We start from the raw sequence: 57,671 nt of genomic DNA on the forward strand, positions 1-57,671 counted from the left end.
GCCCGGCTGCGCAGGGGCGATACATTCAGGTTTGGAAGGTTGTTGGGCCTGCACACCACTCAAGCTGCTCAAACCCAGAACACTGCTGGCCAGTAGCACCCGTAGTTTCAGATGGATAGTCATTGATTCGCCTCCGGGGAAATCGTAGTCGTTGTAATGGTTGCGACCTTACCGGAGCGAAGCTTTCGCCTACCTTTCAGTTCTGCCAAAAAACACTGTTTTCAAGGGTATTCCCTGAACAATACAATCAGCGATCAGACGAATCGAACTCCAGACGCACGATCAAACCACGCTGCTCCGGCCCGGTTTGCAAGCTCATCCGGGCGCCATGAATCTGGGCAATAGCCTGCACAATCGCCAGCCCCAGGCCTGAGCCTTGCAAGGCTTTCCCGGCCTCCCCCCGTCTGAAGCGATGACCCGCCTTGGCCATATCATCGGCGCTCATGCCAGGGCCATCGTCTTCGACCTGTATGCTGCGCACTGTGCCCTCCTCCTTCACGGTCACGGTAATGCGCGCCCCGCGAGGGCAATACTTGATGGCGTTGCTGACCATATTGCTCAAGGCCTGCTGCAACAGCCACGCCTCCCCCGCGACCCACACCGCATGGGAAGGAGCCTCCAGCCCCAAGTCCTGACGACGTGATCGCGCCAGGCTCCAGAGTTCATCCACCACCTGCCCGGCCTGCTGGCAAAGATCAACCGTTCCCAACGCGGCACGGGTACGCAACTGCTCGGCCGCATCCCGCACACGCGACAAAGCCACCATCTGGTGAGTCATCTGGGCCGTATTACTCAAGCGCAACTGGATCGCTTCCAGTACCTCTTTCATTTCATCGGTCTTGGCCAGGGTCAAGGCAAAATCCACTTGGGTCAGCAAGACGGCCAAAGGGGTTTTCAACTGATGGGAGGCATCATCCAGAAACTGCTGTTGCTCGCGTGATTTGCGCGCATAGCGATCCATATGCAAATTGATGGTCTGTACCAGAGGCCGTACCTCTCGGGGCAGGCTGGCATCGCTAATAGGTTCCAGATTATCGGGGGAACGGTGCCGCACCTCGGCACTGAGCTTGCGCAAAGGACGCAAAGCCAGCAAGGTGCCAGCCAGAATCAGAATAATAAAAAGGCTCAGCACGGCAACGTCCTGAATCAGGTTCTGAATAATGACTTTGCGTATGAATTGATGACGTTCACTCAGGTTTTCACCGGCCTGAATCAGCACACGGCTATTCTGATACGTTTGCAAGCGCCCGTCCGATTCCAGCGCTACAGCCGCAATACGCAAGGGCTCTCCCAAATACTCCGCGTCATAAAAAACAGGCTGATTGCTGACCAGGCGTCGCGTTGGCAAGGGCATGCCGGTAAAGCCAATTTCCGACAAACCATCTTCTGTGGCCACCCGGAAATACACCTGGCTGCTGATGGTGTACTCCATGAACTCCATCATGTAGTAGGACTGCTCCATGGCCAGACCACCACTGATGGTCAGCACATTGGACGACATGGATTTCAGAGCCCCCGCCAAGGCCCGATCAAATGCGGCATTCACCTGGTCTTTCAGCGTCATGCTGGAAATGAACAGGGACACGCTTGAGGTCAGCAAGGCTGCCGGAATCAGCATGGACAGCAAGGTACGGCGCAGACTGCTCAAGGCCATGTTTGCTCCAGAAGAAAGAGTACGGCGCTAGGGCTCATCATCCGTCACCGGCTCCAGGCAATAACCTACGCCGCGCAAGGTGACAATGTGAACATCCGAAGACTGCAGTTTTTTGCGCAGACGATGCACCAGTACTTCGATAGCCTCGATATTGATTTCGTCTTCATCCTTGTCATTGAGCCGATCCAGAATGAACTGCTTGTTGACCGGTTCTCCGCTACGCTGAACCAGGATACGCAGCACCTCGGCCTCGCGCGGCGACACAGACAGCAGCGCCCCATCCAGGGTAAAGCGCAGTGTGGACAGGTCATAGACCAGGCTGCCACACGCCATGCGGGGCTTGTCCTTGCCACGGCTACGGCGAATCAGGGCATTGACGCGGGCCACCAGCTCTTCAATACGAAACGGTTTGGGCAAAAAATCATCTGCCCCGCACTCCAGAGCTTCCACCCTTTCCTGAAGAGAATCACGAGCCGTCAGAATCAGCACTGGAGTCCGGTTATCCTCCGAGCGCAGTCGCGCCAGCAAGGCACGTCCATCCATACCCGGCAGGCCCAGGTCCAGAACCAGAGCATCAAACTCCTCGATCTGCAGGCGGTGGTAGGCCACCATCCCGTCGTTGGACCACTCGACCGCAAACCCTTTTTTTTGCAAGCTGCGCGTCAGCCACAAGGCCAGATCGGGCTCGTCTTCAATCAATAAAATTCGCATGGCGGATAGTCGAAAAGAAAACAGAACAGGGCCAATAGTAAGCCGCCAGAATGCATTGCACGCGCTTTACTCGCTCACCGGCTCGGTCAGCTCCAGCACAAAACGGCGCAACCACCGGCTTTCTTCATCGTTCTCCTTGTTGATATCCCAGATCATGGACACCACAAAAGACGGCACGCGCAGCGGGACAGGCGAGACGGCCAGGCGGCTATTGCACTCTGCAAAAGAACGGGCTGCGTAGTCCGGCATGGTCAGCACCAAGGGGCTGTCAATAATCGCATTGATGGCCCCGGAAAAATGGGTGAAAGAAGCCTTCACCTTACGCTGCAGCCGCTCGGCATCGAAGAGTTCATCCACAAAGCCGCGCAGGCCGTCAAAAGATACCCGGCCATGATGAGCATGCAGATACTCCTGCTTGCTGATGGGCGTAGAGAACTGCGTGGACTGTTTGTCATATACACAGATATACGATGCTGGAAACAGCACTTGCGACTTGTGCATGGTGCTCAGAAATTTTGGGCTGGAACAGATCGCCAGGTCCGCGCCATGTTCCACCATGCTTTGCGGCCACAGATAGCTATTGGTTTGGTAGAAGGAAAAGCTGATCGCCCACCCCTGCTCATCCGCCATGCGAATCATGCGTTTGGCCAGCATATTTTCCAGATCGTCGGACAAGGCGATGCGAAAAACGCGGCTGGAGCGGCTGGGATCGAACTCCTGCTCGGAAGTAACCAGTGCCGAAATGCTTTTCAAGGCTTCAGAGATCTGTGGAGCAATCTCCAGCGCCCGATGTGTAGGCGTCATCCCGTGCGAGCCACGCGTAAACAGCTCGTCATTGAACGCCACCCGCAACTTGCGCAAGGACGCGCTGACCGCACCCTGGGTCAGAAACAAGGCATTGGCAGCCTTGGTCACGCTGCGTTCATTCATCAAGCACTGGAACACCAGCAGCAGATTCAGATCCACCCGCCTGATATTAGCGATATTAATGGAAGCCATTTTTCTAATTAGTTTGAATAATTATTTGGCTTGATTAGACTAAAAATCAGCCACAACCACAATAAGGGTCAGGTATTCACCTGCCCTGCTCGAGGAGATATCTATGGGCACTGCTACCGTCGCCCCTTCACGTGCCAACTCGGCACCCCCAGGCCAGCCGGGCCTGAGTAGAAAACAAGTTGTTGCCGTTGGTATTGGCAACTTTATGGAATGGTTTGACTTCGCGATTTATGGCTACTTTGCAGCCATTATCGGCAGTATCTACTTTCCATCCGACGCCACTGGCGTTTCCCTGCTGTCGTCCCTGGCCGTATTTGCGGTCGGTTTCGTATCGCGCCCCTTCGGCGCCCTGATTCTGGGCCCGATTGGTGACCGCTTTGGTCGCAAGACCGTGCTGATGATTACCGTTTTCGGGATGGGTGTCTTCACCACCCTGATCGGCCTGCTGCCGGGCTATGACACCATCGGCATTACCGCTCCCATCCTGCTGGTTGTGCTGCGCTTCTTGCAAGGCATGATGGTGGGTGGCGAATGGTCGGCTGCCGGTATTTTCCTGGTAGAAAGCGCCCCTGCAAATCGTCGCGCAAGCGCAGCCAGCGTGGTGACTTTCACCGCCGGTATCGCCTTCCTGCTGGGCACCGCCACCGCCGCGGCCATTAACGCCACCTTGACCGAAGCCCAGGTCTATAGCTGGGGCTGGCGTGTGCCGTTCGTCTTGTCCATCGTGATGACCTTCATTGCGGTCTTTATCCGCCGCAAACTGAACGACACCCCGGTCTACCACGAGCTGCAAGAAAAGAAGGCCAACAACACCCTGGAGCGCGTCTCGTCCAAGGACAAGCTCAACGCCTTTGTGCTGTCCTTCGCCTTTTCCGCCCTGTTCCTGGTGTCGCTGTATTACTTCATCACCTACGCCAATAACCACCTGGTCTCCATCCTGGGCATGAGCAAGACCTCCGCCCTGTGGCTGTGCAGTGCCTCGCTGGTGGTGTATTGCATTTTGCACCCGCTGGTTGGCCGCTTCTCGGACCACTACGGTCGCCGCAAACTGGCCCTGTTCGCCGCAGCGGGCCTGACCGTCATGGCCTACCCGATTTTCGTGATGATGAACTCCGGCAAGCCTGCCCTGATCCTGCTGGGCCTGATCATCATGGCCTTTCTGGTCGCGATCTCCGCCGTCATGAACGTGGTGTTGCTGGTGGAAGTGTTCCCCGCCTCCATCCGTTCCACCGGCGCGGCATTGGGCCACAACGTCTCGTCGGCACTGTTGGCTGGCCCCGGCCCCTTCATTGCCGCTGCCCTGATCCAGTACACAGGTAACCCCAATGTACCGGCCTGGTACCTGGCCGCTGTATCCCTGGTGTGCTTCCTGATCCTGTATACCCGCCTGCCTGAAACCAAAAACGTGGACTTGTCCGCAGGCTGACCTTCAAAGGAGACCTAGTTATGAGCAAAGTTGCTGTTATCCAAGCGGCATCCGTACCTTTCGACTCTGCCAGCAGTGTAGAAAAAGCCGCCACCATCTTGCAGCGCGTGGCGGCCAACGGCGCCACCCTGGCTGTCTTTCCCGAAGCCTTTCTGGGCGGTTACCCCAAAGGCATCAGCTTTGGCAGCGTGATCGGCAACCGCCGTCCCGAAGGCCGTGCCTTGTACCAGATGTATGTCGAAGGTGCCGTCACCCTGGGTGGCCCTGAACTGGAAGCGCTGGCCGATGCCGTCACCCAAACCGGTGTGTACACCGTGATGGGTGTCATCGAAAAAATGGGCCGCACCCTGTACTGCACCGCTCTGACTCTGGCTCCTGGCAAAGGCGTGGTCGGCATTCACCGCAAGCTGATGCCCACCGGCCAGGAACGTCTGGTCTGGGGCTTTGGCGATGGCTCTACCATGGGCACCGTCGATACTCCCATGGGCCGTATCGGCAACGTGATCTGCTGGGAAAACTACATGCCGACCCTGCGTCAGACCATGTACGCCCAAGGCACCGAAATCTATTGCGCCCCTACGGCAGACGACCGCCCCACCTGGGCCTCGTCCATGATTCACATCGCTGTTGAAGGTCGCGTATTTGTACTGTCGGCTTGCCAGGCTATTCGCCTGAACAATTACCCCGAGTCCTTCCAAAGCGAATTTGCCCTGCCCGGCGAATTTGCTCCGGACAGCTACGTCATGCACGGCGGCAGCATGATCGTCAGCCCCACTGGCGAAGTCCTGGCTGGCCCGGTATTCGACGAAGAAACCGAGCTATACGCCGAGCTGGACATGGACCTGCTCAAACAGGCCAATCTGGACTTTGACGTCTACGGCCACTACTCGCGCCCGGATATCTTCTCCCTGCACGTAGACACCCGCGCCAAGCAGGTCGTGAAACTGCAAACCGAAGACTCGGCCGAATAAAGCCGCCAAATCCTGCACCCAAAAAACGGCCCCATCGCGCGATAAACGTGATGGGGCCGGACTTGCGTTACAGCACGGTGTCGCATCCTGCCAGCACCGCCACTTCCCTGTTATTTATTCCCCGGACCTAACTTACGGTCAGAGGATTCAGCACAGGCTGGTACGGGGACATCTGCAACTGCGTTTCGTCCAGACCCATTCCCTGCGCCAGCAAGGCGACCATCGTCCTGCTTAAGGGCGCCTGTCCTTTCTCAATCACGTTGTATTCCGCCACGCTGATACCCAAGCGGGTGGCCAAACGCTCACGCTTGATTTCCAAGTACTCGCGCCAGGCGCGAATCAAGGTCCAATGATGAGTACGCATATCCTTGAGCACCGCATAAGGAATGCCCCTGTCCGAACGCACAAACCGCGGCGCGGCCATCAGCTTGCAAACAAGCTCGTCCTTCATGGCGTCTCGTGTCAACAAATGGGCATACAACACAGCCTGCTCAGGCAAGGTACGAGGATCAAAGTCTTCCGTGGTCAACAAGTAAGTATTCATCATGGCTGACAAACCTGGGGAGTGATGGGTTCAATACCAGCCAACTTACCGTTATGCCCCGACAGGGTCTATCAGACTATTCTGAAAATCCCCGTCCGTTCTCCTTCAGGCTGACTTTGCACAAGAAATGACAAGAAAGCCCCTGTTTATCGACATGTATAAAGCCGATTAATGCAAAAGCTAATCGACTCAAAAAAAGCTACTTCAGGCGCGAAGTAGCCGCGCCTAAAGACTTAGAAGTTATATTTCACGCCACCAAAGAAACTCCTGCCATTGCCCGCCAGATACGTAGGCATTGCCTCCGAAGCCGAGCGACGAATCACATAGCTGCTGGCGTAGGTCTTATCAAAAATGTTATCCGCCATCAGATACGCACTCCAATGCTTGTCATGCTGATAAGCGACCTTGAAGCCCCAAATGGCATACGCATTTTGATGCGTCCCTTCCACATTCTGGTGATTGGTCGGCGTATCCGAAGCCAGCCAGCGCACATTCGGCCCAAAACGCCAGCCACCACGGCGATACATCAGCTCTGCACCCAGCAAATGCTTGGGCACCCCGGCAATACGATTGCCTTCATACTCGCCGCCACGGAAGCGGAAATCGCTATAGGTGTAGGACAGGCGATAGTCCCAGCGCCCCGCCGCCGGAGCAGGCAAAGAACCGCTCAACCCCGCTTCCACCCCCTGGTGCCGCGTACGATCACCATAGTTGAACGTCACCGACGACGCACCAGTTGCATCGCTGACAGCCATGAGCTCATCTTTCACATTGCTGCGATACACGGCCAAGGACCAATCCACCGCCGATTCACCGCTGCCAAAACGCCCTGCCCCACCCAACTCAAAAGTCGTGGCCTTTTGCACACTCAATTCTGTCAGCCCTGTGACCGCCGAGCGCACATTCATGGGCTGCGGCACTTCCGCGCTGATGATCTCCCAATACGTAGGCGCTTCATGACTGCGGCTGACATTGGCAAACACGCGTAAATCTTCAGACGGCTTCCACACCACGCCCAGCTTCGGGCTGGCATACGACCATTTCTGATTCAACGTATCGCCACCCAAACGATTACGCGCATCGCGGATCGCCTGGCTGTACTTCACATCCCCCACCACTGTCCACTGGGGTGCAACATTCCAGCTCAAGCCCAGGAGCGCATTGCGGTTTTCTGCACGCAAGCGATAGTCCCCAAAGAACAGCGCACGGCTGCCATTGGCGGGATTAACCGCATACAGCTCGCGATCCATATCACTGCGCGCCCAGTCCAGAGCCAAGCGATAATCCAGGCTGCCTTCACGGCCCGCTACCTGCCATTGCGCCCCATAGGTATGCCCTTTGGTGGGCGAAGACACCTGCGGATTCGTAAAGGTATCGTCCACCGTCTGCCAGTACAGGCCCACAGTCTGGTTGAAATCCTCGGTGCCCCAATAGCTGCGGTTAGCCAGACGGAACTGCGTGGCCTTGCGATTCGGATCACGTTTGTAGACATTCGCCGCCATATCCTGCGGCGTGCCGTAATCCCCCATCACACTGCGCGGATCGCTGTAAAGACGCTCACGCGGGACCACATTGGGAATATCAAACTTCAGATCCACATAGGACAGGTAGGTGCGGTTCTCGAACTGGCCGCGCTTGAAACCGATATTGCCCTGCACATTCGTGCGCTCGGAATCCGAGTGATGACGATAGCCATCGGCCTTGTCATGGCTGACCGCCAATCGCCCATCAAACTCGTCTGTCTGAAAACCCTTGGCCGCATACAAGCCCAAACGCCCAAAGCTGCCGCCTTCCACGCTGATGGTATCGCCTTGCGTGCCATTCATGGAACGGAAATCCAGCTCGCCACCCAAGGTAGTGGCGCTTACTGACAAGGCATTGGCGCCTCGACGCACGCTGATCAGGGAGCTATTGCGGGGCTCCAGAAAACCGATCACAAACGAGCCATCCGCCTCGTTCAAAGGCAGGCCATCCTGCAACAGCAAGACACCTCGATTGACCGGATTACTTTGAATCCCCGAACCGCGAATATTGAGCCGTGGCTGATCAATCCCGCCAAAGAAATCCTGCACGATCAGACCAGGCTGATAGTCCAGGGCATCGCGCAAAGTCACCAACCGCACTTCTTCCTGCGGCTGAATCAAGTTGGTGCCACCGGGCACAGCGTCCAGGCGGGCTTTTTCTTGTCGCAGGTCAGCCTGCAGCACGCTTTGCCCGACAGGCGCCTTGATGACAATGGGAGACAAGGTGGAGGTAGACGGGTCGGCCCAGGCGGCGCCCGACCACAGGCCTCCCAGCGCCAGGCTGATCGTCAGCCGACGCAATACAGGAACGTGTGACATCGTATTCTCGATAGGAAAGTGAAATTACCAGTGCAGATAAAACATGGTCTTGGCCAGGATCACGATCCCGACCATGTGACAGAACACGCTTAGGTGAATGCGCTTGAAATGGATGGACTTCATGCGTCCGGTGCGCCGCAAGGTCATGGCCGTCAGAAAGTGGCCAAAAACGCTGAGCGCCAACAGAATCTTGATCGTCAGAAACAGGCCCAGGGTGTTATCAAAAGGATGGGCCAGCGCAGCGCGGTGATGCCAGGCCAAACCTATCCCGGCGCTGTACAGAACCAGCAGAACCCAAGGCATGATGCGCCGGGCACGGTCACCAATGGCAATCTCCAAAGTACGCATGGCCTCTCGTGGCACGTGCTTGCGTATGCCTTCCAGCATCAGGACTTCAAAAAACACCGTGCCGATGAAAAACAGTGCGGCAAACAAATGGAACAGCAAAATCACGGGATAGGCAGTCATGGCGTCAAAGCCTCCTGAGACAAGAGTTGGGCATACAAGGAATCAGCCAGACGCTCGCGGGCAGCGGCATCGACAGGGCTGGCAGGCTCAAACATTTGGCCCTGCCCTTTTTGCAGTAACAGGCAAGAGTCGGCCACCCGCATCAGTTCGCGTGGTTGATGGCTGACATAAAGCAGTGCCGCTCCGGTTTCTTCCAGACAACGCAGGCAGACTTGGGCCAGGCTGTTACGCAGGGCCGGGTCCAGCGCGCTGAAAGGTTCGTCCAGCAGCAATAAATCCGGCTGCAAAGCAAAGGCGCGGGCCAGTGCCACCCGCTGCGCCATGCCACCGGACAACTCACCGGGCCAGGACTGGGCAACATCGGCCAGCTCTACCTGTCCCAGCCAATACATGGCACGCTCTTTGGCTTGAGCAGCAGGCAGGCCCTGCGCGCGCAGCGGAATCTGCACGTTGTCCAGCACGCTGCGCCAAGGCAGCAAACGAGGCTGTTGAAACACCAGCACGGGGTGGCGAAACTCGTTCCAGATCTGTCCGTTATCGGGTTTGATGAGCCCGGCTACCAAGCGCAGCAAGGTGCTTTTGCCTTCACCGCTGGGGCCCAGAACGCCCAAACGCTGACCTGCTCTCAAGGTGAAACTCAAATCCTGCAAAACCGGCTTTTGCCCGAACAGGACCTGCACGTGGCTGAGCTCAAGCATGGCTGTCCTCCCGCCATTGCCCCAGACGACGCTGCAAGGGTTGCAGCAAGATGAATTCAATCGCAGCCACCAAGCCCAGAATCAACACCACCCAGGCATACAGCTCCGCACTATCAAAGGTGCTGCGCGCATTGGCCAGGGCATAACCTGCACCACTTTCCGCACCCAGCACTTCGGCCATCACCACCAGACGGACACCGCCGCAGCAGGCAATCAACAAGGCAGCGGTCAAGGGAGCCGTCAGCGAGGGCAGATACAGGTGACGCAGACGACGCCACCAGCCAAAGCGGTACACGTGGCTCATCTCGATCAAGTCGCGGTCCACCTGCAACATGCCTTTGACGGTGTTGACGTACATGCCTGGCACCATCATCAGCACCGTCATGAAAATCACCATGCCCGAGCCCAGACCAAACCACAGCATGGCCAACACAACAACCACCACAGGCGGAATCGCCATCAGCAGCCAGCGCAGGGGTTCCAGCAAACCACGCAGGCGCGGGCTGTGTGCCGCCAAAATACCTAGCGTGAAACCAATGGAGCAGCCCACGCTGACGCCAATTGCCACACGCAGCAAACTGGATCCGGCATCATTCAGGAAGTGGCCCGAAGTCATCAAGCGTGGAATAGCACGAGCTGTTTCCATGGGCGAGGCCATCAACAAAGGCCCCAGAAACATGGCGCTGATCTGCCAGCACAGCAAGATCAGCAACACACCCACAAAGCCCCAGGCGCGCGAGCTATGGGCCGACAAATGTGGCTTGGTTTTCATGGCCCATAGAATCCGGCAGCAGGCAGACCACCACCCAAGGCTTGGGGATGCTGATCCGCCAGCAATTGGTACAGCGCTTCCAGTTGAGGGCGAATTTCGCTGGCTGGGCGACTGTCCAGACGCGTCTTTTCAATCGCGGACTGAATCGCAGGGACGGGGAACTGCGGCAGATAGCCGTGAACCATTTGGGCACATTCTTGCGGCTGCTGGCTACACCAACGGGCAGACTCGGCATACGCCCGCTCCACAGCGTGATTCAGCTCGGTATCGTGGGCAACGGTGACGTTCGCCATGACACCCGCTTGTGGCAGCGCCTGTTGCGAAGGGAAAACCTCGGCCCAGGCTTGCTCCAGACTTTGGCCGCGATGCAGATCTACCTTTTTCTGCTCGGCCTGCCACAAGAGCAAGGAGGCCGTTGGCTCAACCAGCAAGGCTTGATCGCCCTGCCCGGTCAGCATCAAGGCAATCGCATCCTGAGCATCGCGGGTACGGCGTAAACGCACGGCTTCCTTGGCCGGTTCGGCCTGCTTGGCCAGCAAGGTATCCAGCAGAACGGCGGGCAGATCGCGCTGAAATGGCACCAGCAACTCTTTACCGGCCAGATCGCTAAAGCTTTTGACTGCAGGATCTCGGCTGACCAGCCACAAAATCCCCCAGACCGAGATATTAAGTTGCTTGACGGCCTGCCCCTTGTTGAACATCAAGGCAGACAAATTACTGGGCGCAGCACTGTAATCCACTTCCCTTTTAGCCAGCAGCACACGCAACTGATCGGGGTTCTGCCACAGGCGGAACTCCAGCTTGTCCGTGTATTGGCTCAAGGCCTGAGTCTGCGCCATATGCATCAAGGGATAGGACACCACGGCACCGGGGCCAGCCAGCGTCAAAGACTCATAGCGGGGAGCGGCCTGGGCACCTGCTACCAGCGAAGCCAAGAGCAAGCCAGGCAACACACGGCTCAAGACCTTGCGAACGAACATCCCACTGCCATCGTTTTTGGAAGTGCCCGGCACCTTGGGAACAGCCTGATTAAAGGGAAACCCACACGTATGGCTGGCCTCAGCCTGCTTCCCTCTCTCTGAACGGGCACTTTTTGCGTGGGGAGCAGCCCAGCGGCAAAACCCTTGATAGATATATGGCATGAAGATTCGTATAATGAGAACTATTATCAAATGGGAATTCTCCCATCTTCATCCCAGCGCCCAAATGACAAAAGTCAACATACCCGGCCCGGGTCCAGCTTTGTTTGAATTGCTGGCCCGCCACCGTCTCTTGCAAGGTTTGCCCATCGAGGTCATCCAGCATTTGTGCCGTGACGCCTTGGCTCAAAACGCCAGCGCCGGGCAGATTCTGTTCAATGAAGGTGACGAGGCTCGCTATTGCCTGCTCGTAGACAACGGCCAGGTAGAAATCCTGCGCTATAGCCAAAATGGTGATGAGCGAGTCTTCAACGTCTTCGAGCCCGGCCAGATGGTGGCCGAAGCCGCCATGTTCATGCCGCACGGCCGTTACCCCATGTGCGCTCGCGCCAAAGGAACAGTACGGGTCTACAAGCTCTCGCGCAGCAGTCTGCAAGAAGCCTGCCGCCGCTGGCCCGAACTGGCCATGAACATGATGGCGGGCTTGAGCAGCGCCTTGTATGCGCAGGTCAATAAAGTGGACTGGATTTCCGCCAGCTCGGCCGCCGAGCGTCTGGCGAACTACTTGCTGAATCTGCAAACCCGCCAGGGGGAAAATATCCAGTTGCCCTTGAACCAGCGGCAACTGGCCGCCCATTTGGGGATACGGGCAGAAACCTTGAGCCGATTGTTTACTGACTGGCAGGCGCGCGGTTACGTCAGTGGCAAACGCAGCGACTGGCAGGTACACGACCAGGCACATTTACTACGCCTGGCCAGTCCAGCACAGCGCTCCTTTTAAGTGGCCTCGCACCAGAGTCGGACTGGCTCCGTCTCTATGCCGTCATGACTTTTGTCATTGGAGGACCTTTCAAGCAGACCGAGAATGCCGACTTTTAGCTTCTCTGCTTGATACCCATGACACACGCGCAGCCGCAGGCCGATTACACCGAAGCCGACATCCGCCACCTGGTGACCCAGTTCTATGCCCAGGTGCGGCAAGATGCGCAACTAGGCCCGATTTTTGAACACAATGTGCAGAACTGGGACGAGCATCTGGATATGCTGTGCGACTTCTGGTCAGCCATCCTGCTGGGAACCCGCCGTTTCAAGGGCGCCCCGATTGCGCGCCATGCCGCCCTGCCCGAGTTATCCTGGCCCTTGTTCGAGCGCTGGCTGGAAATTTTCCACCAAACCACGGCTTCTCTGGGCAAACCCGCACTTCAACACAAGGCTGACGCGATGGCAGACCGCATTGCCGCCAAACTCTGGCAGACCTATCAGGCGCAAAGTAATCAAACGAACTTGCCCGACACCCTGCCCGAGGGGCTGGAGCGCTACAGCCAATCGCCCGTTTTCACGCCCGACAATTTGCCCGACGCCCTGCGCCGCGCCCACAACACCAAGGTCGGCACCTGGGGCCTGCTGAGGGTTCAAACCGGCGTACTGCGCTTCGCACTGGACCAGGAACCCTTTACCGAAGTGGTCCTGACCGCCGGGCAATGCGTGGCCATCGAGCCCCAGGTTCTGCACCACGTGGAATTCGAGCTGCCCGGCAGCTTCCAAATCGAGTTCTTCAAACAAGCCCGCTAAATTGAAAAAATCCCTTACAAATAGTAGGTGAATACCCGCATCACCGACTACACTTGCGGCTCTGGCGTGAAAACCTCAATAGAATCAAGATTGTCCTTGATCAATTTGGCACGCCCTTCGGGCAGTTAGCTATAAGCTCAACGCTTATACTGTTCAACTATAAAACAGGGGCACCGCTCACAAGGCGAGCCCCCTGACGATTTCAAACACGAAAACACAATCCTATTGGAGAGCCGCATGGTGAACATGAATCGGCGTCAGTTCTTCAAAGTGACGGGGGCCTCGCTGGCCAGTTCCAGCATGGTTTTGTTGGGCGCTGCGCCCACCCCCGCCATGGCGGAAGTCAGGCAGTACAAACTGACCCGCATGACAGAGACGCGCAATACCTGTCCTTACTGTTCTGTAGCCTGTGGAGTGCTGCTGTACTCCCGTGGTGACGGTGCCATGAATGCGGAGCCCAGCGTGGTTCACATCGAAGGCGATGCCGACCACCCGGTCAATCGCGGCACACTCTGTCCCAAGGGCGCAGGCTTGGTGGATTTCATCAAGAGCCCCAACCGCCTCAAATACCCCGAATACCGCGCCGCTGGCTCGGACAAGTGGGAACGCATCTCCTGGGAAGACGCCTTCACGCGTATTGCCAAGCTGATGAAAGAAGACCGCGACGCCAACTTCCAGGCAACGGCCGAAGACGGCACCGTGGTGAACCGTTGGCTGACCACTGGCATGCTGGCTGCTTCGGCAAGCAGCAACGAAGTGGGCTATGTCACCCATAAAGTCATCCGCAGCATGGGTGTTCTGGCGTTCGATAACCAAGCACGTGTCTGACACGGCCCGACGGTGGCAGGTCTTGCCCCGACGTTTGGCCGTGGAGCGATGACGAACCATTGGGTCGACATCAAGAACGCGGATATTGTGCTGATCATGGGCGGCAACGCAGCCGAGGCACACCCCTGTGGCTTCAAATGGGTGACCGAGGCCAAAGCACACAACAATGCAAAACTGATCGTTGTGGATCCACGCTTTACGCGTTCGGCATCCGTAGCGGACTTTTACGCGCCTATACGTACCGGTAGTGACATCACCTTCCTGGGTGGCGTCATCAAATACCTGCTGGATAACGACAAGATCCAGCACGAATACGTGCGCAACTACACCGATATGCCCTTTATCGTGCGCGAAGACTTTGACTTCGAGCAGGGGCTGTATTCGGGCTACAACGAAGAAAAACGCAGCTACGACAAGTCCTCCTGGGACTACGAGCTGGGCGAGGACGGCTACGTCAAGACCGACCCCACCTTGCAACACCCGCGCTCGGTCTACCAACTGCTGCGCAAGCACTACGAGCGCTACACGCCCGAGATGGTGGAACGCGTCTGTGGCACGCCCAAGGACAAGTTCCTGAAAGTCTGTGAAATGCTGGCCTCGACCGCTGAACCGGGTCGCGCGGGCACCATTCTGTATGCACTGGGCTGGACGCAACACAGTATTGGTTCGCAGATCATCCGTACCGGCGCCATGGTGCAGTTGCTGCTGGGCAATATTGGTATTGCCGGTGGTGGCATGAACGCACTGCGCGGACACTCCAATATTCAGGGTCTGACTGATCTGGGTTTGATGTCCAACCTGCTGCCCGGCTACCTGACTTTGCCCAACCAGGCCGAGAAGGAGTTTGACGGCTACATTGGCGCGCGTGCCCAACAGCCGCTACGCCCCAACCAGCTCAGCTACTGGCGCAACTACAAGAAGTTCCACGTCAGCCTGATGAAAGCCTGGTTTGGCGATGCAGCCCAGCCCGACAACAACTGGGCCTACGACTATCTGCCCAAGCTGGACAAGCTCTACGACATGCTGCAAGTGTTCGAGCTGATGGACGAAGGCAAGATGACGGGCTACATCTGTCAGGGCTTCAACCCCCTGGCAGCAGCTCCGTACAAGGCCAAGCTGCTACGTGGTTTCTCCAAGCTCAAGTACATGGTCATCATGGACCCGCTGGTCACGGAAACGTCAGAGTTCTGGAAGAACTATGGCGAGCACAATGATGTCGATTCCGCTTCCATCCAGACCGAAGTCTTCCGTCTGCCCACCACCTGTTTCGCCGAGGAAGAAGGCGCACTGGTGAACTCGGGCCGCTGGTTGCAATGGCACTGGAAGGCCGCCAACCCTCCGGGCGAGGCCAAGAGCGACATTGAGATCATGAGTACGCTGTTCACGCGTATTCGCTCGCTGTACCAGAAAGAAGGCGGTGCCTTCCCTGATCCGATCCTGAACCTGTCCTGGCCGTACTCCAACCCGGATGATCCAACCGCCGCTGAACTGGCCAAGGAATACTCGGGCCGCGCACTGGTGGATCTGCATGATCCCAAAGATCCGACCAAGATCACGCGTAAAGCAGGCGAGCAGCTTGATGGCTTTGCCGAATTGCGCGACGACGGCACCACGCTAAGCGGTTGCTGGATCTATGCCGGTGCCTGGACGCAGCAAGGCAATATGATGGCTCGCCGCGACAATAGCGACCCAACCGGCATCGGCCAGACGCTGAACTGGGCCTGGGCCTGGCCAGCGAACCGACGTGTGCTCTATAACCGTGCATCCTGTGACCTGACCGGCAAACCCTTTGACCCACGCCGCAGCCTGGTTCACTGGGACGGCAAGCGCTGGGGTGGTGCGGATGTCCCTGACTACAAGGCCGATGAGAATCCGGCTGATGGCATGGGTCCGTTCATCATGAACCCTGAAGGGGTGGCCCGCTTCTTTGCCCGCAAAGGCATGGCAGAAGGTCCGTTCCCCGAGCACTACGAGCCCTTTGAAAGCCCGCTCAGCTACAACCCGCTCAGTCCTGACGAGCCACGTGCCATCACCAACCCGGCAGCACGTATCTTCAAGGACGATCTGGCGGCCATGGGTACGGTAGACAAGTTCCCCTATGTGGGCACGACCTACCGCCTGACCGAGCACTTCCACTACTGGACCAAGCACGTGAAGCTGAACGCTATCGTGCAGCCGGAACAGTTTGTGGAAATTGGCGAGGAACTGGCCAAGGAAGTGGGGATTGTGCAAGGCGACCGCGTCAAGGTGTCCTCCAACCGTGGCTATATCAAGGCCGTGGCGGTGGTAACCAAGCGCATCAAGGCTCTGAACGTGGATGGCAAGATCGTCCACCAAGTGGGTATCCCGCTGCACTGGGGATTTGTAGGTCTGGCACGACCTGGTTTCCTGATCAATGCACTGACACCGCCCGTGGGGGATGGCAACTCGCAAACGCCAGAGACCAAGGCCTTCCTGGTTCAACTTGAAAAGATTAAGGAGTAAGCCATGGCCTTGCAATCACTTGATATCAAACGGCGCTCCGCAACCACCACCCCCATGCCCAGCGTGCGCGAGCCCGTGGGCGGGGAAGTGGCCAAGCTGATCGACACCAGTAAGTGCATTGGCTGTAAGGCCTGTCAGGTCGCCTGCATGGAATGGAACGATACGCGCGACGAAATCGGCCACAACGTCGGGGTGTATGACAACCCGGCGGACCTGACCGACAAGTCCTGGACCATCATGCGTTTTGCGGAGTATGAAAACCCCGCTGGCGATCTGGAATGGCTGATTCGCAAAGACGGCTGTATGCACTGCGAGGACCCGGGCTGCTTGAAGGCCTGTCCCTCGCCGGGCGCTATCGTGCAGTACACCAACGGCATTGTGGATTTCCACGAGGAAAACTGCATTGGCTGCGGCTACTGCGTAACCGGCTGTCCTTTCGATGTGCCCCGCATTTCGGAAAAGGACAAGAAAGCCTACAAGTGCACCTTGTGTTCGGACCGTGTCGCGGTCGGACAGGAACCGGCCTGTGCCAAGACCTGTCCTACCGGCGCGATTGTGTTCGGTACGAAAGAAGACATGCAGCACCACGCTGCAGAGCGTATCGAAGACCTGAAATCGCGTGGCTTTGAGAACGCCGGTCTGTACGACCCGGCCGGAGTGGGCGGCACCCACGTCATGTACGTGCTGCACCACGCCGACAAGCCCGAGCTGTACAGCGATCTGCCCAAAGACCCGCAAATCAGCCCGATGGTCTCGCTCTGGAAGGGAGTGGCCAAACCACTGGGGGTTGCTGCCATGGCACTGACCGCCCTGATTGGTTTCTTCCACTACATCCGAACCGGCCCTAACGAGACTGACGAGGAAGACGAGCGCCGCGCCGACGAGGAAGCACGCAAGATCCAGGAGGCTCATCATGACTGATCACAACCGCAAGGGCATGATTCAGCGCTACACCACCAGTCAGCGCATTAATCACTGGATCATTGCCATGAGCTTTGTGCTGCTGGCGCTGTCCGGGCTGGCGCTGTTTCATCCGTCCATGTTCTGGCTGAGCAATCTGTTTGGCGGCGGCCCGTGGACACGCATTCTTCACCCGTTTATTGGCGTGGTGATGTTTGTGTGCTTTTTCCTGTTTGCAGCCCGCATGGTACGGCACAATATGTTCTCCAAGGGTGACGCGGCCTGGCTGCGTCACTTCAAGGACGTGCTTGATGCCAAGGACGAGCGTATCCCCGAAGTAGGCCGCTATAACGCCGGGCAAAAGATCCTGTTTTTTGCTTTGGTGATTTTCATGATCGGCCTGCTGGCAACCGGTGTGGTGATGTGGCGCGAATACTTTTCCGCCTTCTTCCCCATCTGGGCTATCCGCCTGGCCTCCGTGCTGCACGCGGTCTGCGCCCTGCTGATGATTTGCGCGATTATCGTGCACATCTACGCCGGTATCTGGGTAAAAGGTTCGGTCAAAGCCATGACCCGCGGTACGGTGACCCGTGCCTGGGCCTGGAAACACCACCGCGCCTGGTTCCGTGAAGAAATGGAAAAAGGCCCCAGCCGTCCCGCTGAGTAAGCTTGTATCTGGTTTATCAGCAACCCGGCTGCCATGCGCCATTTCGGGCATGGCAGCCTTGTTTTCAGGAGTCTGTCTTGCAACGCATCCTTCCGCGCGGCGAAATCGAAAGTCTGGACCACACCTCCATCCCCCGACTGCGCCTGCCAGTGCGAGCCAGCGTCTTTGCAGACCGGGCAGCGCGTCTGCGTCAATTGGCTGAGGGCAATCCCGTCGGCGCCTACCTGCTCTTGCTGGCGCATCTGGTGGACGGGCAACACAAGCAGCTCGCTACGCTTGCCCCCGCCGAACTGCCCGCTGATGTGCTGGAAACGGCACAACGACACGGCATGCCGCCCTTGCTGGCCTCGGGCTGGAAACGCGATCCGCAGTGGCTCAGCATCTTGAGCAACCTGCTCAATCACATGATCAATACCTCGGACGTGCCTGCCGCCGCCCAAGAGGTTTGCCAGGATCTGCTTAAAAAGGCCGAGTCCGATCCGCAAAAGCTGGAAGACCTGGCTGACGCCATTCTGGCCGAGCAATTGCCAGAGCAAGACGGTGCTGCGGCACCCTTCGTCATGGCCGCCTTGCAGGTGTACTGGACGCATCTGGCCTGCTCGCTGACCGAAGGCCAACTGTCTGTGACCAGTCCCTTTGGCGTATGCCCATCCTGCGGCAGCCTGCCCGTATCCAGCGTGGTGCGGGTCGGTGGTCGTGAAGATGGTTGCCGCTACATGTGCTGCCCACGCTGCAGCGTGGAATGGCATCTGGTGCGTGTCACCTGCTCGCACTGCGAAAGCACAAAAAGCGTGGCTTATCACGCCATTGAAGATGGCCCGGAAGGGATCAAGGCCGAGTCCTGCGACAACTGCCATACCTACCGCAAAATCTTCTACCAGGAAAAGCAGTTGGGCCTTGACCCGGTTGCGGACGATCTGGCCAGTCTGGCTCTGGACGTTCTGATGGGCGAAGAAGGCTATTCCCGCGCCAGCGGTAATCCGCTTCTTTGGCATCAGTCTTAAGCTAAGATTCCCCTACGCCTTGCTGCTTCACGCGCAAGGCGTAGCTGACGGACCCTGCCCATAGACTCAAATGCCTGCCTTTGAATGATGAGCCCAACTCCCGATCTCTCCCCCGCCCATATCCCTTCCCTGGACCGCCTGCTGCGCTCGCCAGAGTTCGAGCCCTTGCTAAAGCAGTTCGGCCACACACGCCTCAGCCAGCGCACTCGCACCCATTTGCAGGCACTGCGCGATGCCGTTCTGAAGGGAACACTCAGCCCTCAGGATCTGGATCTAGCTCAGCTCGCCAAAGCCCTGCACGCACAGCTACAAGAAGAGTCCCGGCTACAGCTACGCCCGGTCTTCAATCTGACCGGCACGGTTCTGCACACCAATCTGGGCCGGGCGCTGCTGCCCGATGAAGCTATACAAGCCGTCGTCCAGGCCATGCGCTCGCCCGCCAATCTGGAGTTTGATCTGGAAACCGGTGGCCGAGGCGACCGGGATGACCTGATCAACCCTTTGCTCTGCGAACTGACTGGCGCTGAAGCCGCCACGGTGGTCAACAATAACGCCGCTGCCGTGCTGCTGATGCTCAGCACCTTGAGTCCCCGGCGCGAAACCGTGGTGTCGCGCGGCGAGCTGGTTGAAATTGGCGGTGCCTTTCGTATCCCCGACATCATGAAACGTGCCGGTGCTCGCCTGCATGAAGTCGGCACCACCAACCGTACCCACGCGGCTGACTACGAGAACGCCATCAACGAGCGCACAGCCATGTTGATGAAAGTGCATTGCAGCAACTACGCCGTCAAAGGTTTCACCAAAAGCGTTTCAGTCGAAGACGTTGCACAGATCGCCAGGAAACACGGCCTGCCCACCAGCGTGGATCTGGGTAGCGGCACTTTGGTGGATCTGAGCCAGTGGGGCCTGCCGCCCGAGCCCACCGTGCGCGAAACCATCGAAGCCGGTGCCGATATCGTGACTTTCAGCGGCGACAAGCTGCTGGGTGGCCCGCAGGCCGGTCTGATCGTAGGCCGTGCAGACCTGATCGCCAAGATCAAGAAAAACCCGCTCAAACGCGCTCTGCGCGTGGGCAAAATCACCCTGGCCGCGCTGGAACCTGTGCTGGCCCTGTACCGTTCCCCCGAGCGCCTGCCCGAACACCTGACAACACTGCGCCTGCTAACCCGACCTTCGGCGGAGATGCGCGCCCAGGCGCTACGTCTGGCTCCCCTCCTGCAAAAATGGGTAGGGACTTTATTTACCGTCGAGCCCACCGCCATGCTCAGTCAGATCGGCAGCGGTGCCTTGCCTGAAGACGTGTTGCCCAGCTTTGGCCTGCGCTTTGCCTATACAGGCACAGGCCGTCCAGGCCGTCACCTGACTCAACTGGAAAAACGCCTGCGTACCTTGCCCCAACCCGTTATCGGGCGCATTGCGCAAGATGCCTTCTGGCTGGACCTGCGCTGCCTGGAACAGCCCTTTGAGGCTGCCTTCAGCGCACAACTGATTCCCGAGCAAGCATGATTGTTGGTACTGCAGGCCATATCGACCACGGCAAAACCACCTTGATCCGCGCCTTGACCGGCGTGGATACCGACCGTCTGGAAGAAGAAAAAAAGCGCGGCATTTCCATCCAGCTCGGCTATGCCTATACGCCTTTGCCGGACGGGCAGATTCTGGGCTTTATCGATGTGCCCGGCCACGAGCGTCTGGTTCACACCATGGTGGCAGGCGCAACCGGTATCGATTTTGGCCTGCTGATCGTCGCGGCGGATGATGGCGTCATGCCTCAAACCCGCGAGCATCTGGCCGTCTTGCAATTGCTGGGTTTGCAGACCGGTGCCATCGTCCTGAGCAAGGCGGATCGCGCCGATACCGCACGCATTGAAGCCGTTAAAGCCGAACTGCAAGCGCTTGTCCACGGAACCTTTCTGGACGGCGCACCTGTCTTTGTTGTCGATGCCCTGTCCGATGACAAACCCGGCCTGGAAGACTTGCGCCAGCATTTGCACACGCAGGCCATGCAATCCGCCAAACAGGATGGTCAAGGCTATTTCCGCCTGGCTATCGATCGCGTATTTACCTTGCAAGGTCATGGCACTGTCGTCACCGGCACGGTGCACGAAGGTGTTCTGGATCTGGATGGCCCCGCTATCGATCTGCGCCTGATGCCACGCGGTACACCCGTGCGGGTGCGCAGTATTCACGCCCAGAATCAGGCTTCTCGCCAAGCCCTTGCGGGCCAGCGTTGTGCGCTGAACCTGGGTGGGATTGATGTGCAGGATATTGAGCGTGGAGACTGGCTGGCCGACGCCCGCTGCTTTATCCCCACCACGCGTATCGATGTAGAACTGAGCCTGCTGGACAAAGACATCCCCGCCTTGCGTACCTGGTCGCCTTGGCATGTACACACGGGGGCTGCCCATCTAACCGCTCACGCCGTACCTTTGGATGGCGAGTCTTTACAGCCGGGCCAGACTGGCAAAGTCCAACTGGTCTTTGATCGCCCCATCTGCGCCATGACCGGCGAGCGCTTCATTTTGCGCAACGCTCAGGCCAGCGAAACCGTGGGTGGTGGCATCGTCCTGGACCCGAATGCACCCGATCGCAAACGCCGCTCCGCCACCCGTCTGGCTTGGCTGGACGCCTTGGCGCAGTGGACTCGCGGTGGCCCACTGGAAAACCTGCTGGCTCAAGCCCCCTACGGTTTGGACGAAGAAACCCTGCTGCGCCTGTCCGGTGGGGCTAAACATCGCCTGACAGCCCCGGCCCATGCTCGCTGGCACACAGGCTCACGTCCACAAAGTCAGCCTATCCTGCTCAGCGATGCGCGCCTGGAAGCACTGTGCCAGCACATAGAAAGCGTGATGCTGCAGTTTCACGAGCGCAATTCAGACGAGCCGGGCTTATCCATCAGTCGTTTGCGGCGCATGGCTGCGCCCACCATGCCCGACGCGATCTGGCTGCTACTGACCGAACATCTGCTGGCAGAACACCGTTTAGCCCGTCAGGGAGCCTGGCTGCATACGCCCGGACACCGCGTCACTCTGAGCCCTGAGGACCAGGCCCTGGCCGCTGCTCTGCTCCCTTTACTGGAGACAGGCCGCTTCGACCCGCCCTGGACACGCGATCTGGCCAAAGAAACCGAATCCCCGGAAGACCAGACCCGCGCAGTGCTACGCCGTCTGGTACGCCAGGGCGAGCTGTTTCAAGTCGTGCATGACTTGTTCTATCACCGTCACCAAATGGCTATCCTGGCCAACATCGTCAGCGAGTTGCACACCGGCCAGGGCGTCAGTGCTGCACAGTTCCGGGACGCAACAGGATTAGGCCGCAAAAGGGCCATTCAGATTCTGGAGTTTTTTGATCGCATGGGCTACACCCGGCGGGTACGTGATCGCCATGTTTTACGCGGCGAAGCCTGGGCTGCAGCAGAATGAAGCAAGGGTGCGATGCTGGCCCAAAAGCGGGCAGCGTCCTGATCGTTGAAGCGTAATCGGCCCTAACGTATGATAGGGCCTCTTGAGGGAAAGCATCCGTGCCCGGTGGCACGGCCGGGCTTCAAACCCGGTTGGGGGCGTCAGACGTTCCCAGGTAGGTTCGACTCCTGCTGCTTTCCGCCACTTTGCTGGCAGAGCATCCCTCACCCCCACATGCTAGGGACACATGTCCATTGACTACGCCGGCGTATCGGACGTTGGACGCCCTGCTGTTGGCCCCGAATCAGAGCACGTCACCGCCAGTACCTGCGCCTGTTGATCCCCCAAGCTAAGCACGCTGTGGGGTAGCTCCGAATCAAAATATACGGAATCCCCCGTCTCCAAGGTCATACTGTGCTCTGCAATGGTGACTTGCACTTGCCCGTGGATCACAAACAAAAACTCTTCTCCCCCATGCGGGAAAGTTGGCGCTGGCTGCTGTTGCTCGTGTGGAGGGTAGATTACAAAGGGGTCCATCAAACGAAAGCGCCGTCGTCCGGCCATGCTCTCGTAACGGTAGGCGCTATGACCTGCCACACTGGGCAAGGGCATACGATCGTGCCTACGCACGACACACACACTTTCGTCTTGATCCAGATCCCCCTCTCCAATCAACTGCGACACCCCCATGCCATAAGCCTGGGCCAGCTTGACCACGGTAGAGATGGACGGCGCACTGACTGCCCGCTCCAGCTTGGACAGATAACTTTTAGTCAGACCGGTGCGCTGGGCCAACTGCTCCAGCGACAAGCCATGTTGGCGACGCAGGGCGCGCAAGCGAAAGGGAAGATGGGTCATGGGTTAAACAAGAGGTGTAGCGCCCGAGGTCAGCCTCGGAGCGCATATAAAAAAGCAGCCTCTTATTCTACTCAAAAACATCCGTATGGCGTTTCAGCGCTTTGCGGGCATAGTATTCAAAGCCGATCTGGGAGCGGCGCGGCCTCAGAATCCAGTCATGTGCCTCCCGGCCCAGTTCCGGCGCAATAGGCTTGATCGTTCCGGCTGACATCGCCAACAATTGCATGCGCGCTGTGCGCTCAAATTGCAAAGCCAATACGCAGGCTTCTTCTACTGAGGCCGCCGCCACCAACATTCCATGGTGCGACAAAAGAATAGCGCGCTTGTCACCCAAGGCCTCGGCAATGATCTGCCCCTCTTCATTGCCCACAGGGACACCCGGCCAATCCTTCAAGAACGCGCAGTCCTCATACAAAGGGCAGTTGTCCATATGGGATACATTCAACGGCACCTCCAGCATGGACAGGGCGGCCACGTGCAAGGGATGCGTGTGAATGATGCAGTTCACATCCGGCCGGGCACGATACACCCAGGAGTGAAAACGGTTTGCTGGATTAGGCATCCCATATCCCTTCAAAACCGTTAAATCTTCGTCTACCAGCAAGACATTGGTCGACGTAATTTCATCAAAGCCAAGCCCCAGCTGTTGCGTAAAATACGTGCCTTCCTGTTCGCCGCGTGCTGTGATCTGACCAGCCAACCCAGAGTCATGACCGCCATCAAAAAGAATACGGCACGTCAATGCGAGCTTCTCGGGGACACTGCGCTCAGGGATTTCGAAGAGGGCCTGCATCTGGCTTTGCGCCTGTTCAATCAGCACGGACTTGGACAAGCTCATGGTGTCACTCATAACAACTCCTTTTGTAAATTAATATCCTGCTCACAACAGCGGGACATAGCCCGCCAGGGCCTGCATACGCTCGAGCCAATGTCGTACCGATGGATAGGGGTGCAGGTCGTACCCGCCCTGCTCTGCCATGCAGGTATAGGGGAACAAGGCCACATCTGCGATGCTGGGCCTGCCCCCAACGAAATATCGATGCAACTGCAAGTGCACCTCCATCTGAGCCAGAGCTTTATCGCCCTGTTCGCGCCACACCAGCACCGCAGGATCATCCACCGTCATCGTCCCCCGCAACGCCACCCAAAGTCTGGGCTGCGCAAGGTTGGTCATATGCTGAGTCTGCTCAAAAGACAGCCACTGCAGCACCTGAGCCTGCGTTAGCGGGTCCGCAGGCAGAAAGTCTGTACCCTGCGCCAGATACCACAAAATAGCGGCCGACTCTGCCAGCCAGGGTCCTTCCCGGGTTCGTAGTACCGGCACCTGCCCCCAGGGGTTGATTTGCCGAAACACCTCGGTATCCAGATCCCCCTCCACAATAGACAGGCTGCGCCGCTGTAGCGCTATACCCAAATAACCGCACAACAGTCGTACCTTCCAGCCATTGCCGGTATGCACCGTGTCGATAAGCTCCAGAGCGGCGTGGTTCATGGTCTTTACCTCACTCAAGACTAATTTCTGCGGTCTGAACAATGCGCTGCCACTTGCTGCGCTCAGCCGCGATGAAGGTTTGATATTCATCTTGGGTGCCGGTGTAAACCTGGCTGCCCTGTTGCTCCAGATGGGTTTTGAACTCCGGGTTGGCCAGTGTCTTTTGCAATGCCGTCTCCAATACCGCAACAACCTCCTGTGGAGTGCCCGGCGGGGCCAACAACACGTTCCAGGAACTGATGCGCAGCTCCGCAGCCCCCAGCTCTGCGCTAGAAGGCACATCGGGAGCAGCTGGGGAGCGTTGGCTATCAGCCAGAACCAGGGCCTGAAGCTTGCCTGCGTTTACCTGCGGCATGATCACCGGAATTGCATCCATCACCATGTCAGCATGGCGGCCCACAACGGCACTGACCGCTTCCCCTCCGCTCTTGAAAGGGATGTGTCGCACATCAAGTTTCTCGGTCAGCTTGAAAAGCTCTACCCCTAAGTGCGGGGCACTCCCTATTCCTGCCGATCCGAAGTTAAGGAGCCCTGGCTCCTGACGCGCATGGGCAACCAATTGGGAATAGCCCTCCGTTCCCAAGTCCGAACGAACCGCCAGAACATACGGCGACCCCGTCACCATGCCGATGGGCACAAAGGCCTGCGGGTCGTAGTTGATTTTGGAAAGAATCAAAGGGTTGACCACCTGTGTGCCTACTGTCCCCATGAACACGGTGTAACCGTCCGCTTTCGCATTTTGTGCAGCCTGAGCGGCGATCATGCCTCCGGCTCCTGCCTTGTTTTCAACAATGACAGTCTGGCCCAACTCCTTGCCCAACTGCTGGGCAAGTAGGCGTGCCACCAGGTCGGTAATCCCCCCTGCACCAAAAGGCACGATCAAACGTACTGGCTGTGCCGGGAACGTTGTTGCTTGTACCGGACCCACCATCATCGTCAAGGCCGCCCACCCGGCCATCATCAAACCAAGCGTCTTTTTCACTGGATGTCTCCTGAACTTTTTAAGTTTGAATTGTTCAGGACACATTCTCATCAAAAATGACCCATCGTGTCAAATAGAACAAAAATGTCTTTGATGATTTTTTTAACGTATTAAAAAAATTAAATAAAACAGGAGCTCGCAATACTCAGAATGCTTTCCAAGAACTAAACCTGTCTAAAAAGCTACAAAAATATCCTTTAAGACAATTTGTGTCCTTTGCGCTTATTAATACCCCTCTTTTCTATGCGTGTTTCATACACCACAAATCCGTCAGCTTTCTCGACAGTCGTCACATTTTTAAACACAATCCGTATCGCGAACAATTCTCATTATGTTTATCGTTTACAGGGAAGTGATTATGAATGTATCGGCGCCTCCGGCTCGCCGCCCAATCTTTGCATTGGGCCTGCTCGCCACGGCTTTGGCAGCCAGTTTCAGCGCTAACGCGCAAACCTCCAGCGTCCGGGGTGGGGTGACCTCGCTGGAAGAAATTCGTGTACTGCCTTCGGCGGAAGAAGCTGTCAAACAGGCACCAGGCGTGTCCACCATTACCGCCAAGGATATTGAAAAACGTCCTCCCGCCAACGACCTGTCCGAACTGATCCGCACCATGCCTGGTGTGAACCTGACCGGTAACAGCCCGTCAGGTTCCTACGGCAATAGCCGTCAGATCGACTTGCGCGGCATGGGCCCGGAAAACACCTTGATCCTAATTGACGGCAAACCGGTCAGCTCGCGCGATTCGGTGCGTATGGGTCGTGATGGTGAACGTAACTCGCGTGGCGACAGCAACTGGGTGCCCGTCAACGCCATCGAACGCATTGAAGTGTTGCGTGGACCAGCCGCTTCCCGCTACGGTTCTGGCGCGGCCGGTGGTGTTGTGAACATCATTACCAAAGCCCCTACCGACACCTTCTCCGGCTCGGTGGCGGCCTACGGTTTGATTCCTGAAGACAGCAACTACGGCTCCACACGTCGTACCGGCTTTAACCTGTCCGGCCCTATCGCAGACAAGCTGTCCTTCCGCGTCTACGGCAATATCGCCAAAACAGATGCCGACAAACCTGCGCTGAACGCAAAGTCATCCGGCATTGACGTCAGCGACAAAAATGTTCCGCCCGCGGGGCGTGAAGGTGTTCGCAACAAGGACATCAACGGTTTGGTACGTCTGGACATCAACCGCGACCACCGCCTGGAGCTGGAAGGCTCGTTCAGCCGTCAGGGCAATATTTTTGCCGGTGAACGCCTGTTCTCCAACGCCAATGCCACCATTGCCTCGCTGGCAGATGACGGCGCCGAAACCAACATCATGTACCGCCGCGCTGGCTCGCTAAGCCACTATGGCGACTATGGCCAGGGCCGCCGTTCGCGCCTGACCTTTGCCTACGAAGGCACCACCAACTCCCGCCTGAATGAAGGCATGGCAGGTGCTGGCGAAGGCAGCATTTCCAACCCCGGAGCAGGCTCTGTTTCCGAGCTGCGTTCGCTGAATATCTCGGGCGAATACAACACACCGCTCCAGATCGCCAACAAACACGTGCTGATGACCGTGGGCTTTGAGCACCGAGATCAAAGCCTGGACGATGATTACGCCACACGCTCTGGCCAGACCATCAACAAGAACACCGACTCCAAGAGCAAAGCAAAAACCACGGCTGCTTATGTAGAAGGCAATATCGAGTTGACCGAGGCCCTGACCATCACCCCCGGTGTGCGTTTTGACCACCACAGCAAATTCGGTGATAACTGGAGCCCCAGCCTGAACGCCTCCTACTTCATCACCGAAAACATCACCTTGAAAGGCGGTATTGCCCGCGCCTTCAAAGCCCCTAACCTGTATCAGTCCAACCCCAACTACCTGTACCAGACACGCGGCAACGGTTGCCCCTACGACCCCGTAACCGGTCAACGTGTCAGCGGTCCTTGCTACATCTTCGGTAATGATGATCTGTCACCCGAGCGCAGCATCAACAAGGAAATTGGTCTGGCCTACGACAATGCAGGCTGGGCTGCTGGCATGACCTACTTCCAGAACGACTACAGCAACAAGATTGTGGCCGATATGGGCGACCAGACCATTCCTGACGCCATCTACATTGGCGGTTCGCTGGTGCGTCCGTTCCAGTGGGTCAACTCCGGGAAAGCTGTTATTCGCGGCCTGGAAGGTAACCTGACTATCCCGATTCTGGGCGAGAACGGTGACACTCTGAGCCTGAGCAACAACCTGACTTACATGATTACCAACAAGTCCAAGGAAACGAATCAGCCTCTGACCGTGATCCCACGCTACACCCTGAACAGCACACTGGACTGGCGCGTGAACGACAAGCTGTCCATGCTGGCTACTGCCACGCTGTATGGCAAACAAAAGCCACGCTCGCACAACCTGTCCAATAACTCGGAAGTGAAAGGCGATGGGCTGCGTGAGCGTGGTTCGTACGCCATCTTCGGTCTGAGTGGCGCTTACCAGATCACCAAATCCACCAACGTGCGTCTGGGTGTGAACAACCTGTTCGACAAGCGCCTGTACCGCGAAGACTCGGGTAGCGGCCAGGGTGCCAACACCTACAACGAACCGGGCCGCCAGTACTACGCAACGCTGACTGCCAGCTTCTAAAACCTGACGTCTCGCCTCCAGACTGCTTCCGGCGGTCTGGAGCTTTTTACTGGCCTAACGTCTCTTTTAAGCAACCAATATAAGAATTAGTCTCATTGTTATTCAATATATAAGCCATCAGGGTTGAATCGATAATGAGAATCGGTATCATTATTTTCGCTGTAAGGAAAACACTGCCATAAAGAGCAACGCAACCGCAGCACACGCTAAAAACAGACACAAATTGGAAGTCGTCAATGAAATCTCTATTTACCGTAAAGCGCTTGCCGCTCGTTCTGGCAAGCGTTTTTGCTGCCAGCGGTGCAGTTGCTCAAGAAAACACACCCGTTCAACTTAGCCCTGTTGTCGTTACCGCTTCGGGCTTCGAGCAAGACATTAAAGAAGCTCCTGCTTCTATTACCGTCATTACCCGCGAAGAGCTGGAAAACAAGTTCTACCGTGATGCCTACGACGCCCTGCAAGATGTGCCCGGCGTTATTGTGACCGGCGGTGGTGACCGTCGCGACATCACGATTCGCGGCATGAGCTCCAAGTACACCTTGATCCTGATTGATGGCAAACGCCAAAGCTCTACCGAAACACGTACCAACTCGGACTCCTCCGGTGTGGAAGGCGGCTGGACCCCTCCCCTGTCCGAAATTGAGCGTATCGAAGTCGTGCGTGGCCCCATGTCCTCGCTGTACGGCTCTGATGCCATGGGCGGTGTGATCAACATCATTACCCGTAAAGTGCCCAAGGAATGGGGTGGTTCCATTCGTCTGGACAGCACTTTGCAGTCGCACAGCCGCTCCGGCGATATTTTCCAGGGCAACTTCATGCTGGGCGGCCCGATCAAAGAAGGCGTGCTGGGCCTGCAGGTCTATGGTCAGCAAACCAACCGTAAAGAAGACGATATCTACAACGGCTATCGCAAGCGTGAATCCTTTGAAGTCGGTGCCAAGCTGAGCCTGACTCCTTCGGAAAACCACAGCTTTGTGCTCGAAGGCAGCACCAAGCGTCAGAAGTACAACTCCACACTGGGTAAAACGGTTGAGCCAGTGGCTCCCGGCACCTCTTGCGGTCGCTTCGGTTGCCCGGACAGTTCCGAAACAGATTACCGTGGCGAAAAAGTATCCTTGACCCACAGCGGCAACTGGGGCTTTGCAACGTCCGATACCTACGTGCAGCAGGAAGACTTCAACAACAAGTCGCGTGACATGCGCATCAAGAACACCGATGCACGTACCGCCTGGGTCGCCCCCTTGGGTGATCACCTGTTGACCGTTGGCGCCTCTTACCAACACCAGAAACTGAACGATCAAACGGGCAATCAGCTCTCTACAGGCATCAGCCGTATCAAGCGCACCCAATGGGCGCTGTTCATGGAAGATGAGTGGAGCCTGACCAACAGCTTCGCCCTGACCGGCGGCCTGCGTTACGATCACGACGAAAACTTCGGCAAGCACTTCAGCCCACGTATCTATGGCGTCTGGTCTGCCACAGACAACTGGACAATCAAAGGTGGTGTGTCGACTGGTTTCCGTGCACCGGACTTGCGTCAAACAATCCCAGGCTGGGGTCAGGTCAGCCGCGGTGGCAATATGTACGGCAATCCGGACCTGAAGCCAGAAAAATCGCTGTCCCAGGAATTGGGGGTGATGTACGACTCCCTGGAAGGCTTCTCCGCTGGCGTGACTCTGTTTAACAACGACTTCAAAGACAAGATCACTCGCGTTGCATGCCCGACCAGCAAATGTACGGATGGCCCTAACCAGTTTGGCTCCAACCCGACAACCTACGAGAACGTCGACAAGGCAGTCACTCGTGGCGTTGAAACCAACTTCAGTTGGGATCTGGCCAAGGACTGGACCTTGAAAGCCAACTACACCTACACCGACTCCAAACAAAAGAGCGGTCCCAACGAAGGTCAGCCTCTGAACCAGATGCCCAAGCACATGGCTAATGTCAGCCTGGACTGGCGTCCTACCGAGAAGATCAGCACCTGGGCTCGGGTGAACTTCCGCGGTAAAGAAAGCGAACCCGTCACATCCGCCTCTTCTTCAACGACCAAGGCCTCTTCCTACACCTTCGTAGACCTGGGTGGTACTTACAAGCTGAACAAGAACGTAGATCTGTATGCCGGTATCTACAACATCATGGACAAGCAAATTCGCTACGACGATTATGGCTACGTCGAAGATGGCCGTCGCTACTGGTTGGGCGTAGGCTTGCGTTTCTAAACGTCTTAAGCTTGTGCAAAAGGCCGACACCTCTGGTGTCGGCCTTTTTTATTGCCCCTCCCAGACTCATCCAACCCAACCCGATCGATAAGCCCTTCCTTCACACAACAGCGCTAGACTAAAGCCTGCCAGCCATCCAACCGGCTATAGAGTCACCACATTCGGGAGCTGATCTTGTTGTCCACCGAGCCTGACCTCGCTATCTACGCAGGCCCACGCGCCTACCGCCATATTCAAAGCCATGGTCTTCATGCCAAAGATATAGGCACCCTGATCGGCAGTGCAGGCGGACCCAAGGCTTTGGCGCTGACCGGACTGGATCAATATCTGTTCGCGGACTGGCTAAATAGACATGGCGAGCCCCTGTGGTTGTTTGGCAGTTCCATTGCTTCCTGGCGCTTTGCATGTGCGGCACAGAACGATCCCTACAAAGCCTTTGCGGACTTTGCGCAGCTCTACATTCATAGCCCCTTCCTGCCCAAATCCACGGTGGCGGACATTACACGCTCGACTCAGGCCATGCTCAAGACGCTGCTGGGCGACTCCGACACACAAGCCGCCATCCTGAATCATCCTCGCTATCGTTTTGCGATTACGGTGGCACGTAGCAAGGGCTGGGCGGGCTCCCGCAATCAGCGCCAATTAAGTGCCGCCTTGTTAAGCTGCATGGTCGGCAACTATCTACACCCTGCGATCCCGCACTGGTTCTTCGAGCGGGTCATCGTGCACGACACACGCAGCCCTTTACCCATTCACGGCAAACATCAAAGTCAGGCCCGGTACGCTGCGCTGGACCACGACAATCTGTTTGAAACCCTGGCCGCCAGCACCGCCATTCCATTAGTCATTGACGGCGTTGATGCCGCCCACAACTGGCCCGCCGGGTTGTACCGCGACGGAGGCCTGGTGGACTACAACTTCTGCGCTCTGGATCTGGACAGTCCAGGCCTGACGCTATTTCCCCATTTCACCCAAAAGATCAGCGCTAGCTGGTTCGACAAATACCTGCCCCGTTGGCAAAAGGCCCGCCGCCCCCACAATCTGGACAATCTGATTCTGCTTTGCCCGACCCCTACCTTCTACGAGCGTCTAAAAGACCGCAAAATCCCTGATCGCTCCGACTACAAGCGCCTATCAGACACAGAGCGTCGTCAGGCCTGGCAGAACTCGGTAGATCAAAGCCAGCGGCTGGGCGAGCAATTCGCGCAATGGGTGGCGGCGGATCAGTTTGCGCAAGTCGTGCGCCCACTGCCCTTCCCTTAAGTAAAAGCCTGCTGGAACAAAAAGCAATTTAGTATCATTTCAACTTCAACCTATTTCGCGGTGCGTGCTCATGGATACTCCCATTCGTCTGACCCAATACAGTCATGGAGCCGGTTGCGGCTGCAAGATTTCCCCCAAGGTACTGGACATTATCCTGGCGGGCAGCGGTGCCCAGAATCTGGACCCGAACCTGTGGGTCGGCAATACCTCGCGTGACGATGCGGCTGTCTACGGCATCGATGAAGAACGTGGCGTAGTCTCGACCACAGACTTTTTCATGCCCATCGTGGACGACCCCTACGACTTTGGACGCATTGCCGCGACCAACGCCATCAGCGATATCTACGCCATGGGCGGCAAGCCCATCATGGCGATTGCGATTTTGGGTTGGCCTATCAATGTGCTCTCCCCCGAAGTCGCCCGCGAAGTGGTGCGTGGTGGGCGTGCGGCCTGCGATGCAGCCGGTATTACATTGGCAGGCGGCCATTCTATTGATGCGCCCGAACCTATTTTTGGCCTGGCCGTCACTGGCGTGGTCAATAAAGGCCAGTTAAAACGCAACGACACCGCGACCGAGGGTTGCCAGCTCTATCTGACCAAGCCTTTGGGCATAGGCGTGCTGACGACGGCAGAGAAAAAAGCCAAGCTGCGCCCGGAAGATCAAAACCTGGCACGCGACTGGATGTGTACCTTGAACACCCCCGGCAGCCGCTTTGCACAACTATCCGGCGTCAAAGCCATGACGGATGTGACCGGCTTTGGTCTGCTGGGCCACTTGATCGAAATGGCCGATGGCAGCGGCCTGACGGCTCGCCTGAATCTGGACCACGTCCCCCTGCTGCCCGGCATTGAATACTACCTGGAACAAGGCTGCGTGCCCGGTGGCACACAACGTAACTTTGACAGCTACGGCCACCGCATCGCTCCCATCAGCCAGGAACAAATCAATATCCTGTGCGACCCACAAACCAGCGGTGGTTTGCTGGTGGCGGTTGAACCTTCTGCCACGGCCGAGTTCCTGGCCACCGCTGCCGAGCTGGGCCTGAAACTGGAAGCCATCGGGGAATTTATCCCCGCCAAAACCCACGCCGTCGAAATCGCTTGATGCGCCCTGATACCCACCATTACCGCGAGCTGTTCCTGAACGATGTGCCTTTGATGGACGCTCGCGCTCCCATCGAATTCAGCAAAGGGGCCTTTCCTGGTGCCTTGAACCTGCCACTGATGAACGATGAAGAGCGGCATCAGGTGGGTATCTGCTACAAGCAGCACGGTCAGGACGCTGCCATTGCACTAGGCAACAAGCTGGTCAGCGGCCAGATCAAGGCAGAACGCCTGCAAGCCTGGGCACAATTTGCACAAGCACACCCCGACGGCTATCTGTATTGTTTTCGAGGCGGCCTGCGCTCCCAGATCACACAAACCTGGCTGCGCGAAGAGGCAGGCATTCACTATCCTCGTGTGGTGGGCGGCTATAAAGCCATGCGCGGCTTTTTATTGAACAATCTGGAGCAGACTGTCAGCAGCGCCCGCTTTCAGGTTCTGGGCGGCATGACAGGCACGGGCAAAACCGATGTGTTGCAGCAACTGGAGCACAGCCTGGATCTGGAGGGCTACGCTCATCATCGTGGTTCCAGTTTTGGCAAACATGCCACCGAGCAGCCCAGCCAGATCGACTTCGAGCATCGTCTGTCCATCACCATGCTCAAAAAATCTGCACAAGGCCATCAAAGCTTTGTGCTGGAAGATGAAAGCCAGACCATAGGCCGTTGCAGCTTGCCACTAGGCCTGTATCGAGGGATGCAGCAATGGCCCATCATCTGGCTGGAGGACAGCCTGGAAAACCGCATTACGCGCATCGTGCGCGACTACGTCCAGAATCTGCACGCTGAATTCACCGCACAGCACGACCCGCAAACCGGCTTTGTCCTCTTTGCAGAACAGCTACGTCAAAGCCTGGGTCGCATCACCAAGCGATTGGGCCATCAACGCTACCAGCATTTGGCAGCCATCATGGACGAGGCCTTGCAGGAGCAAGAACGCAGTGGTGCGCTGGACGGGCACCGCGACTGGATTGGGGGGCTGCTGACGCAATACTACGACCCTATGTACAGCTATCAGCGCGAACAAAAAGCAGAGCGAGTCGTCTTCCAAGGCGATGCCGATGCGGTGCTGAAATATTTACAGCAACAGCACTAATCATCCCTTCGCAGGGCGCCGCCCGCCATCCAAGCCAGTCCGCACTGTCGTGAACAGGTTTGTGACACGCTGACACACGCCAGCGCGCACCCTTGTCAGAATCTGTCCTTGCTCTGACACAAAGAGTAAACAAAGGGTAACCCCTACCATCTCGCAAGAATCTTGTTGCAGGTGGTAAGAAATGACGTCCCTCAATCGCTTGGCCCGGCATGTGCAGTTGCGTACTCTCTGGCTCCTGCTGTTTGTACTCGCGGCCTGTTTAAGCAGCACTTCAGCACACTCTACTTCTCGCATTGCCCACTTCCTCCCGGACATTGCCCTCAACGAGGTTTACCCCACCGCCACGCATACCAGCGAGCCCTCAGGCACGCTACCCGTTGCCAAGGTCTTCAAGGACCAGGAGCAACTGGGGTACGTGTATGTCACTACAGACATCGTCAACACACGCGGTTATTCCAGCTTTCCCATCGACACTCTGGTAGCCATGAGCATGGATGGCAGCATCCTGGCTGCCAAGCTGCTGGAACACCATGAACCTATCGTGTTGATTGGTATTCCAGAGTCCCGCGTCGATGCCTTCATCCAAGGCTATGTCGGCCAGAACTACGTCAAGAACCGGCCTAAACCCGGTGCCCCTCCTCCCGTCGACATCATCAGTGGTGCCACTGTGACCTTGATGGTGGTGGGCGACAGCATCATGCGCTCCTCCCAGTTGGTAGCGCGGCAAGAGGGTATAGGCCAAGCGGCCGCCCCGGCTACGGCACAAGCAGCGGTCAAGCGCAGCATAGATACCAGCAATCACACTATTTCCAGTTGGGACGAGCTGATCCAAAGCGGTGCCATCCAACGCCTGCATGTCAGCGTGGCCGATATCAACCAGGCCTTTGTGGATAGTGGTCGCACAGAAGCCGCTGCCCATCCTCAGGAAGGCGCCCCAGAAGATACCTTTATTGATCTGTACGCGGCCCTGGTCAGCGTACCCAGTATCGGACAAAGCCTGCTGGGCGAGTCCGACTACAACTATCTGCAGCAAGAGTTGAAACCCGGTCAGCAAGCCATGCTGATTGTCGGCAATGGCCTGTATTCCTTCAAAGGTTCGGGCTATGTACGCGGCGGGATTTTCGACCGCATTGAAGTCATCCAGGATCTGGACAGCTTTCACTTCACTGATCTGGACCATCAGCGTTTGCCCGGCGTCAAAGCAGCCAATGCGCCCGACTTCAAAGAAGCGGCCCTGTTCAAGATCCCCGCTACTGCCACCTTTGATCCCGTCCAACCCTGGCGGCTGCAACTACTGGTACAGCGCGTCCTGAGTGTCAAAGACAAAGCCTTTGTCACGCTGAACCTGAACTACCAATTGCCCGAGGCCTATTTGACTGCGCCTCCTGCTGCAACGCCCGCCCCCGCTGCTGAACTTGCAGAGCCAGACGACCTAGAAACCGCCAGTGCTCCCCTGTACAAGCAAATCTGGGCTGGCAAGAAAGTACAAATTGCCGTGCTGCTGGTGTCTTTGCTGACCTTGGGCGGAGTCTTCTTCTTCCAGGACACACTGACCAAGCACGAAGTGTTCTACCGACGCTTCCGTATCGGCTTTCTGCTGTTCTCCCTGGTCTGGATTGGCTGGTATGCCTCGGCTCAACTTTCAGTCGTCAACGTACTCACCTTCTCCCACGCCCTGCGTACCGACTTCCGTTGGGAATACTTCCTGATGGACCCCTTGGTGTTCATCCTGTGGATCGCCACCGCCATCTCTCTGATTTTCTGGAATCGTGGCGCTTTCTGTGGCTGGCTCTGTCCCTTTGGGGCCTTGCAGGAACTGGCCAACAAGCTGGCACGCTTCCTGCGTATTCCTCAGATCAAGGTCGCCTACAGCGCGCATAAACGGCTGGTTGCCATCAAGTACGTCCTCTTCATTTTGCTTTTTGGCTTCGCTCTGTACGACATGGCTGTGGCTGAAAAGATGGCTGAAGTGGAGCCCTTCAAGACCGCCATCATCCTGAAATTCATTCGCGACTGGCCGTTCACGATTTTCGCTGTGCTGCTCCTGATTGCGAGCCTGTTTATCGAACGTTTTTACTGCCGCTATCTCTGTGCCCTGGGTGCCGCCCTGGCCATCCCCGCCCGCCTGCGCATTTTTGACTGGCTGCGTCGCTACCCCATGTGCGGCGACCCCTGTCAGCGCTGTGCCACCGACTGTCCCGTACAGGCCATTGAGCCCGAAGGGCCAATCAACCCTAACGAATGTATCCAGTGCCTGAACTGCCAGATGCTGTATCACCACGAGAAAAAATGCCCGCACCTGATTCAAAAGATCGCCAAACGCAAACGCGGTAAAGCGGCCCCGGTCGCCGTTGCCAGCACGCTGCAAGACGATGCTGCTCCACGCCCTACCGTGCGTCCACGCAGCCTTGATAGTTCCGATTCCACGCCAGCCACGCCGTGAGACGGCTGGGCGCACACCCAGCGCCAGTCGGCCACGTCATCACAAAAAGGAAGATCACACCATGTCCGAGAACAAGCAGGATAAACAGGGTTTGAGCCGCCGTGCCTTTCTAGGTACCGCCGCCTTATCCGGCGCTGCGGTGGTCAGCGCCACCCACATTGGCAACGCCTTGGCGGATACCAAAAAAGCACCGGACGGGCTCAACGCCCACATCGAGCCGGGCGAACTGGATCAGTACTACGCCTTTAACTCCGGCGGTCAGTCCGGCGAAATCCGCATCATGGGCTTGCCGTCCATGCGCGAGCTGATGCGTATTCCTATTTTCAATATTTGTAGTGCCACAGGCTGGGGGATTACCAACGAAAGCCGCCAGATCATGCGTGCCAACCTGACGCCTGAAACCCTGGCTTTTGCTGACTCCCTGGGCGGTATTTTGCCCAACGGAGATGCTCACCACCCTCATATGTCCTTTACCGACGGGACCTACGACGGCCGCTTCATCTACATCAATGACAAAGCCAATAACCGCGTGGCACGAGTGCGCTGCGATGTCATGAAGTGCGACAAGATCATTGAAATCCCTAATGCCGACGGTATTCACGGCCTGCGCCCCCAACGCTACCCACGCACCGGCTATGTGTTCTGCAACGGCGAGCACATTGTCCCCTTGCCCAATAACGGCACGATCTTTGGCAACCCAAAAGAAAACTACTTTTCCGTCTTTACGGCCATTGATGGCGACACCATGGAAATCGCCTGGCAGGTGATCGTAGACGGTAACCTGGACAATTGCGACGCCGACTACCAGGGCAAGTACGCGTTCTCCACCTGCTACAACTCCGAAAAGGGCCTGGATGTCGGCGAGATGAGCGCCAACGAGCAGGACTGGGCCGTGGTGTTCAACCTGAAGGCGATTGAAGACGGCGTCAAGAAAGGCGACTTCAAGGAAATGCAGGGCGTCAAAGTGCTGGATGGCCGCAAGGGCTCGCGCTACACCCGCTACATTCCCGTGCCTAACTCCCCACACGGTTGTAACGCCTGCCCCGACGGCATTCACGTGGTCTTTAACGGCAAGCTCTCGCCCACCGTCACCATGATCGATGTACGCCGCCTGGATGACTTGTTTGCCGACAAGATCAAACCGCGCGATTGCGTAGTGGCTGAACCTCAACTGGGCCTGGGCCCACTGCACACCGCCTATGACGGTCGCGGCAATGCCTACACCACCCTGTTTATCGACAGCCAGATCGTGAAGTGGAATATGGCCAAAGCCATTGAGGCTTACCAGGGCAAAGACGTAGACCCCATCATCCAGAAGCTGGATGTGCACTACCAGCCTGGCCACAACCACACCACCATGGGCGAGACCAAAGAGGCCGATGGCAAATGGCTGGTGTCGCTGAACAAGTTCTCCAAAGACCGTTTCCTGAACGTAGGCCCGCTCAAGCCAGAGAACGATCAGTTGATCGACATCTCGGGCGACGTCATGAAACTGGTTCACGACGGCCCAAGCTTTGCCGAACCCCACGACATGCTGCTAGTTGCAGCCGACAAGGTACGACCCAAGCGTGTGTGGACCCGTGATGACCCCTGGTGGGACAAGGCACGGAAGATGGCCGAGAAAGACGGCGTCACCCTGGAAGGGGCTTCCAAAGTCATCCGCGACGGTAACAAGGTGCGGGTCTACATGACAGCCGTTGCCCCTGTGTTCTCGGTGCCCAGCTTCGAGGTCAATCAGGGTGACGAGGTCACTGTCGTGGTCACCAATATGGAGATGATCGAAGACTTGACCCACGGCTTCACCCTGTCCGGCTACGGCGTGGCAATGGAAATTGGCCCACAGCAGACCAGCTCGGTGACTTTCACAGCCTCGCGTCCCGGTGTGCATTGGTACTACTGCCAGTGGTTCTGCCACGCCTTGCACATGGAAATGTCCGGCCAGATGAACGTGAAACCCAAAGCCTGACGGTGACATGAAGCCTTTCCGCCTACTCCCCACCCGTGCACGATGCGCCAGCCCAGCCCTTGGGCTGGCCCTGAAGCGGCTCACGGCCCTGGCCCTTGCGGCCAGTGGCCTGACAGCTCAGGCCGCCATGATCCAGGTGCCCGCCGACAGCGCGCTGCAAGCCATGATTGATGCGGCCCAGCCTGGCGACACCCTGGTTCTGGCGCCTGGCCGCTATCAGGGCAACATCATCGTGAACAAGCCTTTAACCCTTCAAGGCCCCAGTGACCGACAGGCCGTACTGGTCGGTGAACGCGAAGGCCGCACGGTTTGGGTGCAGGCGGAAAATGTGCAAATACGCCATATCACGGTCAGCAACTCTGGCTTGAGCTTGCCGGATATGGATGCGGGCATCTTCCTGGATAAACCAGCCCATAACGCCCTGATTGAAGAAAACGACATCCTCGACAATCTAGTGGGGGTATACGTCTGGGGGCCAAATAACGCGCTGGTGCAAAACAACACCATTGTGGGCAATAAAGAGCTGCGTCTGAATGAACGCGGCAATGGCGTCACCTTGTGGAACTCCCCAGGTTCACGCATTTTGCACAACGATATTTCCTGGGGACGCGACGGCATTTTTTCTAATACCAGCCGCGACAATGTCTTCAGCCACAACCGCTTTACCCAACTGCGCTACGCGGTGCACTACATGTACACCAACAATAGCGAGGTCAGCAGCAATATTTCCATAGGCAATGACATTGCCTATGCCCTGATGTTTTCGCAGTTCCTGACGGTACGCGAAAACATTAGCATCAACAGCACGCATCAAGGCTTGATGCTCAATGCAGCCCAGCAATCCACCATTACCGACAATATTGTCGACGGTGCAGAAAAAGGCGTCTTTCTCTATAACGCCAACTTCAATCAGATCCGCAACAACCTGATTCAGAACACCCAGATCGGCGTGCATTACACCGCCGGTTCCGAGGGTAACGAGATCACGGACAACGCCTTCATACAGAACCAGAATCAGGTGAAGTATGTAGGAACACGGTATCTGGAATGGTCCAGCAAAGGTCGGGGCAATTACTGGAGCGATCACAGTGCTTTTGACCTGAATGGCGATGGCATCGGTGACACCGCTTATCGCCCCAATGGCCTGATTGAACAACTGGTCTGGCGTGCCCCCTCTGCTCGCGTACTGTTGAACAGCCCCGCCGTTTCCATCGTGCGCTGGGCACAAACCCAATTCCCTGCCATTTTGCCCGGCGGAATCATCGACAGCGCACCGCTCATGCGTGCGCCGGTCAATCCCGTCTGGGAGCGCTACAAGGCCACTCATGACCCCATCCGATAAACACCGGGCCACAGCCCCTGTCGCGCTGTCCAACGTCAGCAAGCTCTATGGTCAGCAGCGCGCCGCCAACGCGGTGAACTTTGAGCTTTACCCCGGCCAGTGCACCGTGCTGGCTGGCCACAATGGCGCGGGCAAAAGCACAGTCATCAAACTGATTCTGGGCCTGATCCGTGCTGATGAAGGCAAGGTCACCCTGCTGGACCATGATGCCAGCTCCTCCCAGGCTGCCCGACTGCGCGCCCATATCGGCTACTTGCCCGAAACCGTCGCACTGCACCCTGCCCTGACCGGGACCGAAACATTGGCCTTTTACGCCCGACTGAAAGGCTTGCCTACCAGCGATAACCAGGCTTTGCTGGCACGGGTTGGCATTGCCCAAGCAGCTCACAAACGCGTCGGCACCTATTCCAAGGGCATGCGCCAACGGCTGGCACTGGCCCAAACCTTGCTGGGCAAACCCCGTGTGCTCTTGCTGGATGAACCGACAACCGGTCTGGACCCTGCCTCACGGCTGCTGTTCTACGACATCGTGCAAGAACTGCGCGATGCCGGAGCCACCATCCTGCTCAGCACTCACGCTCTGGCGGAGATGGAGCGTCTGGCAGACCGCATCATCGTGATGCAACAGGGACGCAAAATTGCCGATGGCACCCTGTCCGAACTGCGCCAGCACGCTGGCTTGCCAGTACGTATCCGCCTGACCGTGGAACAAATGCCCGACTCTGTGCCGCAACACTGGAAGGTCATAGCCGCAAACCGCCTGGAGCGTCACTGTACCGAAGCCGAAAAACTTCAGGTCCTGCGCGATGCCCATGCCATCCCCGGTCTCTGCGATCTGGAGCTGGAGTCTCCCGGTCTGGACGAGCTTTATGCGCACTTTTTGAAGCGCGAGGACTACTAAGCCATGAACCCTGTCCTGATCATCATCCAAAAGGAAGTGCGCGACGGATTGCGCAACCGCTGGGTACTGGCTGTGACCCTGCTGCTGGCGGCTCTGGCTTTATCGCTGGGTTTCCTGGGCAGCGCCCCCACCGGCAGCGTCAAAGTAGATCCTTTGACAGTCACCGTTGTCAGCCTGTCCAGCCTGTCTATTTTCCTGATTCCGCTGATCGCCATGCTGCTGTCCTACGACGCCATTGTGGGCGAGATCGAACGCGGCACCATGTCTTTGCTACTTAGCTACCCCGTCCATCGCTGGCAGGTTCTGGTGGGCAAATTCCTGGGCCATGCCTTGATCCTGAGTCTATCTACCGTCGTAGGGTATGGCCTGGCAGGAATCACCTTGCAGATGGCACATGGCGGCTTGGACTTCAGCGTCTGGACACCATTTCTAGCCATGATGGGTGCCAGCATCCTGCTCGGTGCCAGCTTCCTGTCCATGGGCTATTTCATCAGCACCCTGGTCAGAGAACGAGCCACCGCAGCAGGCTTGGCTATCGGCATCTGGCTGTTTTTTGTTGTGATCTACGACATGGCTTTGCTGGGCATTCTGGTTGCCGATCAAGGCGCCATGATCACCGCTTCCTGGCTGAACATCATTTTGCTTTTCAACCCTACCGACGTGTACCGCCTGCTGAATCTAACCGGCTATGAGAATGTCGCCATGTTCGCCGGTATGGCCGGTTTAAGCGAGCAAGCCCGTTTGCCCGCCAGTCTATTGATGGGAGTTTTGCTGCTATGGATCGCCGTGCCCTTTGGTCTGGCAAGCCTGGTATTCAAAAAGAAGGCTTTATGAAAAAACTGCGCAGCTTTTTATTGCTCTGCCTGGGCCTGATACTGGCCGCCTGCGGACAGCCCGAGCAAGTACAAGCACCACCTCCACCCGTCGTGCAGATTCCCCAGACGGCCGTAGGCCATTACTGCGGCATGTACCTGTTTGAGCATCAAGGCCCCAAAGGACAAATTCTCTTGCGCGAACGCGAGGCACCGCTATGGTTCACCACCATCCGCGAGGTCTTTGCCTACACCTTGCTACCTGAAGAATCCAAAGCCATTGCCGCCACCTATGTGCAAGACATGGCCCAGCGCGACCAGGACGGCCAGTTTCCCGAACAGGCATGGATACCGGCACAAGATGCCTGGTATCTGATCTACAGCCGCTATACCGGCGGCATGGGAACCATCGACGCTCTGCCCTTCAGCCAGGAGCAGGCTGCCCAAGACTTCCAGCAGCAACATGGCGGCCAACTGGTTCGCTTTGCCGACATGCCGGAGAACTACATCTTTGGTGCGGTCGCGCTGCCTTGAAACGCTTAATTTCCTGATTCCAGGTACTTGTCATGACTTCTACCCCCGTTTCCCGTCGTCGTTTTATCGGTATCGTGGCCGCCACCAGCGCCCTGACTTGCCTGCCATGGGCGGCAAAAGCGATGCAAGCGCCCGCCACCCTGCTCAGTTCCTGGCAGGGAGTGGCCTTGGGTGCCGATGCACAATTGCATATCCATCACCCCGACCCTGTTTTTGCGCAGACGCTGATCGACAATGCCTTGTCCGAAGTGCGCCGCCTGGAGCGGATATTCAGCCTGTACCAGGAAGACAGCGCCTTAAGACGCCTGAACCGCGACGGTTATCTGAAACAGGCCCCCGGAGACTTGACCCGCCTGTTGCTGGAATCGCAGCGCCTGAGCGACTTAACTCACGGCGCGTTTGACCCGACTGTGCAGGTGTTATGGGACTTGTATAGTCAGGCAGCACAACGTAGTAATAGCTCTTCCCGGCTTCCTACCGCAGTCGAGCTAAACCAGGTCCTGCGGCAAGTGAATCACAAGGCCATCCAGATTCAGGATGACACCATTCGTCTGAAGCGGCCCGGCATGGCGCTGACCCTGAACGGCATTGCGCAGGGCTACATTACCGATTGCATCACAGAACAATTGAAGCAGGCTGGCCTGGAGCATGCCCTGGTCGATATGGGTGAAATACGCAGCCTGGGCATGGCGCCGGGCGACCGCCCCTGGCGCGTCGGCTTGGCTGGCGATCAGGTGGACCGTACCAGCTTGCTGGATCTGGATGTACACAACCAGGCTGTCAGCACCTCCTCAGGCTCAGGAACAGCACTTAGCCGTGATGGCTCGGTCACGCATCTGTTCAACCCTGCCAATGGCCAAGCCCGTCCCTTGTATCGCAGCGTCTCCGTCGTAGCAGGCAATGCCACGATTGCCGATGCCTTGTCCACGGCTTTTTCCTGGATGTCACCCCAGGAGATTGCGCAGGTCTTGGCGACTGATCCCAGTCTGCGGGCTTGGGTCTTGCCCTACAAGAGCGAACACTTGGTACCCATCCACTCGTAAACACCCAGGCAAACCCGCTAGCGCGCAAACGCTCAAGTCTGACAAAGGCTCGTACAATGGCGGTTTCGTCCACTGCTGACTGATGCCCTATGCCAACGAGCCCCAAAAACCTTCCCTCTGCCGCTCCCTTACCCGGTCTGCCAGAATGGACGGGCTTTTGTGAGGCCGCCCTACAGGCTGATCAGTACGCCCTGGAGCTGCATTGTCTGAAGGCGGCAGGACTACAAGTCGACTTAAGCGGACAACGCCATTCCCCCGAACTACAAAAAGCGGGTGAACAACTATTAGTTGCGCGTAACTTTGATGCGGCCCGCAAATCGCTCTTGAGCGGCGGCATTGTCAACAACACGGAACACCGTGCCGCCTGGCATAGCGCCTTACGCGCACCCGCTCCCATGGCCGACGTCGCCAAAGAACGCGAGCGCATGAATGAATTCGTGCGCGTAGCCGACTCCGAGCGCCGCTGGCGCAACATCATTCATATTGGTATCGGTGGCAGCGACTGGGGAGTTCGCCTGTCTTTGGCTGCTTTTGGGTATCGCCATAGCTGGCGCAATGTGCGCTTTCTGGCCAATATCGACGGCCACGCCCTGGATCACGCCCTGTCGGGCATGGACCCCCATGACACACTGGTCGTGATCGCCTCCAAATCCTTCACCACCACCGAAACGCTGAAAAACGGCCAACGAGCCCTGGAATGGCTGCAAGCTGCGGGTGTCGCCAACCCTTACGAACAAATCGTGGCCGTCACCGCCCGCCCCGACACCGCATCGAATTGGGGTGTACCGCAAAAACAAATCTTCCAGTTCTGGGATTGGGTCGGCGGCCGTTTTTCGCTATGGTCTGCCGTCAGCCTGACCACAGCCTTAGCCGTCAGCAGCGATGTCGTCGCGGGCATGCTATCGGGCGCTGCCGCCATGGACCAGCACTTTCAGGAAGCCCCCATCGCCTCCAACGTGCCCGTCCAGATGGCCTTGTCTGGCGTGGTCAACCGCAGTGTGCTGGGCTATGGCTCCTTGAACATCTCACCCTACGACTTCCGCCTGGGCAATCTGGTGCCCTACATCCAGCAACTGGATATGGAGTCTTTGGGTAAATCCGTCACCACTAGCGGCGAACCAGTGGGAGTCGCCACCGGCGCAGCCGTCTGGGGACTGGCTGGCACAGACGCGCAACACACCTTCTACCAATGGTTGCACCAGGGCAGTGATGGCGCTCCTGTGGACTTCATCGTGTGCCAGCAGGCAGACCACCAACAGCCAGAACACCACAATCTGCTGCTGGCCAACTGCTTGGCGCAGCGCGAAGCCCTGATGCGCGGCAAGACCTACGAACAGGCGCTGGCCGAATGCCAAAGCCAGGGCGACCAAGCCGCCGAGCTGGCCCACCACCGAGTGCACTCAGGCGGACGTCCAAACACCTTAATCGTGTTGCCGCGCCTGAATCCTTTCTCATTGGGTGCCCTGCTGGCCTTGTACGAGCACAAGATTTTTGTGCAGGCCTTGATCTGGGGGATCAACCCCTTTGACCAATGGGGTGTGGAATACGGCAAGGTTCTGGCAAATGGGATTTTGCAGGAACTTGCAGGGGAGAAGGACGCCTCTGCCGAGCATGATGTTTCTACGCGGCATTGGATAGACGCTTTCAAGCGCTAAGTTCGCCTGTTTAGCTACGCACCCTAATTTCCATATATATCAGAAACTTAAGGTGCCACTTTACCGCCTATTTCTTGAGTGTATACTATCCGTATATACACGAAGTTATGGAGGTAGCTATGCGTACCAACGTAAAACCACCTATCAAGAAGACCCACCCTACCAGCAAGACAACAAGCGTGTTCATGAGCGGAAATAGTCAGGCAGTACGTTTACCTGAAGGTTTTCGGTTCGAGGGAAAAAGGGTCTTCATACGACGAGACCAGTTTTCTGGCGATGTCATTCTGTCTTCCAAGCCAAGAGGTTGGGATCATTTCCTAAATGTAGCGGCAAATACTGATCCTGCTGAGTTTGAAGGCTTCCTAGAAGATCTGAACAGAGATCAAGAGCCTGCGCCCGAAAAAGATTATTTTGCCGGGTGGGAAGAATGATCTACATGCTAGATACCAATGCCGTTTCTAATGCCGCCATGAATAGAGGCAAGGTGCGGGAAACTATGCTGGGGCATAGCCCCAGCACTATTTTTGTGTCCAATATTGTGCTGGCTGAGCTAATGTACGGCTTTGCCAAGAAATCCAGACCCACCTTACAAGCCACCACAGAAGCTCTGTTAAGCACAATGACGGTACTTGATTGGGACAATTCCGTTTCTGATGTTTATCCAGCTTTCCGCGTTGGGATAGAGACCAGGGGTCGATCACTCTCATATATGGACATGCTTATTGCAGCCCATGCCCATTCAATTGGAGCGATCCTAGTTTCCAGCAATGCGGGGATGCATAACGCCCTGGCGGACAATGTTGTTGACTGGTACTAAAGCTGGCAATAAGCATTAAAACAGCAGAAGAGAAAGCGCCTACTTGACCATCACTCCACTTAAACGCATCCACTGCCCCGCCAGATCATGAATCGCCGCATCCTGATGCGGCGCCCCCGACTGATCTCCAGTCGAGTTCCAGATAAAGTAATCCACATCCCCACATGGCGTGCCCAAGGCGGCATACACCGAGGGCATGATGGGGACATGGTCGCCATACCAGCACAGGCTGGCTGGCCGTTGTGATGTGCTCAGAGCCTGCCGCAAGCGTGTCAGCATGGCATCGGCATTGCGAATATGGCGTAGATAAATCGTCAGGTCTTCGCAAGCCGCGGGCGGTGCCTGGCGATACAGCTTTTCTATATCCCCGGCCGCCACCTTCTCCAGATGCAAAGGCCCATGATTTTCCATGGTGATCACATGAATAAAGACCGGCCCCTGAGCCTGTTCCAGCTCGCTGGCGACTTTATCTGCCACCGCCTGATCTCCGATATAAGGGCCGTTGCGCTCTATATCACCAAAGGCCTTGATATCCAGAAACTCATCAAAACCAAACAGTGGGAACACACGATTGCGTTGGTAGAAGCTGGCGGGATAAGGATGAATGCAAATCGTGCGATAACCTTGGTTTTTCAGCCAGGAGGCCAGGGTCGCCACTGACCATCCCGCACAAACCGCACGATACGGATTGAATCTATGAACGCCCAGAGCGGTGTTCTCGATGCCACTCAAAAAAGAGAACTCGGACCGTACTGTGTTTGCTCCCCAGGCGGGAACATGCAGATGGCCGCAGGCGCTGGCTTGTGATTTGAAACGATCAAACTCCGCCAGAATCTCTGGCCGTATTCCATCCCAAAGACGGCGAGCATCAAAAAAAGACTCGCTTTGTACAGAAACCAGATGCGGCTGCTCCGTCAAGGACTTAGCGCCTGACAAAGCCTGCGGGACCTTATCCGCAAAGGGAGAGGATAAAGTCGGACGCTGCCGCCCTTGCTGCCAATAACGCCAGAAGCTGGCTAACAGCCCTAGGGCCTGCACATCCTGCTCCGGTGCAATCTGCACCGCCAAACGCTCACTACTTCCCCAAAGCAGCAAGCCCATGCTGAGCACAAAAAGCAGAGCCAAAGCCCCCCACTGCGCTGTCCAAGCAGCCCGCAAGGCGGGAACTGTTTCCAGCCACAAACCAATCGTCAGGGCGGCAATAAAGCCCGCTGCTGCCAGAAAAAACTTGCCCCAGCCCAGAAACGGAATATAGAGCCGAGGGTGACGGATCGCATCCGTAAAATACTCGTAGTCCTGGAACACAAAAGCTTCACGCAAAGCCTTGAACTTGGCATTGCTGACTACAACCAACAGCAGAAAAAATGCGCACAGCAAGGCCGTGGCAAAAATAGGCCGCCCCAGCACAAAAACCAGCACGACATACGCCAAGCCATACAGGCCGACATGTAAAGCCCATGCCGCTGCGGGACGCCGCAAACTGGCCGCGGTTTGCAAAAAACGCTCCAGCCCGACTGTCAGAGCCAGTCCCGACACGGCAGCCAGGATTACAGTCCAGAATCCGGGCTCAAGCGTCATAACCAATCTTGCTCAGAATAAAGACGGAGACTCGGGCAGGCAGGACCGCCAAAAACCAGCAGCCGAGATTAAGAGGGAAAGGAAAGCTGATGCGCGCTTTATTCGCTTCAAGACCACGCGCAATACGTTGAGCCGCCCGCTGTGGAGACCACAAGAAAGGTTTAGGGCCGGGCATGGCATCACACATAGGCGAGCTGACGTAGCCAGGCATCACCACATTGATCTTGATTCCTTCAGGAGCCAGCCAGCCGCGCAAGCCTTCACCGTACGCTTTGACTGCAGCTTTGCTGGCGCTGTAAGTCGGCGTGGTGGGTAAACCAAAATAAGCTGCCAGCGAACTCATCAACGCGATCTGTCCACTCCCTCGAGCCCGCATGGCAGGCAACACAGACTGCACCACACGCAGCGTTGCCTTCACATTAATATCCAGCAGCAGCTCGGTATCTTCCCAGGCCTCGGGCTCGCCATTGGGGCCAACGTGAATGTTCATGCCTGCATTCACAATGACAAGATCGAACGCAGCGCATTGTGACAACCAGCTATGCAAGGCATCCAGATCCCGTAAATCGAGTTGATGGGTCTGAACTTGCGCGCCCGCCTGTCGGCAGCGCTCGGCCAAGGGTTCCAGAATGGCGGCATTGCGACCGTGCAGAATTAATTCCGTACCAGGCTTGGCATAGTGCAGCGCCAGCTCGCCACCAATTGCACTGGTGGCACCGGTAATCAGAACTCGTTCCTGCCCTGCTGGTTCAGCTACGCTCACGCGTTCTCCTTTCTTGAAAGGACCAGTACAAAACCATGCCAAAGCCTACGCAAACCGTCGCATTAAGGGGTATCAACAAATAATTGCCCATGCGTATGGCCACATACAGGGCCAATGCCGAATACAGAAAAGTAAACACTTCACCGATCAACAAATACAGATTGATGCGGGGCTGTCTTGCCGCTTTCTCGCCTGCACCTTTGGGCGTGCGGTTAAATTCCCCATACACCTTGAACGCCGCACGCACGCCACCGACAAAATAATACCAAGCCATAGGCGGGAACATGGCGACATACAAATAGGTATGCCACACGGTTCCCAACACACCGGGCCGATCATCAAAGCGCGCTCCCTTGCGAGCCCCAAAGGCATTATTCAAGGCCCAAACCGCCACCAGCAAAAAGAACAGCGGTGCGCCCCAGCGCAAAACCACATGGTCAAAATCCAGCAAGTAATTCAGTGGCAGGCTCAACAAGATCAAGGCATAAATAGACGCCAGCATGACCGATGAAAACATCATGGAAAACGCATGCATACGCTTCATCAAGGGCATGTCCTGATGCCACATCTGCCCCAAATGCTTGAAGGCACTGTGGATCAAACCCCGGCCCCAGCGCTCCCGTTGCACCCGAAAGGCGCTGATGTTCTCGGGCAAGGTAGACATGGAGACCACATCACGCAGATAGGCATACTTCCATTCGCCAAATTGGGCCCGATAACCCAGATCTACGTCCTCGGTAATGGTGGAGGCATTCCAGCCCCCCAAAGCCTCTACACACGCGCGCCGCCAGACGCAGGAGCTACCGCTTAACGAGGCCATATCTCCGTCTTCGCTCAAGCCTACTGTCACATACTGCTGGTGGCCCATTTCCATAGCCTGAAAGCGGGTCAGGAAAGAATGATCGCGGTTCTCATAGCCAATGCCGGTTTGTAGAAAACCTAACTTCTCGTCCCTGAAAGGTGGAATGGTTTTCTTCAAAAAATCGGCAGGTGGTAAAAAGTCCGCATCAAAAATCGCAAAAAACTCGCCCTGAGAATGCTGAATACCATGCACCAGATTCCCTGCTTTGTAACCAGAGCGATCTGTACGCTGAATCCGGCGAATGGGTAGGCCCTGACTGGCTAACTGATCAACTTTATTTTGTGCCAACAGAGCAGTCTTATCCGTGGAGTCATCCAGCACCAGAATTTCCAGAGCTGACACCGGATAATCCAGCCGACAAGCCGCATCGATCAAGCGCTCCACCACCGCCGCTTCGTTATAAATCGGTAATAAAACACTGACCTTGGGATACCATTCCTGCTGCAAAGACACAGGCGACTGCACCAGCTCGCTTAACTTGCGACGTTCCACGCGCCGCGAGATCAGCAACACCCGCAGCTCCAGAACCACGTACAGGGCAAAAGCCCCTACCACCAATAAGAACAGCGCCTGAATCAGGTACGCAAAAACACTCACAATCATGGAAACAAGCGCACCCTAGAAGCCGACCACATCAGCCAACTCCTGGAGGCGATGCTCCCAGGTGTGGAACTTGCGCACATAGGCCGCCCCCGCAGCCGCACGCTCGCAGTCCTGAGCGGTGGGGCCTTGACGCAAACGGGCAAACAATTCGCTGGCCTGCTCACGGGAATGCACCACGTGGCAGTACTCACTGAAGTAACGATCCACCGCACGGCCAGGATTCGTCACCGCAATACCCCCGCTGGCCAGAATCTCCAATAGACGGCGCGAACACATGGTGTCCGAGTCCGTAACCGAGTTCACATTCAGGCACATCACATGTTCTTTGTAGATACGACCCGTCTCACGATGCGGCACCTGTCCGTGAACCTGTACATGACTTGAGCGAGGAAAACGAAACTCAATATGCCGGGACAAGCGATCATGATTTCTGTCGTAAGCATTCAGATGCATTTGCGCATCCTCACAGGCCCCAAAAACCATGTCCAGAAAGCGACGACGCTCACTCAGAATGCGGCGGTAATAACTGCCGGTAAAACAACCTTCCTTGCGCGTGAACTCAAAACCCGTGAAGTTATGAAACGCGGGCTGATAAGGCATGCTCAAAGTGTTTACAGGCACATCAGGACTCAATCGGGCGCGATAGCGCGGCAGACAATCACTGTCCGTAGTGAACACATAATCAAAGGCCTTGGCCACATCAATAAAGTGCTCGAAATAGGCCCCATCGTCCTTATTCCAGAACACCGTGGGCACGCCCTGGTCTTTAGCAAACTGCACCAGCTTGTAAATCGTGCGTGGAGTACGCAGGCGAATCAGCCGCGACTGTTTGGCCAGCTCGTAACGCCATACCCCGCCCAGACCATGAAACACCGACTCCACAAAGACCAGATCCGGCTTCCAGGAGGAGATGACCTCTTCGTAGTTACGCGGGTTCAGAATCCGAATGGAGCATTCCGCCGACAGACAGTCTGCCGTGAAGTAATCCGAGACCAAGGCCACTTTCAACTGACCAAATGGCCCTGCAGGCTTGCCGTCTTCACTAACGATGGGATGTTTGTAGACACGCGCGCCCAAAGCCCGGATTGCTCGACCAATCATGAACGAACCCCGGCAGGCAAAGCATGCACCACAAAGTCTGCCCAGCTACGACGTGCAACCGCTTCTTCACGCGCCAACACACCATCCTGGGCCAAGGTTTCCGGGCCAGCCTGAAAAGTCTCATCCAGCACGCGGGCCAAATCCTGCACATCACCCGCTTTAAAAAACCGTACCGAACGGCAAGAACCCACCTCATCCTGAAACACCGGCAAATCCGGCACCAAGACAGGTTTGCCCATCGCCATCGCCTCAACCAGCTTGATGGGAGGCACAATACGGCACACTTCAAAGGGACGACGAGGAATGCAGACCAAGGCGGCCTTGGTTTGCAAAGCACGAGCCTCATCCGGCGAGACACGACCTGCAAACAGCACATGCTTTTCCATACCCAGGCTCTGCACCTGGGCTTGTAACTGTGCACGCGCTTCCCCGTCTCCAATAATAGTCAGGGTGACCGCCTTGCCACGGCCAGCCAGATCAGCCACGGCGTCAATCAAGACATCCAGCCCTTCATAAACAATCAGGGAACCGGCATAAACAATGGTATTGGGCTGTACATCCTGAGCGGCACCGGGAGTAAAACGGGACGGGTCAACGCAATTGGGCATCAGACCCATGCGGGCAGGATCCACGTTCCAATGTTCACGGGCGTATTGGCCCAACTGCTCGGAAATCACGAACAAACGATCTGCCTGACTGGCAACCAGACCTTCCAGCTCCAAACCTTGTTTGAAGCCTTGAGAATCGCGGAACTCCGGCATGCGAGATGCACGGCTCAACTCCCATAAACCACGCATTTCGTATTGGAACGGAATACCAAGCTGACGTGCAGCAATCAAGGCAGGTAAAGCGTTGACGTGATTGGACGCGGCGTGAATAACGGCAACGCGTTGCTTGATGGCTTCCTGAGCAATGGAGGTGGCAGCTTCTATGGCGAACTGCATGACGGGGCGCTTGTTGGACGGATTGCGAGCATGCGCATAACGCACTCCATCCACCAAGGTTTCATCTTTCTCCGCATCCACCAGCCTGTCTTTACGATCCCAAGGATAGCCCGGGCGCGTCAGTACACAAATATCCCCGCCTGCTGCCTGCATGGCGCGGATGATTTCATGGGTGCGGGTCGTGTACCCACTGATGTGATAAGGCAAGGCGCTGGCAGGTACATACAGCAAACGTCCTGGCACGGGCTCGTAAGGTGTCTCGCGACGCTGGCCGCGCCGGGTTTGCCGACGCACCATGAACAAGGTCACTCGGCGGCTCAATGCCATCCAAGGCTCACGCAACAGCCCACGCCATAACTTAAAGAGCATTTTCCCTAGGCCTTTTTCTGGATATTATTTTGCGGTTCTGCTTGCAGCTCTGCCAGCGACAAGTCCACCGTATCAGGCACAACAATCTTGCCTCTGGCCTTCAAATCCAGAAACTCCGCCGTCGTAATCACGTCATAGTCTTTAGTCAGACGCGCCAGCAACTTGCGGTAGCCTTCCATGCGACTATCGTCTCGGTACTCGCCCAAACCGTTCTCGTCCCAAAACAGCAAAGACCAGGAATGCAGCAAGAAAACTGCAAACGAAGGGTTGCCACTAAGCGTATTCAACAACAACTGCCCCCACCAGGGGCGGAAGCGGAAATAGCTGGACTCTGGGTAAGTAAGGCGAGCCCACCACTCTGGCTTGCCTACCTTACCTAGAATCCGTTTCTCGGTCATGGGCACTTCGATCACGCCATTGGACCAAGCAAAAGGATTATTCGTGGGCTTGCTGTAAATGCACTGCTTGTTATGGACAGCGCATACAGAATTGTTGAAGGACAAAGGAATACCCACTGCCTTCAGAGCACGAATCGTGTCTGCGTTCCAGCGAAACGACCCGGCACGATGCGCCAGAACCGGCTTGCCCGTCACCTCGGACATCAAACCCGCAAAATGCTTGAACACAAACTCTGCACGAGCCTGCTCGGTGTACTGGTTCATGTACTGCGGGCGGTTAGACAAACCATGCTCTTTCCAGAAGCTGTCGGGCAAGTATTCAGGGTGAGTATGCAACTGCACATCCTGACCTTGCTCGTCCAGCCAGCGCATGACTTCTTTCAGTTCATCCAGCCGGGAATAAGCCCCGCACAAATCCGTAAAGAACACATGCTTGACGCCGAATTCATCACCGATCTTGCACATCTCGGCGACACCAGCCGTCCCTTTTGGAAATCGCCCCCAGATCAGACGATTAACATGGTCGTCAGAGGCGCGCTTTGGCAGCGCCTCTGTGTCGACCGTAATCATTGCGTAGCGATCCCTCATACCTGTGTTTCTACCTGCTCTAAGTTAACTGTTCGCGAAAGACGGATTTTACCCCGCGCCTGCAGATCTAAAAAATCCGCTGTGGTGATCACGTCGTAGTCCTTAACAACTCGTTGCATGAAAAGGCGGTAGCCCTCCAGCAGACGGTCGTTGGTGTACTGGAAATGACCGTTTTCATCCAGGTCCAGCAAGGACCAGGAATGCATCAACACCACCGAGACCTTGGGCAAGGACCACAATGGGTCCTTCCAGAAAGTCATAGGCCGCGAACCAAATTGAAAATAAGAAGACTCCGGGTACGTCAGGCTGGACCAGCGATCTGGTTTGACCTCGGGCACACCGGGCGTAAAACGCTCTGTTACCGGGACCTCAATCGTTCCGTTCGACCAGGCATAAGGCAAGCAGTCGGGCTGGCCCAAGGGACAACGTTTCAAGAACGCCGCACGCATGGACTGGTTGAAGGACAAGGGAATGCCGACAGCCTGCAAAGCGCGGATTGTGAGTGCATTCCAGCGGAACGAGCCTGCGCGATGGGCCAGGATGGGTTTGCCTGTAACGTCGGAGATCAGCTTGCCGAAGTGTCGGAAGACAAATTCGGCGCGGCTTTGGTCTTTGTATTGGTTCATCAAACCAGGAGTGGCAGGCAAACGATGTTTGGCCCAGAAAGACTTGGGCAAAGTTTCAGGATGGGCATGTAATTGCACATCCTGACCTTGCTGATCCAACCAGCGAACAGCTTCCAGCATCTCGGCTTGCTGTGTAAGCGTGGCGCATAAGTCTACAAAGAAGACATGCTTGGCACCGAACTCGTCACCAATAGAGCTCATTTCGCGGATGCCAGCAGTTCCGGTGGGGTGTTCGCCCCAGACCAGGCGTTGGACATGCTTGTCCGATGCCCTGCGCTGTAGCGCCTCGGTATCCACTGTCAGTAAAGCGAAACGATTTCTTGTCCCCAAATCAACCACCCAGATTACCTGGCCTCATCAGAGCACCTGTACAGCTTTCATAAGTTTTCGAGTGTGATCCGATTTATTCCGTACAAACCCATGCACCTTCAACGTATTTATATCCACGCCATCCGGTACTTGCAGCTCTACTTGAGCGCTAGGGCTGTACCACAGGACCTGGAGTTTCGACTCCCCGGACATGAGATAAAACGCGAATTCCACATCTCCCGGGAAACGATTTTTATTCACATGACATACGGCAGTCACGATTCTACCCTTGCGTACTGCGGTCACTTGTAACGGAGGTGCTTCAGTTGGCAAAAGAGATAACGTATCAGCCAACCCATCCAACCTACCTTCTAAATGGATAGGGTGACCGTCGACCATAAAGACATCTTTCTGCAACTCACACACCGGCAACGATTCTGCACGTGAGAAGACCCACCAGACAGCTAGCTTGCCAGTCGCAAACATAGACGATACAAGAGTCCTCTGCCCCCGAGAGCCTGGTAAGCGCTGAATACTGGACGCTGTCGTTGCCACCTGAGGAGACATAATATGCAACACATCGCCCGTATCATTGTCCACCAATGAGACACCTGTCTTATTCAAGGCCCAATACAGTTCAGGGTGACCATGCCAATGCCAAGTAATCTGAGCAGATAAGTCGACTTCAATCACATCGCAAACGACGACATGCAGGCCAGTCGATGGCATCCAGACTGTTCGATGTAACTGCTTCACACCGCTCTGCCGTTCATAACAAGCGGTCAGATCTAGTGTCAGCGCCATCGTCCCGCTCGCATCTACAGTGACACTAGGTTGAAGCACTGTCACAGCCCGCTTAAAAATCTGACCATAGCCATTGATCACCGGAGTGTTATGAGCTGTCGGCCCCACTGTGAAGTTTCGCTCGGAGGTTTTGGCATACTGCTGATAGCCCGGATCATCAATCCACCAGCGTTTGCGCATGCCCAATACAATGCTGCCACTATCGGCCTGGATATGGCCCATCGGCGACACACTTGTACCCATGACTGCAGCAAACTGATCATCAACGGCACCCGAACGCAACGCAACGGCATGAGGCGTGTACACCCAGCCGCCAGCAACACTCCCTGTCGTCTGATCACTGTCAACCATCTTGCGCCAGATACGTAGAGCATCTGCACGTAGACGTGAAACGTCCAACTGTGCCAATACACTACTCACGCCTTCACAGAATCCCTGCAATTTCGACAAAGCAGACCAAACAAATGGCATCTCGATAGGCTCTACATCTCCTAGAGGGGCCGTCGCCATCACATCACCGGGAACCCCCAGATCAATAGCTTGTCGGCACCAGCCGCCAAAACACTCATGCCCAACAATTCGGTCTCGAACTAACGACGGTTGACCAAGCAGCCAATCCGCTACAAAGTCCAGGACGTACCCATCGTAGGACACGCCTTCTGTCACTCCATTGGCCCTTAAATCCAGAATGGTCGTTACCAGTACATTCACCCTACTATCCAGTAAGCCTGCAGACGGATGTGCCACCGCCCGGGCCGCTAAGGCCAACATGCAGGTACCTATAACAGGAATGTTATGTAAACGCTGAAACACAGACTCGTCCCCCAGCAATTGCTGGACTGAATCGAACTGCCCAAACTCCTTATTTGAGAATCGCAGCACATCATTCACGATACGCCTCAGGGCCTGCTCAAGCGATTCGCGCAAAGGCGTGACTACCCATTGCCACTGTGTCAGCGCCGTCCACAAAATGCGCATTGCATGTGAGCAAGGCAGGTCAATCCGGGCCCCACAACGGAAGGTCGGCCATTGCGTCAACTCGAACAACTCACGCTCGACTACAAGCTTGGCATCCGCATCGCCACTGGCTTCAACATACTCACCCAAAGCAAGCAAACGATCCTCAAGTCGCCAGAGCAGCCAAATATTCCAGGGATAGGTGACCTCAAATCCACGCACTGGAAAATTGGCGTCCAGCAAACCAGTAACAGGCAAAGGTACAGCTATTTTGCTGCGAATACGGTAATAGTCGACAGTCAAAAAACCACAACGCAGCAGACGCCCTGCACGCACAGCGAGTTCTATTGATGCTCGGGTATCAAAAGCCATATATTTGCGTATCAAGTGGGATCATCTGTTCCAGCAAAGTCTGCCATAGCTGATTGGAATCGAGAAAACCAACCCAAGGGGCGATCTACCCTTAAAGCTTAGAAACTTGCGCCCCAGGAACATCCCGATAAGGATCTGCACCACCGGTCAAAAGATCATTAATTAATTGCAGCTCGATGCTCTTGGGTAATGGACTGTGACCTAAATCCGGATCTGAATACTCAACAAAAGTGCCTCGCCCAGGTGACGCAAAAGATAATTTGAAGGGAAGGTAGTGTTGTTCATAATGATGCGTGTCATCCACGTTCTGCATACAAATCACTTTGCATTCAGCGGCATAACCGTTCATGTTCAGTCTATTTGCAATTTTTGGACCAATGGCACTCTCTTCCACTTTAGGAAACATATCCTGAAAAAACTTCTCCCTGTGATTTCGATAATAAGAGAAGATATTCAGCTGCGCATTGCCCACACACACAACAGCAGGCACATCTTTGATGACTCGACCAACCTGCAACGCAGGTATACCACCAGCGGAGGTCCCGTATAGCAGCACTTTCCTGTACTGCTTGTTAACCCGCAAAAACTGATTCAGCATGACGCCAACCGTGGCCGCATAATGAAAACTAGGACCACCTGCAAACCACGCCATCGTGATATCTCGAGAGTAAAACAGCGAGGGATCTGCCACACAAAGAACATCCCCTGGTATATCTGGAGCAAAAGTCTGGCGCATAAAAATTGGCAACGGCTTTTCTCTTCGTGTACTGCCAGGAAAAAAAACCGTCAGCACATCACTTTCGGCTCCCTTCTTACTACTCCAGTAGGGGAAAAGCACTCCTCGATGCAACACATAAAAAAAATCTCCGCCCGATTTCGAGACGCCATCATGTACCGAACTAAATACCTTACCTTGACTCATATTCACTATTCCGACTCAGAAAAATCAGGAGGCCAGTCGCTCGATCAGAAACTCAGTTTCCACATCTGAGCGAAAATCGCTCACTGCCACAAAGACCAGCATCTTGGTTGAAGTCACTACTGTCCTGTCTGCAGTGACATATGGCACATCCCTCACTACCCAGCGCCCATCACTTCCGATCGCACGGACTCGTAACTGGTGTCCCCCATCCCAACCGATACTTACATAGTCTTCATGCAGTCGCAGCTCCAGATCAGGTGATAACACAAACCGATGTTCCAGCTCTTGGTTAAATTCTTCACCTGTGACAGCCTTCAAGCGATCAGTAATACGCAACTGACTATTCTTATCGAACACTAACGCACGACTGGCTATAAAGCCTGGCATCCGTTGATGTTCAGCAGCAATTGAGAAAGCGTCATGGCGGTTCTCGACATTAAGAATTTGCGAGGACCCGTCTGCCGACTGAGTGTCAGTCCAAGGCACACCAGCCAACGAAAAATTAGACTGCAATGTCTCTTTTTTATGCTCGAGTACCGACTCCCAAGGGACAAACTCGGTATAACCAACCTCATCAAAAATGACCCGCCCGTCAATCTCCAGGCAAAAAGCCATTTCATCATTCTGCTTGTGATTATGGGAATGCCATCCACAAGTAAAAAATAGCTGCCATTTCCCCGCTGAAGGCGAGGAGTAGCGAAGAGCAGCAAAGCTGTCACGCACATGCAAGCTCTCATCGGTCTCGACCTGCC

Annotated in this window: 49 protein-coding genes and 1 tRNA gene (2 of these 50 cut by a window edge); 26 read left to right on the forward strand and 24 right to left on the reverse strand. The window is 56.3% G+C overall.

The window, feature by feature from the left end; translation table 11 throughout:
* From JYG33_RS11610 to JYG33_RS11625, 4 genes are all read right to left on the reverse strand, one after another.
* Window positions 1-123 carry the start of a tripartite tricarboxylate transporter substrate binding protein gene (locus tag JYG33_RS11610; RefSeq protein WP_207872398.1) on the reverse strand. Its footprint begins 870 nt before the window's first position, so the window shows 123 of its 993 coding nt (coding positions 1-123); the start codon lies at window positions 121-123; its stop codon lies off the left edge, out of view.
* Window positions 124-247: 124 nt separating this feature from the next.
* Complete coding sequence (locus JYG33_RS11615; RefSeq protein WP_207872399.1) at window positions 248-1,654, reverse strand: sensor histidine kinase; 1,407 nt, start codon at window positions 1,652-1,654, stop codon at window positions 248-250.
* Window positions 1,655-1,681: 27 nt separating this feature from the next.
* Entirely contained in the window at window positions 1,682-2,365 is a 684-nt protein-coding gene (locus JYG33_RS11620; RefSeq protein WP_207872400.1) for a response regulator, read from the reverse strand.
* A 66-nt stretch (window positions 2,366-2,431) separates the two neighbouring features.
* Window positions 2,432-3,364, reverse strand: coding sequence for a LysR family transcriptional regulator (locus JYG33_RS11625; protein WP_207872401.1), 933 nt, complete (start codon window positions 3,362-3,364; stop codon window positions 2,432-2,434).
* A gap of 103 nt (window positions 3,365-3,467) precedes the next feature.
* Between JYG33_RS11625 and JYG33_RS11630 the strand changes: the two genes are divergently transcribed.
* On the forward strand, window positions 3,468-4,790 hold the full coding sequence (locus tag JYG33_RS11630; protein ID WP_207872402.1) for an MFS transporter: 1,323 nt from the start codon (window positions 3,468-3,470) through the stop codon (window positions 4,788-4,790).
* A 20-nt stretch (window positions 4,791-4,810) separates the two neighbouring features.
* Complete coding sequence (locus JYG33_RS11635; RefSeq protein ID WP_207872403.1) at window positions 4,811-5,761, forward strand: carbon-nitrogen hydrolase family protein; 951 nt, start codon at window positions 4,811-4,813, stop codon at window positions 5,759-5,761.
* 127 nt (window positions 5,762-5,888) lie between these two features.
* On the opposite strand, the gene JYG33_RS11640 is transcribed toward JYG33_RS11635, so the two are convergent.
* From JYG33_RS11640 to JYG33_RS11665, 6 genes are all read right to left on the reverse strand, one after another.
* Window positions 5,889-6,308, reverse strand: a complete 420-nt coding sequence (locus tag JYG33_RS11640) for a helix-turn-helix transcriptional regulator (RefSeq protein ID WP_207872404.1) — start codon at window positions 6,306-6,308, stop codon at window positions 5,889-5,891.
* A gap of 230 nt (window positions 6,309-6,538) precedes the next feature.
* On the reverse strand, window positions 6,539-8,647 hold the full coding sequence (locus JYG33_RS11645) for a TonB-dependent receptor (RefSeq protein WP_207872405.1): 2,109 nt from the start codon (window positions 8,645-8,647) through the stop codon (window positions 6,539-6,541).
* A gap of 24 nt (window positions 8,648-8,671) precedes the next feature.
* Window positions 8,672-9,115 carry a membrane protein gene (locus JYG33_RS11650; protein WP_035270184.1) on the reverse strand — a complete coding sequence of 148 codons (444 nt, stop codon included), beginning with the start codon at window positions 9,113-9,115 and terminating at the stop codon, window positions 8,672-8,674.
* Window positions 9,112-9,813 carry an ABC transporter ATP-binding protein gene (locus JYG33_RS11655; protein WP_207872406.1) on the reverse strand — a complete coding sequence of 234 codons (702 nt, stop codon included), beginning with the start codon at window positions 9,811-9,813 and terminating at the stop codon, window positions 9,112-9,114. The genes JYG33_RS11650 and JYG33_RS11655 overlap by 4 nt, the downstream gene beginning before the upstream one ends.
* Entirely contained in the window at window positions 9,806-10,585 is a 780-nt protein-coding gene (locus JYG33_RS11660) for an ABC transporter permease (protein ID WP_207872407.1), read from the reverse strand. The genes JYG33_RS11655 and JYG33_RS11660 overlap by 8 nt, the downstream gene beginning before the upstream one ends.
* Window positions 10,582-11,565, reverse strand: coding sequence for an MqnA/MqnD/SBP family protein (locus tag JYG33_RS11665; RefSeq protein ID WP_243430159.1), 984 nt, complete (start codon window positions 11,563-11,565; stop codon window positions 10,582-10,584). The genes JYG33_RS11660 and JYG33_RS11665 overlap by 4 nt, the downstream gene beginning before the upstream one ends.
* Before the next feature lie 226 nt (window positions 11,566-11,791).
* Here JYG33_RS11665 and JYG33_RS11670 point away from each other — a divergent pair, with 226 nt between their 5' ends.
* The 9 genes from JYG33_RS11670 (at window position 11,792) to JYG33_RS11710 (ending at window position 22,784) form a co-directional block, all read left to right on the forward strand.
* Window positions 11,792-12,505 carry a Crp/Fnr family transcriptional regulator gene (locus JYG33_RS11670; RefSeq protein ID WP_207872408.1) on the forward strand — a complete coding sequence of 238 codons (714 nt, stop codon included), beginning with the start codon at window positions 11,792-11,794 and terminating at the stop codon, window positions 12,503-12,505.
* 116 nt (window positions 12,506-12,621) lie between these two features.
* Window positions 12,622-13,296, forward strand: coding sequence for a DUF1971 domain-containing protein (locus JYG33_RS11675; RefSeq protein WP_207872409.1), 675 nt, complete (start codon window positions 12,622-12,624; stop codon window positions 13,294-13,296).
* A gap of 237 nt (window positions 13,297-13,533) precedes the next feature.
* Window positions 13,534-16,608 carry a formate dehydrogenase-N subunit alpha gene (gene fdnG, locus JYG33_RS11680; protein WP_207872410.1) on the forward strand — a complete coding sequence of 1,025 codons (3,075 nt, stop codon included), beginning with the start codon at window positions 13,534-13,536 and terminating at the stop codon, window positions 16,606-16,608.
* Window positions 16,609-16,611: 3 nt separating this feature from the next.
* Window positions 16,612-17,529, forward strand: a complete 918-nt coding sequence (gene fdxH, locus JYG33_RS11685) for a formate dehydrogenase subunit beta (protein WP_207872411.1) — start codon at window positions 16,612-16,614, stop codon at window positions 17,527-17,529.
* Window positions 17,522-18,175: a formate dehydrogenase subunit gamma gene (locus JYG33_RS11690; RefSeq protein WP_207872412.1), complete on the forward strand. Its 654-nt coding sequence runs from the start codon at window positions 17,522-17,524 to the stop codon at window positions 18,173-18,175. The genes fdxH and JYG33_RS11690 overlap by 8 nt, the downstream gene beginning before the upstream one ends.
* 77 nt (window positions 18,176-18,252) lie before the next feature.
* Window positions 18,253-19,179 carry a formate dehydrogenase accessory protein FdhE gene (gene fdhE, locus JYG33_RS11695; protein WP_207872413.1) on the forward strand — a complete coding sequence of 309 codons (927 nt, stop codon included), beginning with the start codon at window positions 18,253-18,255 and terminating at the stop codon, window positions 19,177-19,179.
* A gap of 87 nt (window positions 19,180-19,266) precedes the next feature.
* Window positions 19,267-20,685: an L-seryl-tRNA(Sec) selenium transferase gene (gene selA / locus JYG33_RS11700; RefSeq protein WP_207875833.1), complete on the forward strand. Its 1,419-nt coding sequence runs from the start codon at window positions 19,267-19,269 to the stop codon at window positions 20,683-20,685.
* On the forward strand, window positions 20,682-22,601 hold the full coding sequence (selB, locus tag JYG33_RS11705; protein WP_207872414.1) for a selenocysteine-specific translation elongation factor: 1,920 nt from the start codon (window positions 20,682-20,684) through the stop codon (window positions 22,599-22,601). Before selA ends, selB begins: the two co-directional genes overlap by 4 nt.
* 87 nt (window positions 22,602-22,688) lie before the next feature.
* Window positions 22,689-22,784: transfer RNA gene (locus JYG33_RS11710), tRNA-Sec, on the forward strand.
* Window positions 22,785-22,838: 54 nt separating this feature from the next.
* On the opposite strand, the gene JYG33_RS11715 is transcribed toward JYG33_RS11710, so the two are convergent.
* The 4 genes from JYG33_RS11715 to JYG33_RS11730 form a co-directional block, all read right to left on the reverse strand.
* Window positions 22,839-23,438 carry an XRE family transcriptional regulator gene (locus JYG33_RS11715; protein WP_207872415.1) on the reverse strand — a complete coding sequence of 200 codons (600 nt, stop codon included), beginning with the start codon at window positions 23,436-23,438 and terminating at the stop codon, window positions 22,839-22,841.
* 67 nt (window positions 23,439-23,505) lie between these two features.
* Window positions 23,506-24,288 carry an aldolase gene (locus JYG33_RS11720; protein ID WP_207872416.1) on the reverse strand — a complete coding sequence of 261 codons (783 nt, stop codon included), beginning with the start codon at window positions 24,286-24,288 and terminating at the stop codon, window positions 23,506-23,508.
* A gap of 30 nt (window positions 24,289-24,318) precedes the next feature.
* Window positions 24,319-24,930 (reverse strand): glutathione S-transferase family protein, encoded by a 612-nt coding sequence (locus JYG33_RS11725; protein ID WP_207872417.1) that lies wholly within the window; start codon window positions 24,928-24,930, stop codon window positions 24,319-24,321.
* Between the two features lie 10 nt (window positions 24,931-24,940).
* Complete coding sequence (locus JYG33_RS11730; RefSeq protein WP_243430160.1) at window positions 24,941-25,912, reverse strand: tripartite tricarboxylate transporter substrate binding protein; 972 nt, start codon at window positions 25,910-25,912, stop codon at window positions 24,941-24,943.
* A gap of 358 nt (window positions 25,913-26,270) precedes the next feature.
* On the opposite strand from JYG33_RS11730, the gene JYG33_RS11735 reads away from it, so the two are divergent.
* From JYG33_RS11735 to JYG33_RS11805, 15 genes are all read left to right on the forward strand, one after another.
* Entirely contained in the window at window positions 26,271-28,529 is a 2,259-nt protein-coding gene (locus JYG33_RS11735) for a FepA family TonB-dependent siderophore receptor (protein ID WP_207872418.1), read from the forward strand.
* 236 nt (window positions 28,530-28,765) lie between these two features.
* The gene (locus tag JYG33_RS11740) at window positions 28,766-30,748 is read left to right on the forward strand and encodes a ligand-gated channel protein (RefSeq protein WP_207872419.1); all 1,983 of its coding nucleotides are present in this window, start codon (window positions 28,766-28,768) and stop codon (window positions 30,746-30,748) included.
* A gap of 174 nt (window positions 30,749-30,922) precedes the next feature.
* Window positions 30,923-32,011 (forward strand): hypothetical protein, encoded by a 1,089-nt coding sequence (locus tag JYG33_RS11745; RefSeq protein WP_207872420.1) that lies wholly within the window; start codon window positions 30,923-30,925, stop codon window positions 32,009-32,011.
* A 70-nt stretch (window positions 32,012-32,081) separates the two neighbouring features.
* Window positions 32,082-33,116, forward strand: coding sequence for a selenide, water dikinase SelD (gene selD / locus JYG33_RS11750; protein ID WP_207872421.1), 1,035 nt, complete (start codon window positions 32,082-32,084; stop codon window positions 33,114-33,116).
* Entirely contained in the window at window positions 33,116-34,210 is a 1,095-nt protein-coding gene (gene mnmH / locus JYG33_RS11755) for a tRNA 2-selenouridine(34) synthase MnmH (RefSeq protein WP_207872422.1), read from the forward strand. Before selD ends, mnmH begins: the two co-directional genes overlap by 1 nt.
* Window positions 34,211-34,391: 181 nt before the next feature.
* A complete protein-coding gene (locus JYG33_RS11760; protein WP_207872423.1) occupies window positions 34,392-36,653 on the forward strand; it encodes a NosR/NirI family protein in 2,262 nt (753 codons plus the stop codon).
* A gap of 61 nt (window positions 36,654-36,714) precedes the next feature.
* Window positions 36,715-38,619: a TAT-dependent nitrous-oxide reductase gene (gene nosZ / locus JYG33_RS11765; protein WP_207872424.1), complete on the forward strand. Its 1,905-nt coding sequence runs from the start codon at window positions 36,715-36,717 to the stop codon at window positions 38,617-38,619.
* Window positions 38,620-38,626: 7 nt separating this feature from the next.
* A complete protein-coding gene (locus tag JYG33_RS11770) occupies window positions 38,627-39,961 on the forward strand; it encodes a nitrous oxide reductase family maturation protein NosD (RefSeq protein ID WP_207872425.1) in 1,335 nt (444 codons plus the stop codon).
* Complete coding sequence (locus JYG33_RS11775) at window positions 39,945-40,862, forward strand: ABC transporter ATP-binding protein (protein ID WP_207872426.1); 918 nt, start codon at window positions 39,945-39,947, stop codon at window positions 40,860-40,862. Before JYG33_RS11770 ends, JYG33_RS11775 begins: the two co-directional genes overlap by 17 nt.
* A gap of 3 nt (window positions 40,863-40,865) precedes the next feature.
* Window positions 40,866-41,696: an ABC transporter permease gene (locus JYG33_RS11780; RefSeq protein ID WP_207872427.1), complete on the forward strand. Its 831-nt coding sequence runs from the start codon at window positions 40,866-40,868 to the stop codon at window positions 41,694-41,696.
* Window positions 41,693-42,208: a nitrous oxide reductase accessory protein NosL gene (locus tag JYG33_RS11785; RefSeq protein ID WP_207872428.1), complete on the forward strand. Its 516-nt coding sequence runs from the start codon at window positions 41,693-41,695 to the stop codon at window positions 42,206-42,208. Before JYG33_RS11780 ends, JYG33_RS11785 begins: the two co-directional genes overlap by 4 nt.
* Window positions 42,209-42,240: 32 nt before the next feature.
* On the forward strand, window positions 42,241-43,251 hold the full coding sequence (locus JYG33_RS11790) for an FAD:protein FMN transferase (protein ID WP_207872429.1): 1,011 nt from the start codon (window positions 42,241-42,243) through the stop codon (window positions 43,249-43,251).
* Window positions 43,252-43,340: 89 nt separating this feature from the next.
* The gene (gene pgi, locus JYG33_RS11795; RefSeq protein WP_207872430.1) at window positions 43,341-44,906 is read left to right on the forward strand and encodes a glucose-6-phosphate isomerase; all 1,566 of its coding nucleotides are present in this window, start codon (window positions 43,341-43,343) and stop codon (window positions 44,904-44,906) included.
* A 119-nt stretch (window positions 44,907-45,025) separates the two neighbouring features.
* The gene (locus JYG33_RS11800) at window positions 45,026-45,337 is read left to right on the forward strand and encodes an AbrB/MazE/SpoVT family DNA-binding domain-containing protein (protein ID WP_207872431.1); all 312 of its coding nucleotides are present in this window, start codon (window positions 45,026-45,028) and stop codon (window positions 45,335-45,337) included.
* Between the two features lie 5 nt (window positions 45,338-45,342).
* Complete coding sequence (locus JYG33_RS11805; protein WP_207872432.1) at window positions 45,343-45,723, forward strand: PIN domain-containing protein; 381 nt, start codon at window positions 45,343-45,345, stop codon at window positions 45,721-45,723.
* Between the two features lie 39 nt (window positions 45,724-45,762).
* Here JYG33_RS11805 and JYG33_RS11810 read toward each other — a convergent pair whose 3' ends face one another.
* The 10 genes from JYG33_RS11810 to JYG33_RS11855 all read right to left on the reverse strand — a co-directional run.
* Entirely contained in the window at window positions 45,763-47,301 is a 1,539-nt protein-coding gene (locus JYG33_RS11810; protein WP_207872433.1) for an LTA synthase family protein, read from the reverse strand.
* A complete protein-coding gene (locus tag JYG33_RS11815; protein ID WP_207872434.1) occupies window positions 47,291-48,064 on the reverse strand; it encodes an SDR family NAD(P)-dependent oxidoreductase in 774 nt (257 codons plus the stop codon). Before JYG33_RS11815 ends, JYG33_RS11810 begins: the two co-directional genes overlap by 11 nt.
* Window positions 48,051-49,529 carry a glycosyltransferase gene (locus JYG33_RS11820; protein WP_207872435.1) on the reverse strand — a complete coding sequence of 493 codons (1,479 nt, stop codon included), beginning with the start codon at window positions 49,527-49,529 and terminating at the stop codon, window positions 48,051-48,053. Before JYG33_RS11820 ends, JYG33_RS11815 begins: the two co-directional genes overlap by 14 nt.
* Window positions 49,530-49,544: 15 nt before the next feature.
* Window positions 49,545-50,630 (reverse strand): glycosyltransferase, encoded by a 1,086-nt coding sequence (locus JYG33_RS11825; RefSeq protein WP_207872436.1) that lies wholly within the window; start codon window positions 50,628-50,630, stop codon window positions 49,545-49,547.
* On the reverse strand, window positions 50,627-51,901 hold the full coding sequence (locus tag JYG33_RS11830; protein WP_243430161.1) for a glycosyltransferase family 4 protein: 1,275 nt from the start codon (window positions 51,899-51,901) through the stop codon (window positions 50,627-50,629). The genes JYG33_RS11825 and JYG33_RS11830 overlap by 4 nt, the downstream gene beginning before the upstream one ends.
* A gap of 47 nt (window positions 51,902-51,948) precedes the next feature.
* Entirely contained in the window at window positions 51,949-52,911 is a 963-nt protein-coding gene (locus JYG33_RS11835; protein WP_243430162.1) for a polysaccharide deacetylase, read from the reverse strand.
* Between the two features lie 14 nt (window positions 52,912-52,925).
* The gene (locus tag JYG33_RS11840; protein WP_207872439.1) at window positions 52,926-53,885 is read right to left on the reverse strand and encodes a polysaccharide deacetylase; all 960 of its coding nucleotides are present in this window, start codon (window positions 53,883-53,885) and stop codon (window positions 52,926-52,928) included.
* A 27-nt stretch (window positions 53,886-53,912) separates the two neighbouring features.
* Window positions 53,913-55,997, reverse strand: coding sequence for a heparinase II/III family protein (locus JYG33_RS11845; protein ID WP_207872440.1), 2,085 nt, complete (start codon window positions 55,995-55,997; stop codon window positions 53,913-53,915).
* 91 nt (window positions 55,998-56,088) lie between these two features.
* The gene (locus JYG33_RS11850; protein ID WP_207872441.1) at window positions 56,089-56,919 is read right to left on the reverse strand and encodes a hypothetical protein; all 831 of its coding nucleotides are present in this window, start codon (window positions 56,917-56,919) and stop codon (window positions 56,089-56,091) included.
* A gap of 24 nt (window positions 56,920-56,943) precedes the next feature.
* Window positions 56,944-57,671, reverse strand: the end of a protein-coding gene (locus tag JYG33_RS11855) for a heparinase II/III family protein (protein WP_207872442.1). 817 nt of this gene lie beyond the right edge of the window; 728 of the gene's 1,545 nt are visible here — the last part of the coding sequence; the start codon falls outside the window, past its right edge; its stop codon occupies window positions 56,944-56,946.

This window comes from Alcaligenes sp. SORT26, from assembly GCF_017377875.1.
In the GTDB taxonomy this organism is placed as follows: Bacteria; Pseudomonadota; Gammaproteobacteria; order Burkholderiales; family Burkholderiaceae_B; genus Alcaligenes; species Alcaligenes parafaecalis.

Excerpts from the sequence above, each read along its gene's own strand:
- JYG33_RS11615 (WP_207872399.1), bottom strand. The coding sequence starts at position 1,654 with ATGGCCTTGAGCAGTCTGCGCCGTACCTTGCTGTCCATGCTGATTCCG.
- JYG33_RS11620 (WP_207872400.1), bottom strand. The coding sequence starts at position 2,365 with ATGCGAATTTTATTGATTGAAGACGAGCCCGATCTGGCCTTGTGGCTG.
- JYG33_RS11625 (WP_207872401.1), bottom strand. The coding sequence starts at position 3,364 with ATGGCTTCCATTAATATCGCTAATATCAGGCGGGTGGATCTGAATCTG.
- JYG33_RS11630 (WP_207872402.1), top strand. The coding sequence starts at position 3,468 with ATGGGCACTGCTACCGTCGCCCCTTCACGTGCCAACTCGGCACCCCCA.
- JYG33_RS11635 (WP_207872403.1), top strand. The coding sequence starts at position 4,811 with ATGAGCAAAGTTGCTGTTATCCAAGCGGCATCCGTACCTTTCGACTCT.
- JYG33_RS11640 (WP_207872404.1), bottom strand. The coding sequence starts at position 6,308 with ATGATGAATACTTACTTGTTGACCACGGAAGACTTTGATCCTCGTACC.
- JYG33_RS11645 (WP_207872405.1), bottom strand. The coding sequence starts at position 8,647 with ATGTCACACGTTCCTGTATTGCGTCGGCTGACGATCAGCCTGGCGCTG.
- JYG33_RS11650 (WP_035270184.1), bottom strand. The coding sequence starts at position 9,115 with ATGACTGCCTATCCCGTGATTTTGCTGTTCCATTTGTTTGCCGCACTG.
- JYG33_RS11655 (WP_207872406.1), bottom strand. The coding sequence starts at position 9,813 with ATGCTTGAGCTCAGCCACGTGCAGGTCCTGTTCGGGCAAAAGCCGGTT.
- JYG33_RS11660 (WP_207872407.1), bottom strand. The coding sequence starts at position 10,585 with ATGAAAACCAAGCCACATTTGTCGGCCCATAGCTCGCGCGCCTGGGGC.
- JYG33_RS11665 (WP_243430159.1), bottom strand. The coding sequence starts at position 11,565 with ATGTTCGTTCGCAAGGTCTTGAGCCGTGTGTTGCCTGGCTTGCTCTTG.
- JYG33_RS11670 (WP_207872408.1), top strand. The coding sequence starts at position 11,792 with ATGACAAAAGTCAACATACCCGGCCCGGGTCCAGCTTTGTTTGAATTG.
- JYG33_RS11675 (WP_207872409.1), top strand. The coding sequence starts at position 12,622 with ATGACACACGCGCAGCCGCAGGCCGATTACACCGAAGCCGACATCCGC.
- fdxH (WP_207872411.1), top strand. The coding sequence starts at position 16,612 with ATGGCCTTGCAATCACTTGATATCAAACGGCGCTCCGCAACCACCACC.
- JYG33_RS11690 (WP_207872412.1), top strand. The coding sequence starts at position 17,522 with ATGACTGATCACAACCGCAAGGGCATGATTCAGCGCTACACCACCAGT.
- selA (WP_207875833.1), top strand. The coding sequence starts at position 19,267 with ATGAGCCCAACTCCCGATCTCTCCCCCGCCCATATCCCTTCCCTGGAC.
- selB (WP_207872414.1), top strand. The coding sequence starts at position 20,682 with ATGATTGTTGGTACTGCAGGCCATATCGACCACGGCAAAACCACCTTG.
- JYG33_RS11715 (WP_207872415.1), bottom strand. The coding sequence starts at position 23,438 with ATGACCCATCTTCCCTTTCGCTTGCGCGCCCTGCGTCGCCAACATGGC.
- JYG33_RS11720 (WP_207872416.1), bottom strand. The coding sequence starts at position 24,288 with ATGAGTGACACCATGAGCTTGTCCAAGTCCGTGCTGATTGAACAGGCG.
- JYG33_RS11725 (WP_207872417.1), bottom strand. The coding sequence starts at position 24,930 with ATGAACCACGCCGCTCTGGAGCTTATCGACACGGTGCATACCGGCAAT.
- JYG33_RS11735 (WP_207872418.1), top strand. The coding sequence starts at position 26,271 with ATGAATGTATCGGCGCCTCCGGCTCGCCGCCCAATCTTTGCATTGGGC.
- JYG33_RS11740 (WP_207872419.1), top strand. The coding sequence starts at position 28,766 with ATGAAATCTCTATTTACCGTAAAGCGCTTGCCGCTCGTTCTGGCAAGC.
- selD (WP_207872421.1), top strand. The coding sequence starts at position 32,082 with ATGGATACTCCCATTCGTCTGACCCAATACAGTCATGGAGCCGGTTGC.
- mnmH (WP_207872422.1), top strand. The coding sequence starts at position 33,116 with ATGCGCCCTGATACCCACCATTACCGCGAGCTGTTCCTGAACGATGTG.
- JYG33_RS11760 (WP_207872423.1), top strand. The coding sequence starts at position 34,392 with ATGACGTCCCTCAATCGCTTGGCCCGGCATGTGCAGTTGCGTACTCTC.
- nosZ (WP_207872424.1), top strand. The coding sequence starts at position 36,715 with ATGTCCGAGAACAAGCAGGATAAACAGGGTTTGAGCCGCCGTGCCTTT.
- JYG33_RS11770 (WP_207872425.1), top strand. The coding sequence starts at position 38,627 with ATGAAGCCTTTCCGCCTACTCCCCACCCGTGCACGATGCGCCAGCCCA.
- JYG33_RS11775 (WP_207872426.1), top strand. The coding sequence starts at position 39,945 with ATGACCCCATCCGATAAACACCGGGCCACAGCCCCTGTCGCGCTGTCC.
- JYG33_RS11780 (WP_207872427.1), top strand. The coding sequence starts at position 40,866 with ATGAACCCTGTCCTGATCATCATCCAAAAGGAAGTGCGCGACGGATTG.
- JYG33_RS11785 (WP_207872428.1), top strand. The coding sequence starts at position 41,693 with ATGAAAAAACTGCGCAGCTTTTTATTGCTCTGCCTGGGCCTGATACTG.
- JYG33_RS11790 (WP_207872429.1), top strand. The coding sequence starts at position 42,241 with ATGACTTCTACCCCCGTTTCCCGTCGTCGTTTTATCGGTATCGTGGCC.
- pgi (WP_207872430.1), top strand. The coding sequence starts at position 43,341 with ATGCCAACGAGCCCCAAAAACCTTCCCTCTGCCGCTCCCTTACCCGGT.
- JYG33_RS11800 (WP_207872431.1), top strand. The coding sequence starts at position 45,026 with ATGCGTACCAACGTAAAACCACCTATCAAGAAGACCCACCCTACCAGC.
- JYG33_RS11805 (WP_207872432.1), top strand. The coding sequence starts at position 45,343 with ATGCTAGATACCAATGCCGTTTCTAATGCCGCCATGAATAGAGGCAAG.
- JYG33_RS11810 (WP_207872433.1), bottom strand. The coding sequence starts at position 47,301 with ATGACGCTTGAGCCCGGATTCTGGACTGTAATCCTGGCTGCCGTGTCG.
- JYG33_RS11820 (WP_207872435.1), bottom strand. The coding sequence starts at position 49,529 with ATGATTGTGAGTGTTTTTGCGTACCTGATTCAGGCGCTGTTCTTATTG.
- JYG33_RS11825 (WP_207872436.1), bottom strand. The coding sequence starts at position 50,630 with ATGATTGGTCGAGCAATCCGGGCTTTGGGCGCGCGTGTCTACAAACAT.
- JYG33_RS11830 (WP_243430161.1), bottom strand. The coding sequence starts at position 51,901 with ATGGCATTGAGCCGCCGAGTGACCTTGTTCATGGTGCGTCGGCAAACC.
- JYG33_RS11835 (WP_243430162.1), bottom strand. The coding sequence starts at position 52,911 with ATGATTACGGTCGACACAGAGGCGCTGCCAAAGCGCGCCTCTGACGAC.
- JYG33_RS11845 (WP_207872440.1), bottom strand. The coding sequence starts at position 55,997 with ATGGCTTTTGATACCCGAGCATCAATAGAACTCGCTGTGCGTGCAGGG.
- JYG33_RS11850 (WP_207872441.1), bottom strand. The coding sequence starts at position 56,919 with ATGAGTCAAGGTAAGGTATTTAGTTCGGTACATGATGGCGTCTCGAAA.